The sequence below is a fragment of the Pedobacter sp. genome (genome assembly GCF_031119335.1).
GTDB lineage: Bacteria > Bacteroidota > Bacteroidia > Sphingobacteriales > Sphingobacteriaceae > Pedobacter.
The window spans coordinates 1-57671 of the sequence record NZ_JAVHXT010000008.1 but is presented as its reverse complement, the minus strand read 5'-3'; the positions used below and the strand labels follow the sequence as shown (position 1 = coordinate 57671).

Genomic DNA, 57671 nt, shown 5'->3' with positions numbered 1-57671 from the left:
CTCGTCATAAGGACCAGAATTACCTGGGTATGGATAATTGTCCGTATTATACTGCCCTTGTTTAGTGGTGTCTAGAAACTTTTTGCACCCAAGAGTAGACAATATTGCCAATGCTAAAAATAGATAGGCAATCTTTGTTTCAATTTTATAATTAGTTTTCATTTTTCCAGAATATTTGATACTAGAATGTAAGATTTAAACCAAAAGAATATATAGATGGAACTGGGTAAACGCCATTGTCTGCACCACTCGCTAGAATATCACTTAATTGTGCTTCAGGACTGTAACCACTAACTTTACTCCACGTTTTTATATTCTGCCCGCTAGCATATACTCTCAATTTTTGAACGCCAGCTTTCGCTAACAAGCTTTTAGGGAAAGTGTAACCAACTTGTATATTTCTAAGTCTGAAATAGCTTCCATCCTCTAAGAAATATGAGCTAAAAAGCAAATTGTTAGCTCTTGGAACGATGATAGGCTCGACATTGCTTGACCCTGGCCCCGTCCACGCATTTAATCTATTCGAAGGATAATTCAGTTGAGCAAAGTTGGCAGTTTTCCACTGTGTGTATATTTTGTTTCCAGCAACTCCTTGTCCGTCTACACTAAAGTCGAAACCCTTATATCCTAAAGAGATACTTAGGCCGTAACTGTATGGAGGGAAGGGGGTGCCAAGGTATGTTCTATCTGCGGTAGTAATCACACCGTCTCCGTTGATATCTTCGTAAGCAATATCTCCAGGTAGTGAAGTTAACATTCGAGGCATTCTGTCTAAATCAGCAGTACTTTGGTATACTCCCACCTGTCTAAATCCGTAAAAGTAGCCGATAGATCTACCTGTTTCAGTTAAGTTGGCGCCGCCGTTCCCTACTAACTGGAAGTTTGATGCGTTACCAATAGAAACTACGTTGTTTTTAACGTATGAAAAGTTTCCAGCAATATTATAGGTTAGCTCGCTTCCAATTTTGTCGTTCCAGCCTAGAGCTACCTCAGTACCTTTATTAGTTACTTTGCCTAAGTTAGTATAATAAGGTCTACTTGGATCATCTGGTAAGAAAACCCTAGTGAAAAGATCAGTGGTTTGTTTATCATAGTAGTTTACTTCTGCACTTAATCTATTGTTCAAAGCCCTAACATCTACACCAACGTCAAACCCCTGTATAACTTCCCAATGTAAGTTAGGGTCTGGTCTAAATGCGTAGGCAATTGATGGATAGGTAAATTCGCCAAACACAGCAGAAGAGCTTGTATTTAATGTTTGTTGATATACATTGTTCGGTATTGCATTAGAGTTACCAAGTCTTCCCCAGGCAGTTCTTAATTTTAAAAAGTCGATGCCTTTAACGTCTTTGAAGAAGTTTTCTTCGCTAATAATCCAACCTAAACCAACACTGCCGAAGGTTCCCCATCTATTTTGAGGCGCAAACTTAGAACTTCCATCTCTTCTTACTGTAGCATTTAGTAAATATTTGCTTTTGTATGAATAACTTACACGTCCAAAAAAACCAACATTAGATTCTAAATCCCCTGTTCCAGAGTTTGTGGTAATGTTATCTTGACTAATTACATTTAGGTACCATAAATCTGGATTATTTGGAACAGCTAGGGTAGAGTCGGTTCTAGAGCCAATTAAGTTAGTGTTAGACTGATTAATTGTAGTAAAACCAGCTACAGCATTAATTTTATGGTCTTCCTTTATGGTTTTGTTGAAAGTTACCGTATGGTCTTGTTGGAACATCCTTCTTTCAAATGCTTCTTGTCTTACGGTAGTTCTAGCTGTCTGATCAACGAAAGTTCGGGTAGCATTGCTACCTTCTCCTAGATATACAATTGGGTAAGGTAACGGCGTATATGCTCTAATACTATTGAAGCGTAAATCTGCATAAACCGTAGATCTCCAAGTAAAATCTTTCAAAAATTTAACTTCTCCAAATAAGCTACCTGTAGCTCTATAACCTCTGTTAATTGAAGTATTTCTAGTTCTGTCTATGGTGTATGCCGGGTTGCCTACTGAAGTTTGTTGAAAGGATGGCATTGCATTATATAAACCATTAGCGCTTCTAACATCAACTATAGGTGCAGACCAAACTCCAGCATTTAAGCCTACACTGCTAGGATTGTTTCTATAATGATAGCCAGTGATGTCTCCTCCAATCTTGATGGCGTCGTTTAGTTTCGTCTCTTGGCTTAAACGAGCTATAAATTTTTTGAAATTACCATACTTAATTAGTCCATCTTGATCATTGTATCCAACATTTAACAATGTGGTACTTTTTTCTCCAGTATTAGAAATGCTTAAAGAGTTTGTGTTAATAAAAGCATCTCTTAATATCTCTTTTTGCCAATTGGTATTACCAGTATAATTTGTGTAATCGAAAGGTGTTGCTCCTGTGGCTGCCAACGTAGCAGAGAATAACTTTTTAAAACCCTCGGCATCCGTAACATCTATAAGTTTTTCTACCTTTTGAAAGCCAACTGTACTGGTGAAATTGATAGTACTCTTGCCTTTTGCAGCACGTTTAGTAGTAATAGCAATTACTCCGTTTGCACCACGTAAACCATAAATGGCAGTAGAAGAGGCATCCTTTAACACGTCAATTGTTTCAATATCAGCTGGATTTAAATAGTCAATGTTATCTTGGAAAACTCCATCTACAACGTAAAGTGGATTTGCATTGTTTGTACTGGCTATACCTCTAATTCTTACCGTACCACCAGAGCCTGGTGCTCCGGAAGTTGATATTGTTAAGCCTGGTACTTTTCCCTGTAAAGCATTCATCGGATTGGTAACTGTCATTTTTTCAATCTCTTCGCCTTTTACACTAGCAATTGAACCAGTTAAATCCTTTTTTTGTTGTGTACCATAACCCACTACAACAACTTGCTGCAAATCATTAGTTGCTGTCTGAAGAGTGATGTTTATTAATGTCCTATTATTGATAGCAACTTCTTGATTATTGAAACCAATAAATGAAAACGTTAAGGTGCTATTTGAAGGGGCGCTAATAGTATATGCGCCATTTGCATCTGTTTGTACTCCATTATTTGTGCCTTTAACTACTACACTCACCCCAGGAATTGGCAAGTTCTGATCATCATTTACCACACCCTTAACTGTAACGTTTTGGGCATAGGCAACGTCTGATAGTAAAAGCAATAAAAAACAGGCAATAACAGAGAGTTCTGTAAAGATTTTTTTCATACCGTTGTTTTAATATTTGATTATTGAATACACGAATGTTGAACTTTTGTTTGAAAAGAACAACTGAATTTACTTGCACATTACTACATCACTTAAACAAATGTAGCTATCTCAGTAGCTTAATAAATTTGTGTTTTTGTGTGTAAAAACGCAATATTTACTCTTTTAACTAAGAAAATGATACTACTACAAAAATGGTATAGTAGTTTTAGTTGTGGTGCTGGCTTTTGCTCTAATGAGAGGTAATGATGTAGTAGTTAAATCTCGATTAAAAACTCTGTAAGGTTTTTGTCGTGCGGTACTGCGAGCTTTTTACGCAAACGATACCGACGAATTTCTACACCTCTAACAGAGATATTTAAAAGCGAAGCCATTTCTTTGCTGCTCATATTCATCCGCAAATAAGCACATAGTTTTAGATCATTTGGAACAAGATCCGGATGGTTGGCTTTTAGCTTTTTGAAGAAACTTTCGTGTGCCTCGTTGAAACTGTTTTCAAATAAATTCCAATCCCGTTCGTCGTTCATCCCATCATCAATAATTTTCTGGATTTTGCGCAACTGGTCTTCTTGTGGTTTTTGATTGTCTTTCAGTTTATTCAGTTCCTGACTAATTTTTTGAAGTAATTCGTTCTTATAAACCAAACTCATTGCAGAATTAGCAAGCTCTCTGCTTTTGCCTGCCAGTTCGGTTTGCAGTTTTTCTGTCTGTAGTTTGCTGATTTGCTTTTCTGTAGCTTCAGCTTCTTTTTTTAAGTACTCCTCTTGCTCTTGTTGAAGCTTGTCGGCAATTTTCTGCTGATCTCTTTTCAGTTTAGCTTCGTATACCTTCTTTCCAACAGCCAATCCTACAATTATAACAACGAAGTAAAATGCCCAAGCCCAATTGCTTGCATACCACGGCGATAGTATTACAATTTGCAGATTGCTAACTTCGCTCACCGTTTTTTCGTCAATTTTAGCTCTAACTTTAAAGGTATAATGGCCACTGCTAAGATTGGTGAAATCTTTTTGGGTTGCCGTATTCCATTCAGACCATTGCTTAGAATATCCTTCGAGGAAATATTGGAACTGAATTTTTGCTAATCGATAATAGGGCAGGGCAAAGGAAATCCGGATACTGTTTCTCGAATAAGGTATCTCTATTTCACTCTCACTATCGCCGCTCTCGGTAATAGAACTGTATTTGTCTGTAATGTCATCAATTTTGCCAATAAGTACTTGCGGTAGTTTAGTGGAAGATTTAATAGTACCAGCTAATGCATTATTATAAATTGCAAAACCATCATCAACACTAATTAGATAAAGGTTCTCGCTAATTTGGCTGATGTTTTCATAGTACTGTACCATTCGCCCATCCAAAATGTTAAATCTGTTAGAGTCGATACTGATTTTGCCTGGCTGACTGAAATTTGCCAAGCTCATTCTGCCATCGTTAATGAACCAGTATCTTTTATTAGCAGCTTTAATGATTTTGTTTGATGAGCTGAAGTTGCCCAGATTTTTATTCAGCACTTCATACTTGCTAAAACGGTTGCTGATATCATCGTAAACGTAGAAGCCAGAATCCGATGAAAAAACAACGCGATTATCTAGGTTAAAAGCGTTGATGTTAAAGCTGCTTGGCAATCCATTCTTTTCATCATAGTATTGAATGTTGGTCGCCTTTTTTAAATCAGCGCTTATGGTGATGCGATACAGCCCTTTGTATGCATGGCTTACCCAAATATTTCCTTTATAATCTTGCTCTACATAACGTGATGGCTCTCCAAAACCTTCCACTCTATGGTTAAAATTCCAGCCACCTTGGCCATTCTTTACATAAATGCCTAAGCCAGTGTAGGTGCCCTGGATAAGGTAATTTGGGTTGGATGGAAGCTTTTTTAAAGTCCAGCCACCATTAATATTTGAGATTTTTTGGATCTGATCGCCAACTACCGAAAACGTTCCATCGTTGTGTCCGCAAATGAGTTGATTATCTATTTTCGTTAAATCCCAAACCTGCCCTTGTGAATTTGGAATGAGCTTAAAATCGAAATTACTTGCAGCGTTATTGCTCCAGTTTCCAGAAAATAGGCCTTGATTGGTACCCAAGTAGATTTTATTGCCAAAGATTAGGCTAGAATATACTGTCCCGAATTTTCCACTTTTATCAAAATAAAATGATAGTGGAGAATTAAGCTCGATACGATCTATGCCATTATCTAAACCAGCCCAAAGATTGTTTTCATTATCGTTGTAAACACTAAGCACCGTATTGTTTTGCAATCCGCTAGTTTTATTGATGGTTTGGATTACATTTCCATTTTCATCTATGATTACTAGACCATTTAAGATGGTTCCAAAAGTGTAATACTTGCCGAGTACTTTTGCTCCATTATTAAGTTGGAAAGTCTTTAAATACCAATTAGCCTCATTGTTAAATGGAGCGAAATTGCTTCCATCGAAAGTGAAAAGCCCATTTTTGCTTGTGCCAATTAACAACTGGTTGTTTTTAAATGGTAGAATGGATAAAATTCCAGTTCTACCTAAAATCTCACTTCCCGCAAGTTTGATTAGCTGATTTCCTTTTAGTTCAAAAAGTCCGTGATCTAGTACTTCGGCGAAAAGTCTGTTATCCACTTTGTGCAAAAACAATAAATTATTGAGTGGTTTTACAACAGAAACTTTCTTGTTTTCGTAAATGAAAATATGCGAAAAGGTTTGGAAATAAATCTTCTTTCCTAATACATAAATCTTCCAAACTTCCCCCGTAAGCTTAGCTGATTTAGGGAGGAGCTGAGTTAATGAATTGTAACGCAGTTTTTTATCTCGATAAGCCCAATAGCCAAATTCACCAAAGCCGCCAGTGTAGATTAGTCCATCATCTGCAATGGCTACCGAACGTACAATTTGTTTGTTAGGCAGTTCGTGTTTGCTCCAATATTTTCCGTTAAAACTTAATAGACCAGCAGAATTTCCGAAATACATTATTCCTTTTTTGTCTTTGGCGATAGACCAGTTCTGGTTTCCGGCTGCGTACAAAGATTTATGAAAATTTTGCACGTAGGGCACGCCAATACGCGGTATATCATTAGCGTTTGAACTGCTAACGGTAATGGAAAGAGTCGTTAATAGAAGGATAAAATGTAGAAGGTTAATTCTCATTTACAAACTTGTATTATTCTGGAATGATTGCAAAATAGAAAAATAAATGGATAGTTGTACCCACTTTGATCTATGCGTCATTTCGAACGCAGAGAGAAGAAAGAAAGCGAAGCTAAATCTCACAACAAACCTTGTCTAAAAACAGATTTCTCCTCGTACCTAGTCGAAATGACGAATGGTTAGATAATAATATCCTAATGCTTTGTTACCAACGGTTGCGGAACCTTCACATAGTAACCGGTACCATCATAAGTGCGTTTACGAGGGTGCGTAGTACATTCTACGGAACAACAACCTTGCAGTGCTTCGCCACAAGCATCGCATTGAGTAAAGTGCTCATTACACTCTGGATTAGCGCAATTAATCATTTTAGCAGTTGTAGTACCGCAGTTTAGGCATTTACTTGCAACAGTAGGGTTTACGGAATTTACGTCGACAGCAATTCGATTGTCAAAAACGTAGCATTTACCTTCAAAATCCTTACCGCCAGCTTCCTTGCCATATTTAATGATGCCACCGTGTAATTGATAAACATCGTTAAAGCCATGATGCAACAATAGAGCAGATGCTTTTTCGCATTTGATGCCACCCGTGCAATAAGTCAATACTTTTTTGTCTTTGTATTGTGCTAGCGCTTCAATTTGCTCTGGGAAATCTCTAAAGTTCTCGATATCTAGAGTGATGGCATTTTTAAACTTTCCTAAATTATGCTCATAATTAGATCTAACATCTAATACAATTACATCTTCCTGATCAAGCATTTCTCTAAACTCTAAAGGTTCTAAATGTTTGCCAGTTTGTTTATTTGGGTCGATGATAGTTGTATCACGTAAGCCAGAATGTACAATTTCTGCTTTGTAGCGGCAGTGCATTTTAATAAACGAAGGTTCTTCCACTTCATCAATTTTGAACTCTGTTTTGGCGAAGCGTTCATCAGCATGGATGTGCTCCATATAGGCTTTACAAGCTTCAACGGTTCCAGAAACAGTTCCGTTCAAGCCTTCGTCGGCAACGATGATACGGCCAACTAAACCTAAAGATTTACAGAATTTTAAATGATCGGCAGCAAATTGTTCTGCATCTGCTATTGGCGAATAGCAGTAATAAAGTAGAGTATTGTATGTCATAATATATTGATACCGCTGCAAACGGCGTTTAATGCTGCAAAGATAAAGCTAATTTGTGGTTTGGCAAGATGATTTTCGTCATTATTAAACACATAGAAACATAGGTTTTATTAAGGATAAAATAACGTTAGTAATGAACGTGCTTTTCTATGTGTCTATGTGGTTTAAAGAAAATTACAGATTAAACCCGTAAGAAAACTTAAAGCCTTTTTTGATCAAAACATCTCTATCATACGCATAACCGTAGTGAATGCGGAAATTCAATCGTTTTACACCAAAATAAAACTCGTTATAATTTCTTTTTTCTGGAGATGAAAGGTAAGCACTACCAATAATTTCCTCTAGTTTCAATTTTTTAATTAAAGGAATTCTACTTAAAAAGAAGGAGCCGAAGTTATGTTGAAAATGCGCCTCGAAATATTGCCTTGTGGTGTTGAATATATAGAAATCAAGGAACTGGAAGTTTCTTTCATCTGGATCAAAAACAATAGACTGATTCGCCCTAAAATGCTTCCAATCTGGATAGTTTAAGCTTTTTGAGGTTAGGAATTTACCTGCACCAACTAAAATAGATGATTTTCCCAACATCCCTAGATGCAATTTTTTCTGGTAGATTTCTAAGGAAATAAAATCATAATCTACACTGGAGCCAAAAACACCTTTTAAACCACGTTTGTAGTTAAATTCTATTCTAGGGTAATCACTTTCGATGTAAAAACGACCATCGGGCCGAGTGATATATTTTTGCGCAACAGTATAAGCCAAAGTGCCGCTGAGTACTAAAGCTTTGTGCTTTGGAAATAGTAAGCTTCGTTCATCGTCGGGTTTAAATGGATCGTTTGATGTGAAATTGTCATTCCAGAAATGGGTGAGGTTGCTATTGGTAAGTGCATTTCTACGGGCATAGTCGGCGCTAATTTTGAGCTCGAAGCTAGGCGCAAATTCCCTCGAAGCTTCTACATTAAAAAATCTTCGCTCGTAAAACTTGGCTACATTTTTACCAAAAACCAAGGTGTTAATAGTGTTTTGCAATAAATTAGTTTGCTGGTGCGAATTAAGATTGGCAACTTCAGAGCCAAAACCTAGCGCAATGGTTCCGTTTCTGGTAGGATCAAAAAGGTATTTTGACTTGATATTGGCATTGAAATGGTTATTGGCAAACCCGTAGCGGGCTTCGGGCTTTACGGTGTAATACTTGCCATCGTCGAAACCTTGGCGCCAGGTAACTGCATATTTTAAGCCAAGTCCTTCCACTGTGTTGTAAAAAACACTTGTTGCTACTGGATCAAAGGTAACACTCTTCTTATTGTAGCTCCGGTAATGGATGTAAGGCGTTACCAATACCTGTACAGGGTTAAATCGGTTTTTAACCTGATCAACCGAATCTAGATATTGCTGAGAAGCTTTTAGTGCAGTAACGCTGTCCTTTCTTCTGTAGTTTTCACGTTCTTCTGTAGTTAAAGGAACAGATCTGTTCTTTTCCCAGTAAAAAGGATCCTTCTTGTTAGATGATCGTTCGACCTTCAAAATTTCGTTAGTAAAAAAGTTCTTGTTAAAACGTGGTTGTATATCGTAGTTTTTGTACACACCCATTACGTATCCAGAAACTTTGAAACCTAGTAATTTACCTACAATATTAAATTGGATAGATTTCGGTACGTACACATTTCCTACCTCCACTAATTGCTGACTAACCTTTAGCGTGTCAATCAATTCTATGCCATTATCTTTAGTCACAAACAAATCCACCGCATTAATTCGCCACAAATCATTAACAATATAAATTACGCCAGAAAATGCAGGTAAATTTTTCCGTTTAGGCAATACTTGTATTTTACTGATGGTTTTTCCATTTTCGGTACTGGTGCCCATCATTTTATACTTGTAATAAGTAAAGGCGTTGTCTGCAATAGGCGAAATAAAACCACGTACACAAAGTTTGTCTTCAAATAAGATGTTGTTATAGAAATTTACACTCAAATCTGAAGCTTTGTTAAAACTAAATCCATTATCATCTCCAGCAATCTTAGAGGAAATCATCACTTCTTTAATTTTATCACGCTGCTTGAAATCAAGTTTCGATTCTGTTTCGGAAAGGTAGATCACACCTTGTCGGTTACTGTCTAAATCCAGTATGGTCGCCACATCACGTCCGAAGAACCTTTTCGGTGCGTTCAGTAATTTTTGCATGGCCTTGGTGTAAACTTCGCAAGAAAAGGCATCTATTTCGTTAAGGTAAATTTTCCTCTTGGCAATTACCTTTTTGATGATTTCGTTGGCCCTATTTTCGTTCGGAGATTTAATAACGACATCATTCAGCGTAAATATTTTAGAAGACAATACAATATCCAACTTCGTATTCTCCGTCATCGTTACCGTTATTTTTCTGTCTTCGTAGCCAACCGCGGTAATCAGCAATTCAGTTTTTCCGGCAGGTAAAGTAAGTTTATATTGCCCGTCTATATTGGAAGAAGTGCCCTGTGTAGTTGCATTTACATATACGGATGCAAATGGAACGCTTGTGCCCTTGGGTTCGGTAATTTTGCCCGTTAGCACGTACTGTTGACCCAATGCTGTAAAAGCGCTACTGCAAAGCAATATCAGTAAACAACATCGGAGGTAGCACGCCATTAAAAATAGTTAGGTTTAATTAATAACGTTAAAATAGCAAAAAGCTTGTAACTTTAGCATGATGCCCGGTGTTTCTGAGAGTTAATTTTAAAAACTGTAGGCAATTCTGAAACCTTCATCAACTTTTCTGTTTCCATCATAAGCAAAACCATAGCTAATGCCGAAAGCCAAACGCTGTACGCCAAAATAAAACTCAGTGTAGTCTCGCTTTTGTGGTTGCGTTAGGTAATTCACGCCAATAACCTCTTCTAGTTTTAATTTTCTTAATATCGGTACTTTGTTGAGGATGAAACCAGCAAAATTATGCTCTAAATGCGCCTCTAAGTAATGTTCGTTGGCACTGTATCTGTAGAAATCTAAAAACCTAAATTTTCGAAGGTTCGGCGGGAAAAGTAAAGCTCTATTGGCACTAAAATGTTTAAATTCTGGATAAAATAGCTTATTGTTATTGAGGAACTTACCAGCACCAATAACAAACGAAGTATAGCCAAATAAACCTAAACCAATTCGCTCTTGGTAAGCTTCAAAAGTTACTAGATCGTAATCTGTATCGCTACCAAAAATTCCATTAATTGCTTTCTTATATCTTAAACTTAAACGTGGATATTTAGCTTCGGTATAGATTTTGGCATCTGGCCTAGTGATATATTTCTGGCCTATGGTGTAGATTAAACCAGCAGTAATTGATGTAGATTGGTAGGTTTGGAAAAACGGAGAATCATCTGCCGGATTTAGTGGGTTGTTTGATGTAAAAGCCCGATCATCGTAATCTCTAAACTTATAGAGTGTACTGTTGGTTAATGCACGATTTTTGGAGTAATCTACAGATAGCGAAGCCTGCAAACCTGTGGCCAGCTCTCTCTGTGTATTTATATTTACATAATCTCGTTTGTAAAATTTAGGGAAGTTTCTCTCAAAAAGCAAGGTGTTAATTGAGTTAGATAGCAAACCCATTGTTCCGTAATTATTTAGGTCGGCTATTTCGCTACCAAAGCCAAACCCAACACCAGCACGTTTGGTTGCATCATAATAATAATAGGTATTCAAGTTTGCAGTAAATGTTTTATTCTTAAAACCGTAACGCACCTGCGGACGAATAGTTAGATATTTATTGTCTTCAAACCTTTTACGATAAGAAACGCCGTATTTGATGGCAAAACCCTCAACCGTGTTGTAAAAAACAGATTGCAATAAAGGGTCAAAAGTGTAAGTTCGTTTATGGTACCTGTCGTTATGTGTATAGCTGGTCAACAGCATTTTGCCCAATGTGAAGTTGTTATTAGCTTTTTCTACAGAGTCTAAATATTGCTTACTTTGCATTCGCAGGGCGATACTATCCTTTTTAATGTAGTCCCTGCGTTCTTCTTCTGTTAGGGGAATAGGTCTGTTGTTTGCCCAATAGGCAGAGTCTTTCTTGTTCACTGCCTTGGTAATCTTCAAAATTTCTGGTGTAAAGTAACCTTTTTCAAATTTAGGGTTGATGTTGTAATTGCTATAAAAGCTGATGAAATAACCTTCGAACTTAAAGCCAAAAACATCGCCATTAAATTGGAATTTTAGGTTTCCTGGCATGTAATATTTATCGACCTTGATAAAATGCTGGGCAATATTTAACGTATCTATCAAATTGATGCCAGCATCTTTTGTTAAATTAACGTCGGTGCCCATCAAACGCCAAGTGTTTTCGGCAATGTAAATCACGCCCCTAAAAACCGGATCATTTTTTCTTTTAGGGATAACCTCAATTTTATTAACCGTTAAGCCATTTTCTTCTGTTCTACCTAGTAATTTATAGTTATAGTAAAAAAGTGCATTGTCGGCAATTGGCGATACAAAGCTTCTAGAACTTAAGCCAGTATTGGCTAACAATAGGTTTTCATAGAAGTTGATCCTCATATCAGAAGCCTTGTTGAAGCTGAAGGCATTGTTTCTGCCCGAAATTTTAGAGGAAATCATTTCTTCCTTAATTCTGTCGGGTTTCATGTAAGAAAACTTCGATTGCGACTCGGAAAGGTAGAGGATGCCATTTCTATTCGTATCGAGATTTAATGTTTTTTGGATATCTCTGCCGAAGAATTTTTTTGGTGCACCTACCAGTTTTTGCATTCCTTTGATATAAACATCGCTATTGTAAGCAAAAATTTCCTCTAAATATGCTTTCCTATTTTTGATGGCATTTCTAACGATTTTGTAGGCAGGATCTTCACCACCAGCGGTAATGGTTACACTGTTTAATGTGTACTGTTCTTGTTGCAAGGTCTTATTTAGTGTAACGTTGTCAAAAACATCAACGGTGTGACTAGCAGTTTTAAAACCAACCACCGTATAAGTTAATGTTACCAAACCTCTTTCTACCTTAATATTGTAAACACCATCTACGTTGGCAGACACGCCTTTGGTAGTTCCTTTGATAAAAACAGATACAAATGGAATGGGATTTCCATCGCTGTCGGTAACTTTTCCTCTAACCTCAAATTGTTGTGCTAATGCAAAAAGAGACGATGTCAGAAGACATAAGAGCAAGAGATAGTTTTTCTTCATTGGTTTAAATATAGGGCAAATTGCCTTACATAAACATATTTCTGTTGTTAAAGTTTGTTAAGTGGTAAAATACTATCTTTGTTACTCATTCTATCAAATAATTAAACCATGTACAAAACCCTACAACCCGTTCTACAAAAAGAGCTAGCAGAAATTGAGCAAGCTGGTCTATACAAACGAGAAAGAATTATTACTACCCCACAAGGTGCAGATATTAAGGTGAGCACCGGAGATGAGGTGATTAACTTTTGTGCGAATAACTATTTAGGTTTATCATCGCATCCAAAAGTAATTGAAGCAGCTAAAAAGGCAATTGATCATTATGGTTATGGTATGTCTTCGGTGCGTTTTATTTGTGGTACACAAGATATCCATAAAGAATTGGAAGCAAAAATTTCACAGTTTTTAGGAACAGAAGATACGATTTTGTACGCAGCTGCTTTTGATGCCAACGGTGGTGTTTTTGAACCTTTGTTAGGTGCAGAAGACGCAATTATTTCTGATGAATTGAACCACGCCTCTATTATTGACGGCGTTCGTTTGTGTAAGGCACAGCGTTTCCGCTATAAAAATTGCGATATGGAAGATTTGGAAAAGCAACTGATTGCAGCAAAAGATTGTCGCCATAGAATGATTGTAACGGATGGTGCTTTTTCGATGGATGGTTCTGTAGCACCTTTAGATAAAATCTGCGATTTAGCAGATAAATACGAAGCTTTGGTGATGATTGACGAATCGCATTGTTCTGGTTTTATTGGTAAAACGGGAAGAGGAACTCACGAACATTTCGATGTGATGGGGCGTATTGATATCATTACGGGTACTTTGGGCAAGGCTTTAGGAGGCGCATCTGGCGGATTTACCTCTGGTCGTAAAGAAATTGTAGATATGTTGCGTCAACGTTCGCGACCGTATTTATTCTCTAATACATTGGCACCATCTATTGCTGGTGCTTCTGTTGCGGTATTGGATATGTTGAGCGAAACTACCGAGCTGCGTGACAAATTAGAGTATAACACTAAATACTTCCGTGAGAAAATGACCGAAGCAGGTTTTGATATCAAGCCTGGTTTTCATCCAATTGTTCCAGTGATGTTATACGATGCAAAGGTAGCGCAAGAATTTGCAGCTAAAATGTTAGAAGAAGGAATTTATGTGATTGGGTTTTTCTATCCAGTAGTGGCGCAAGGCAAAGCTCGCATTAGGGTACAGCTTTCTGCCGCTCACGAACAGCATCATTTAGATAAAGCTATTGCAGCATTTACCAAAGTAGGTAAGGAGCTGGAAGTGATTAAGTAATTTAAAGTTGGCTGAGGTTTCGAAATCTCAGCCTTTTTTTTAAATATCGAAATAATTTAAGCTATTGCTCCGTTTGATTTGTAGTCAATAAAATAATAAAATGAAAATTATCCTGCGAAGTGTATTTGTTGTTTTTTTATCGGTATTAATTACCTCTTGTAAGAAATCTAACAAAGAACAATTGGAAGCTAAAACAATGATGAATGTAAGTTATGGTACCAGCGCCTTGCAGAATATGGATGTCTATTTACCAGCAAACAGAACTACGGAAACTAAAACAGTAGTATTTATACATGGAGGCAGCTTTATAGGTGGAGATAAAAGTGATTATACTGCAATTGTAACGGAATTGGTTAAAAGAAATTTTGCCGTAGTAAATGTCAATTATCGTTTGGTAGATGGGAGTGATTTGCACATTCGTAAACGTAGTGCCGTTTTGGTTAGCAATCAGGTTGACGATGTGAGTTCAGCAGTGGATTATGTGATCGCTAATGCAGGCGAATGGCAAATAAGTTCGAGCAGAATAGCCGTTGTTGGGCATAGCGCAGGAGCAACTTTGGGTTTGCTTTACAGTTACGGTGCTAAAAATACGGGTAAGGTTAAAGTGGCGGTGAATTTAGCGGGAGCTTTAGATCAAACGTTCACCGATATTCCAAATTATCAGAACTTGCCAGCACAACTGTTTGAAATTGGTTACCGATACACCGGTTACGAGGTTAACGTTGCCAACGAGCAGTATTATAAAGCGATAAGTCCTTTGTATGTAGCAAATACCAATCAGAAAATCCCAACCTTAAACGTTTTTCCTCAAAATAATGTAGTTGCGGGATTACCAAAGCAAGACAGGGCAACTTTTGATGCTTTTACCGCTAAGTTAAATCAGGTAGCAGTGCCAAATAAGTTTGTACAAATTCCAGGTGCCGATCATAGTTTCACTACAGTAGGAAGTATTCAATTGGTGTTTGTGGAGTTATTGGCTTACTTGAATGCGAATTTGTAGATTAAAAGAGATCGGAGTGGCTGCCTAAACGGATAAGCTTAATTTGCGCCTCAGCGGTTAATATGGCATTCCCAGTTGTCTTTGTAATTTCCAGATAATTTATGTGCCTTGTATTTTTTGTCGAGCCCGCTAGCGCCTTTTAATGCAAGTTCGTTCTCAATGAAATTGGCGACTAGGGCAAAATCTTTTGTCGAGCGTTTTTTGACGAGTTTTAAATCTTTGATAAATTTATTTGTATAATCTATCGTGTACATCAAATTTTCTCAAAAAAAGCTTTGAAATCTGTTATGCGTGTCGTTTTGCCACTTCTAGCGTCTTCGATAGCCTTAATCGTTTCCTTATTAGGTAGGTGATTTTCTTTTTTATTCTTGGGCGCTTTCAACGCTCTCAACCTTTACATCAAGCTCTTTTAAAAGCTTTTTAATAAAATCAGCTTTGCTGTCTGGTATATGAACGGTTAATGTTGTCATAGCTTTTGTATTAATTAACAATATTTAGCGCTTGGTTTTTGACTTTGCTACTTATGGTATTTATTTCAACTTCCAATAACCAAAACCAACTCTCGGTTCATTTTACGTATTTATTCTATGACTAACTTGGTTTTTGAACTCGCTTTGACAAAAACATAAGATAAAATCGTGTATATTTGGCACATGTTACAAGACCAAATAACGCAGTACACCGAGGAAATTAATGCGTTTTCTACCACTAATGCAGCAGAGCTGGAACAATTTAGAATCCGTTTCTTAGGTACCAAAGGCATCATTAAAGATATTTTTGATGAATTTAAGGCGGTTTCTCCAGAAGAGAAAAGAACTTTAGGTAAAGTGCTGAACCAATTTAAACAATTGGCAGAAGCTAAATACCAAACGTTAAATGAAACTATTTCCGCTTCTCAAGATACTGCAGAAGGCAATCAATTAGACCTAACACTTCCGGGTGAAGGTTTTGAATTGGGTACGCGTCATCCATTGGCAATTGTAAGAAGAGAAATCATAGAAATCTTCAATAAATTGGGTTTTAGCGTTGCCGAAGGTCCTGAAATTGAAGACGATTGGCACAATTTCTCTGCTTTAAACTTCCCAGAAGAACACCCAGCAAGAGATATGCAAGATACGTTCTTCATCAAAAAAGGGGGAGAAAAAGGTGACATCGCTTTGCGTACGCACACATCCTCGGTACAGGTGCGAATGATGGAAGCTGGTCAGCCACCATTTAGAGCCTTAATGCCAGGTCGTGTGTACCGTAACGAAGCCATTTCTGCAAGAGCGCACTGCTTTTTCCATCAAGTAGAAGGTTTGTATGTAGACGAGAAAGTTTCATTTGCAGATTTGAAACAAACCTTGTTCTATTTCGTTCAAGAGTTATATGGAGAAGGTACCAAGGTACGTTTCCGGCCATCATACTTTCCGTTTACAGAGCCAAGCGCCGAGATGGATATTTCTTGCAGTATCTGTAAAGGTGCTGGTTGCCAAATGTGCAAAGGCAGTGGTTGGGTAGAAATTTTAGGCTGCGGAATGGTAGATCCTAATGTGTTGGAAAATTGTGGTATCGACAGTAAAAAATATAGCGGTTTTGCGTTCGGAATGGGTATTGAACGTATCGCTAACCTTAAATTCGAAATTAAAGATTTACGCTTGTTCTCTGAGAACGATGTACGTTTCTTAAAACAATATCAATCGGCTACAATATAAAGAATGAGAAAAATATTGGGCATAGCATTAGTTTTTCTGCTTTTTACATCTTGTGGAAAGGAAGAAAACTTTGTGCCCGATTATCCTGTAACTCATAACGTCACCATTGTTGAATTTGGGATTACTGCAACTAATAACGTTTTATTGGTGCCAAATAAAGGCGTAGCTGGTTTAATGATTGTTAAAACTTTCAATGGATATGTAGCTTTTGATCGTTGTAGCACGGTTAATCCAGAAAAAGCTTGTGCAGTAGAGCCTGAGGATAATGGGATTACCGCTATCGATCCGTGCACTGGAGCTAAATTCTTATTGCTAGATGGTAGTCCACAAAAATCACCTGCAAAAATTGCACTGAAAAGATATAGTGTTGCCATAGCTGGCGGTACTATACAAGTTAGAAATTAATGGAACCAGAAAAAATAAAAGAAAGTATACTTAGAGCTGCCAAAGAGCTGTTTAGGAAGTATGGTTATCACAAAACCAGTGTTAACGAAATTGCTAAGAAGGCACGCATTGCAAAAGCTACGATCTATAAATATTTCGAAAGCAAAGAGCAGATACTCGATTTTATTTTGATGGATTATCTAGATGTGAACCTTCACGGAATTTTATCTAACAAAGCGCAATTTACCAGCGAAGAAGAACATTTAAAGGCATTGGTGATGAAAACCTGCCGCTTGTCTTTCACGGTTTGCAACGAATTTATAGGTTGGGATTTTGTTCGTGAAAACGCAAACTCTCAGGAGTTTTTAAAACATCTGTCAGACCAATTAGAGGCGCTTTTATTATCTGCCTACCTAGAGTTAGATCACTTTAAGAATAACCCTGCTAAACGTGGCGGATTGGCATTTTTGCTGAAGGCTAGTAAAAGCATCGTTTTCTCTTTCGCTTTTACCTCTGTAAGCGATGCCGATGTACGCAAAAACTTTGTAACCTTTCAAAAAGAGATTTTGCCGTATTTGGTTAAAGCGGCCTTGTAATCTGATTAATTGAAATCAGGAAAGCAGTTTTTCTGCTGCTAGGTTGCGATAGCCCCGTTATTCGCTAAACCGATAAAATCGGTACCGCTGCTACCGGGTTTATTTTGCAAGTGTTGTGCACAGGTTTAAGTGTGCTAAACCCAATTGAGCGGATTAGCCCGCATCCCGATTTTATCCTATCGTGTGGACACAAATATTAGCAAATGTCAATTTCCTCCCCCTGCCCCCTCGGAGAGGGGGATATGCAAAATGCTGAGGCACAGTGTGTCCCCCTTTGGAGAGTTTACTCCGATTTTCGGAGGGGATTCAAGGGGGAGGAACGAGATGTGTCCACACGATAGGATTTTATCGGGGGAGGACTATGAGCGAAACTGGGACTATTGGTTGCTTGTGTTTCTGTCAGTGCTTTTCTAATAATAAATCAAAACTTTTTTAGTTTCCCGCAATAAATTCTACTTTTAGGTAAATCAACCCGTAGATGACCAAAAAAGTACATGAAGACCAACGTTATGTGACTGCGCTGCTGAACAATGAGGTAGCTTTGGTAAACGAAATTTATAAGAAATGTGCGGGAAAGGTAAAGTCGTTCGTTTTGTTTAACAATGGCAGTGCCGACGATGCCGCAGATATTTTTCAGGAGGCTTTGGTAGATATTTACAACCAGGCTAAATACAAGAATTTAGAGCTTACCTGTCCATTTGAGCCATTTTTGCTGTTGGTTTGTAAACGCAAGTGGCTTAACGAATTGAAAAAAAAATCGATAAGCCCGGTAACAAAAAGCGAAGACGATTTATTACATATTGGCGAGGATACATTTGAACAGGCCGAAGTTTTGGAAGCGCAAAAGGAACAGTCGGCATTATTTTTAAAGGCCTTTGAAAAACTGGGCGAACGCTGTAAGGAAATCATTAGATGGAGCATGAAAGGCGAAGCGCAGGAAAAAGTAGCGGAAGCTTTGGGCGTTACGTATGGTTATTTGAGAAAAAAGAAATCGGAATGTATGGCGAGCTTGGTTAAATTAATCGATAGAAAAAATGACTGAGGACAAAATTTTATGGACTGCTCAATATGTGGAGGGAGATTTGGACGAAGCTGAACGCTTGGAGTTCGAAAACCTATTGACGCAAGATGAGGAGTTAAAGCAATATCTGGCAGATTATTACGATATCCATAGCAGTTTGCAAATGGAACTTTCGGACGATGCTGGACGAAATGCTTTGCTGGGCACTTTGCAAACCTTAAATAGGGAACAGTTCGCTGCCGAGCAACCAAAGGTAGTGAAGTTAAGCGATTACCTGCGTTGGGTTTCGGGCGTGGCTGCGGTTTTGGTGTTGGGTATGTTAATTTGGGCACCGTGGAAAGGCGATTTGTACGAGCAATATAACACTGCCCCTCAAATGAGTGTTGCCGAACGTGGCGCAGAAGTAAGCGAATTGGATAAGGCAGCGGCGTTGTTTAACGCTAAAAAATATAACGAAGCAAAGGTTGCTTTAGAGAAACTGAACACTACCGACCCCGCAAATGCAATGGTGGCTTATTATTACGGGGTAAGTTTGTTAGAAACCAATGAGGTTGCTAAAGGTAGGTTGTTGTTAGAAGATTTGTTTAAAGGCCAATCGGTTTATAAATACGATGCGGCTTATGCCATGGCCATGAGTTATTTGAAAGAGGATAAAAAAGCAGATACCAAGTTTTGGTTAGAGAAAATTCCTGATGGGGCGGTGCAGTATGAGAAGGCGCAAAAGTTGTTGAGGAAGTTGTAGGCCTATATATCATCTTTAGTGATTTGTTTACCCGGAACGTTAGCTCGTTTGGTTACCTTTCCAAAAGAATAGCTTACGTTTAGGCTTCCCAATATTCTTCTACTACGGCTTTTGGTGTAAGCTTCGTAGCCATTTGCATCTACCCAATTGTAATTGTTGAAGTAAGGCTGGTGAAAATTGTTAACGCTCAGGTTGAAATTAACTTTTCCGATGTTAGAAGCCACACTAAAGCCCGAATTAAATTGCGCCTTTGTTTTAGATTGGAAACTACCACCGCCCGTTAAACCAAAGTTGGTGCCTAAGCGTATGTTGGGTAGCGGCGTGTACGATAGGCGTATACCATTGCCCCATCTGTAGGCGTTGGTTTTTTCTTGCTCGGTTACTTTAAAGTAGTTAAAAATGTTGTTACTATACAGTTGAACCGTAAAACGTGGAAACAGGTAAAAATTTAATGATAAATTGGCGGTGTAGTCGTTGCGTTTGGCCAAATTACGATAGGTTCTCATCCTGATATTTCCATCTGTAGTTTGGTAGCTAGAGATAGCATCTGCAACGTTTTCATATTCGGTGGTAAGAATAATACTTACCGATTTAACACTTGTAGTGTAAATGTTGGATAAAAGCAAAGATTTTGAAGGCTTTAAGAATGGGTTTCCCACGGTTTGAAAGTTGGAAGTGTTAAACTGGGCACCGTAATCTACCACGTTAGACATGCTGCTTAACTCTGGGCGGCGCTGGCTGTATTTGGCCTCGAAACGCAAGTTACCCACTTTTAATGTTTTAAAAAGAGATAGGTAAGGCGAAAAAGTGCTAAAGCGAAAATTGTCTCGGCCTTTTATACTTGAAATATAGTCGCTGCTGTAATCTTGCTTAAGAACAGCTCTTACAGAGAAATCTTTAAAGCTTTTATCCCAACTGGCTAATATAGCAGCATAATTGTAGGCGATATGATTTTCTTGTAGAATTTCATCTCTATTGCCATTAGCATCTGTTTGATAGTTATAACCGTAATTGTCTTGATTTTCTCTGTGAAAATACCGGGCTACCACCTCGAAACCGCCTAATTTTTGATGGGTGTACTCGTAGCCAACCAAACCAAAAATATTCGATTTTTTGTTCTGGTTGGTACTGGTGTAAATGCTATTTGGTATAAAGGGGCTAAGTAAAGATTGGGCGTGGGCATCGGTTATTTGCTCAAACTGGCTGTTGTCGTATTCTAAACTAATATCAAACCTTTTTGTTTGTTCTGTTTTAGCTTTAGGCTTATAAACATAGCTTAGCTTGCTACTATAGCTAGGACTTTGCCAAAAGCCAGTACTGTTTTCTAATGAGGTATTAGCCTCATTTTTTAGCGCACCTGCTTGGTATTGGCGTAGGTACGTGTTTACTTTATACAGCGTGTTCCTAAAATTAGAACTCACAGAGGCATTAATGGTGTTTTGGGAATTAACAAAATAACTATCGCTTAAACTGAGGCTGCCGCTACCCATTTTCAAGCCTTCATTTTCCACATTTCTGATATCGTTGGTTTGGGTTTGGGCAAACTTGGTATCTATATAGCTTGTGGTATTAGGCGCATACTGCAACATGCCCATAATGTTAATATTTAGCAGGTGTTTTTGCTTGCTTATGCTTAACCCACTCATTAACATGCTGTTATTGGTGCCTGTATTGCCTCCTATATTACCAAAGTAACCTTCATCGTATTTTGGAGCTACAAAGCTCAATGTGGGCCCTTCTGTTTTAAGGTTGTAGAGGTTAAGCTCTATTTTAGTGTAGGCATTATGTGTATTGCCCGTGTTTAAACTATTAGCTATTTGTTGGTCAAACCCTGCAACGTTAACGCCATCTCGCATGAGGCTTAGCTGCCTGCCCATGTAGCTAATGGTATTGCTGTTAACTTCTATACCAGGTATATGGCTTAAAATTTCGGCAAGGGTAAGTAGTTTATAATCTGGTATTTTGGTGATATCTAAGATAGCCCCTTTGGCACTTTCTTTTAATGGTTTCCTGCTGCCTTTAACGGTTACGGTATTTAGCTCAATGGGTTTTTTCTCTTGGGCATTTAATATGGTAGACCATAAAAGTAAACTGAGGAAAATAAGGCAGAAGTATTTGTCCATAAAGGTGTGGAAAATTATTTTGCCTTATTTACATAAATCTTTATAGTATCTTTTACCTCTTTTTTAGAAGGAAAAACTATTGCGCCATTGTTTAAAGCTATATATACTGTTTTATTTCTGAAAGGATTTTGAGGGTCATTGGCATTAGGATTTATATCTATTGTTACTTTGTTGTAGTAATTGCTGTTTCGCATCCCAAACTTTACATATCCTTTTTCGTCTGATTTTCCAGCGCCTAATGCGGTAACTTTTTTATAGAAGGTAACGTAACGATTGGCGATCGGTGTTTTAGTTTCTGCATCTATTAGTTGTATATATTTGGTATAGAGTTTATCGTTTGTTGCGGCACCTCCTCCACCTTTTGCATAAGCTTTCGCCGCATCTCTGTTTAAATCTGTCTGAGCTTTTAGAATATTTGCATATACGCAAATCAACATAAATCCAATTATTTTAATTTTCATAACTTTCCATCGTTTTATTTAAAAATTCTTAATCTTATATTCGAAGATTAAGAAAACTGCTTAAATTTCTAATTTTAAAATATACGTCTTGCTGTTGGATAAGAGTTACGGTAAGTATAAAACTCCTAGCTTGTCAAGACCACTCGTTACAGGATGTTTCTAAGAGCCTAGCGTCACGGAAGGGGTTTTTTATTAAAATTAGAGATTTAAGCAATTTCTAAGAATAATTTATCTGTTTCTTTTTTGCTATTTAAACTAATTAAGTTATCCTTAATTATTCCTGTATTTGGGATTTAAATGTCCCATGTTAGCTTCAATAATATCATTCTTAAAGTGTGAAAATATCGCAAGGAGATAACCATGGAAAAACACAACTTTGAGATTCCGGATCATACCATAGGTCATCAGGACATTCATAAGCATATAGAACTAATGATGAACTGTAGGCAGCATGAGAACAGATATAAAATACACTACAACTCACTGGACTTGGAAAATATTTTCCCCATTCATTTTCAAGGCATGGTACATCCGTTTCAACTTGAGCATTTAACGTAGTTACCGTCATTAATAACAGTAGAGATAAAAATGTTTTTTTCATAATATTTTATTTTAAGAGTTATAAATAAAGAATTCAAAAACTAGTTTCCTAAAACTACACCTTTAATGGCAAGTTCCAGGGGAGAGTTGATGGCGTTAGTGGTAACATAAATTATTTGTGTAAACTCACCGGATTTGGTAGCAGAAAAGTTAACTGTTAATACACCAGTTTCTTTAGGTTTAATTCCCTTTTCGGGATAACTGGCTAAGGTACAATTACAGCTGGTGTAGGGTTTTTTAAATAAAAGTGTTTCTCTGCCCAGGTTGGTAATCTTAAAGCTTACGGTTCTCTTCTCGCCAAATTTTACCTGCCCTAACTGTTGTTCGGTTTCGCCAATAGCTATATATGGCTCGCTATAAATATCGTAGTTGGGGTTTACAATATATTTAAGTTCAGTACGTAAGTTGGCATTAAAATATAAGGAAGTAGGGTCGTTAAATGACAAAGCTAATGTAGCAGATTTTCTACTCTGTATGGTATCTTTTTTAACCGTGTAATATCTAGCCAGTAAGTGGTTGTTAAAAAAAGTAGGGTAGGCGGCAATACTGGTTTTTAAAGCGGGTTCTATTTTATCAAAATTTTCTTTTTGCTTGGTACGAAATTGCGTCCAATACAATTGTGCCTTATAGCTATTTTCTACATAGCTTAAAAGTTTGCTGGCGGGCATATTGGTTTCGGCACCAGGTTGGTAATGCTTGTCTACCCATTTTTCGCCTTTTAAGGTGTTGGCTATATAGGTTTCCATTTCCTTTTTATTAATGGCGCCCATTTCTATTCCTATTAGCGACATATTATTGTTAAAGAATAAAAAGATAGGGAAACTGCCGCGGTTCAATAGTCTGGCCAGCCAGCGGTTGCCCATGCTGTTTTCGTCTATGCGCTGCAGTACAAAATTGCTGTAAACCTTTTCTGCGTAGGCTTCGTCTTTCATTAAATCTACCTCAAAAAGTTCGCACATGCTGCAGCCTTCTTTGTTAGAGATAAGAATAAGTCCTTTTTGTTGGGCTTTAGCACTGTCTATACCGCTGGTAATAGATGTGTTTCTTAAAAAGCTTTGCTTGCTAGCTTTGTTTTCTTTACAAGCGATAAGGCCTAGTAAAGGCAATAGGAGTAATAGCGATAATTTCTTCATAGGTTAAATGGTTAATATAAATTTAAGCATAGCAAATTTGATTGTCAATAGACATTGTCTATCAAATGTTTATGCTGAATTGTTGAAGAAATTTTCTAACAATCGTTTCTCACTAATTTTAAACGCATGTGCTATTTATTGTATATGTGCTAGTGTAATTTTGGTATGCCCGTTTTCTATTAAGCAATAGGCATTTTGCGAGATGTTCATCAAGTTTGCCATACACAATTGGGAGAGTTCTTTATCTCTTCTTACTTTTCGCACATAATTTGCAAAAGCTTGGTTGTTGAGTTCGTTATTTTTCATTTTAGCTTAGATGAAATAAAGGAGCCGGCAAAACATCCGACCCCTTCTTAATTAACTATTAATTACCTAAACCTCTAGCAACATCCATTGCTAAATTTCTTTCGTCTTATTTGGAAGTTTGCTTTAAGCTTTCTTCCATGTCTTTAAAAGGCATTTCATATTTCTTGGCTCTATTAATAGCCATTTGTATAAATTTTTTGTAACCTTCGTTATTGCCAATGCGTTTATTAAGGTAAGCTGCATTTTTAATGATCTCCATACTGCTGTTTTCGTTAATAATGGTATCTGCCCATTGTAACAACAGCTCGGCAGTTTCTCCTTTTATTTGCTTTTTAACAGTCATGGCGTTTACTAATGCGCTGAAATGATATTGGTATAGCACAGGGTTTTTAATGGCAAAATGTAGGTAGGCGGTGGTGTCTTTCTTCATTTCTAAATAAAACTTGGTGCCCAAGGTTTGTAGGTTAATTTTCCAGCGTTCGGTAGGAAATTTAGTTTGATATTGAGCTAAGAAATTCTCAAAATCTGCTTTGGTGCTCGAAGCATTGATACTGTTTTGCATTGCAGAAGTAAGCACACGGTCTAACACAGGTTGTAGTACTTCTTCTCCGTAAAGATAGGCGTAAGTTGTATAGTCTTTCAGTATTTCTGTAGTTACTTTATCATTTGTATTACGCGAAATGAGAAAAGGTAGTAAGCTATTTTTTGCCTTAAAATCTGACAATTTATCGGCATATTCTTTTAAGTCTTGTTGCGTTACGCCTTTTCTGGTTTTGGCAAATTCTGGGTAAAATGTAGGGTAGTCGTTAACGTTATAATTAGCTGAGTAGCCTGCATGGTATATTCCTTTATCGGCACGTTTTTTCGCATTGTTCAAAAAACTTATTAAATCACCTGGATCTTTAAAGCCAGAAATAGCCGATACTAAATAACCTTTGCTATTTAATACCAAAAAAGTAGGGAAACCATTTAAAATATGCTGTACTTTCAAGGTGTCTCCTAGTTTCTCGGTAAATACGTTTACTTTTAGCATTACGAAGTTTTTCTCCATGAGCTTGCTTACGGCAGCATTTGGGAAAACTTCATTATCCATTTGTTCGCATGGTAGGCAGCCCGTAAAATAGGTGTCTACAAAAACCAGTTTATTTTCTTTTTTGGCTTGGTTTAAAGCCTTGTCTAATGCACTTTGCGCAAAGCTAGTAGCAGTAAATACGGCCGCTAGTAATATCATTACAAATCTTTTCATCACAAAGTGTTATTGTTTAGGGTAGGTAGCCGTTAACTGTTTGTTGTTGTCTACATAGCTTATTTTTAGCTCGGTATTACGAGGCAATGCTTTTAACTGCTCTATCTTACTAGCGTCGGCCAGCATTGCTTTTGCGGTAATACCATTAATTGAATTTATTTTTGTACCGGTGGGCAAAGAAACTTCATTATCGAATATTACCCTCACGTGTCCAGTTATTTCTAACTCGCCCTTTAAATTAAAGGCCATAAGATATGGTGATAAGTTAAAACCAAGAGGGTAATTTAAACTGTGGTTGGGCATAAAATAGATCTCATTTTTTTGGCGGTTAATGGTGAAATTGTATCTGGAAATAATACCCATGCCAATAGAACCATCAAAACCAGGGTTCCAATCTTCGTTTTGCCCACCGCCGGCCATCAAAGTAATTGGCATGTTTTTAAGCGGTTGTGTGTTGGCAAATGAAAAGCTGCTGGCTTTACCGTTAAAAGTAGGAGAGGAAACGCCCATGCTCACTGTAGATGCATGGTAGTCTGACTTGAAACCACTAATAAGTAGTTTGTTCTTTTTAACAAATGGCCTAAAGCAGATAAGGTTGTAAGAGGCGCCCGTATCAAAAACAAAGTTGCCCACGTGAGTTTTACCAGCTACAATTTCCACATTTCCTGGAATGATGAAAAGTCCATCTGGAATAGTGATTGGAATTACAGTACTGCCTTTTTCGGGTTGGTAGTTTTCGAATTCGTAAAGAGATAGCTCATATTTATTGAAATCTACCTTGGTTACATAGCGTTTAGTCATGGTGTTGCCAATTAGACCATCCAAACCTTTGTCTAGTTTTGGAAATATAGCTATACCTTGGTTTTTAAGTACAAAGCCATTTTCCATGTGGATGTCGTTGCCATCAGAAACATCAATTTTCATAGAGCCACCTACTACCGAAGCGTTATTGTTGCGGGTTACTTTTAAACCGATAGAGTCTGCTGTGGTTTTAGCAACTGCCATGCCATCGGCTCCTGTGTCAAAAAGCAAACGAAGTGTTTTACTATTGTCGTTAATTTTCACTTTAAGCACAATAGAGCCACGTATTATTTCGAAAGGAATGGTTGTTACAAGCTTAGATTGTGCTTGTAGTAATGTTATGCTGCCAACGCAAAGTGCAAGCATTGCCATATATTTTTTTAAGTTCATTTTGTTGGTTTTAGTGTCCGTAAATTTTTTCTAATGCTTTATCTATATCATCTGTTGCACTGGCGCTTATTCTGAGTAAGATTTTGCCTTCTTTGTCTACCAATATTTTAGTAGGAAAAGCCATTACGCCGTAGTCTTTTACAATGTTTTGCTGCTCAATACCGTCCATGTTTAAGATATGAACCCAGTTAATTTGGTCTTCTTCAATAGCTTTTAACCAAGCCGCTTTGGCTTCATCTAATGTTTTTGCCCTCTCGTGTGCAATGGCGATAATTTCAAAGCCATCTTTTTTGTATTTTTTGTAAAGCTCTTTTAAATGAGGATGACTGGCTCTACAAGGGCCACACCAACTGCCCCAAAAATCGAGTAATACTGTTTTGCCTTTGTAATCTGCCAAACGAATGGTTTTTCCGTCTTTGTCTTTCCGTTCGAAAGTTTTTGCTGGGGTACCAGCTAAGGTTACGCTTACTTCTTTTATGTAGTTAGCTATACTTTTGGTATCGGGATGTGTTTTGTATTTTTCTGGTACTTTATTCCAGTTTTTTATGAAATCTTCTGCCGTGTAAAGGTTTTGCATTCTAGTAAGCAGATAAATTGTTGCAAATGCATTTGGATTTTTACTTACATACTCCCTTTGTGCTTGTATATGCCTTTTTTGTAGGATAGTAAGCTCTGCTTCTAAGCTATCTTTGTTGCCAATAAGTGCTTCTTGATGATAATTGTTTTGGAACAGGTTTTTGTGGATTAAATAGCTTCGTGTTTCATTAACACGTGTAGCTTTCTTAAAGTCCTCGAAACGATTGTTTTCTTCGTCGCCTTTGATACTGGCAAATTGAACAAGCAAAGCATCGCCATTAACACTTATTGGTTTGTTATAAACGAATAGATTTAAACTTGGGGCAGGACTACCTATGCTCTGTTTGCCTACTTTTGCCGATAAATCTCTCCTCAAAGAAATGTCTAGCCTAGCGATAACAGGTATTGTTTGTTTAGGTACTGTTAGCGAAAAATTGTTGCCTTTAGCTGTGGTTCTAAAATATTTGTTGGCGCCATTTTCATCCTTAAAGCTAATATAAACCACATGGTTATTAAGGTCTTTTAAGGTTCCAGAGATTTGTATGCTGTCTTGTTGTGCAATGGCATAACCAGAAATAAAAGACAAAGCAGTGACTATACACCATTTTTTGAATGTGTTCATACAATTTTTTAAATGAAAAGATTTCCCAAGCAGTTTATTGCTGCTTGGGAAGATTAGAAGTGTTTTTTATTTAGCCGCTTCAGCAAATAATAATTCTTTCAATTTAGGATCTGATGGACGTGGAGCATCTATGCTTACAATCTTTCCGTTTTTATCAAACACTAAGAAACGAGGGATGGTATTTACTTTGTAGTATTTGGAGAATTCATTATCTGCTCCCGCATATAATTGCATGCCTCCCAATCCTTCATCTTTAATCATTTTTAGCCATTTTTCCTTATCCTTTTCAGAATCTGTAGAAATACTTACAATCTGTATAGGCTTGCCTTCTACATCTTTTTCCAATTGTTTTAGGTGTGGAAATTCTGCTTTGCAAGGACCGCACCAAGTGGCCCAAACGTCAACTAAAACAACTTTGCCTTTTAAGCTTGCAAACGAAACCTGTTTGCCCTCTTTGTCTGGATAGGTAAATTGAAGGCCATCTGTGCCAGCTTTATAAGTGAGTAATGGCGTAATTAAAGCATTATCTTTTTCTTTTTGAGCCTTGGTTAATAGAAAGTTGCCGTATTGGTTGGCAATAGCTTTGTAATCAGCGTAGTTTTTATACATAGCTAAGTTTTCCAATACTAAATCGCCTTTTAAGGTATCATTAGCAATATATGGAAGCGATAATGCCAATCCTTCTGCTCCAGTTTTGTATTTTTTATCATCTAAGCGCATGTTTAAACGAGCTGCCGCTGATAGCACTCTTTGTCCCCAAGGATAATTGTAGATTTTTTGGGTATTTTTAGAGATATCCGTTGCCTTAATTGTAGCGTAAAAATCGCTTAACTCTTCGGTGCTAGGGTGCGCTGAACGTGGCGTATTCAGGAAATTGGTAGCATAGTTAATTAAATCGAGCTGCATGATATCTTTTAGGGCTCTATCAAATTTTGGATTGCCCGAAACCTTGCCATTGGTGAATGTTTTAGCCTTGGCAACAATAGTTTCTTGTTGCGGGAAATAATCCATAAATGTGCTGAATGTTTTCATGAAGTTTACAGCCTTCATATATAGCGGAGGGGTTAAATCGTCCCATTGTTTTAAAATGATGTTTTCCTTCGAGTTTAAATTTCCTTTCAAGGTATAAGTGGTATCGGCTATGCTCACTTCTAGTTGATCGCCAGGTTTAAAGTAGAATTTGAGATTTTCATTAGGGCTCATTTCGTTGCCAGTACCAAGTACATAAAGGCCTTCGTAATCTGGGTAGAATAGAAAGCCAAACTTTTTATTGGTATTGATATTTGCCGTAGCCATTTCTACAGTTTTACCATCAACTACTTTAAATAGTTTTACTGTTTTACGGAAAGGACGATCTACATCCCCTTTAATTTGGACAGGCTTGGTGCTGGTTTGTGCAAAGCCTATACTGCCTGCCAGCGTAATGCTTAATGCTGTTGCTAAAATTTTTTTAATCATGATTTCAAGTTTTGTTTTGTGTGGTTGTGTTTTATTAGAAGGGAAGTGTTAGCCACTTCCCTTTAGCTAAAATGATGGATTGTGTGTGCTTTCTGATGCTGCTGGAGAGATGTAAATAGCTTCTCTGGCTATTCCAGTACCTTCCAATGTAAAATCAGGAGTAGCATTTAAGCTACCTGATGATTTGCTGAACATACGAACCTTGTAATTTGCTCCAACCTTAGAGCCTATCATTACATAATTGTAGGCGTATCCTGTTTCGGTTGCTTTTTTATGGCGCATAAATGTTAATTCTTCGCCAGCTGGCAGCGTAAACTCTAATTTTTCGAACTTATTAGCTAGGTTACGGCTCCAAATTTCGTTGCCAACAACAAAATACATCATACTTTCGTCACCAAAGAGCAAAGTGTGCATAGTTGCATTATAAAGCTTATCTGCTACGGTTAATGGGGTTTGTATAATTTTTAATTTGAAACCACTGTAGCCAGAAATTTCTGCTAAATTTTTTATAGCTGGGTTTGTCTTATCTTGAAAAATAGCATAACCAAGTGTGCCAACTATTCCTGGCGCTGCTGGATATCCCATTGATTTTGTGCCCATATATAGCAGTTTCTGGTTATTGTTGCTTGCAGGAAGGGTGGTAGTGGCATCGTCACCAACAACAGCCATTGGGCCAGAGCCTTGAGACATAGAAACAAAAGAACTGGTTATTTCGTCGAACAAATAGGGGTCTACTAAGCCAGGTATACCAGGTAAAAAGTATTTTGAGAGATTGTAGTTGGTGTTATTGGCATCTTTCATTATCCTTGCGCTAAACTGCCCAAAATTAGACCCCATGTTGTAAATGCTGTGCACCTGACCATCATTTACCAGATAATAAGCAGTTCCACTTACGAACAAGGCACTTGGGCTTTTAACGCTAGGAGTTCCAATAAAGATGCTGTTAAAATCTTTAATTTTTCGTAGCGTGTTCACATAAGTTGCAGCAATGTCTTTATCTGTTACTAAAAATAATGTTCTGGTGTTTCCATTAACACCGGTTACGTTAGATTTATAACTACTTAAGAAACTTAACATATTGACTTTTCCTGGTGCCTTTGCACCGTTAATGGTACTGTAAATATTTTCACGTTTACCATTAGGAATTATGTTAGTTGGTGTTAGAAACAAATCTAGGTCTGCTTGGCTACCATCGTCTTTTGCCACATACCATCCTCTTGTGAATTCGGTAACAACGTTAATGTCACTTTTGAAATGCTGGGCATATCCAGTTTTCTTATTTGTTACTCTGTACACCAAAACCCATCCTTTCGCTGCTTGTTTTACTGCATAGTTCAAGTTTTTAGTTTTAGCCAAGGTATCTAATTTTGGGGCATAGCCTTGTACGTTGGTTTCATAAATGCCCCAAAGGTATTCTAATTGGGCACTAGGGTCTGTTGAGGTCACTTCTGGGTTAATAACCAAATTTTCCTTTTCCGATATAACAGTGTAACTTGTTGCTATACCTTTTACTTCTACTTCTTCCTTGGGGTTGTAGTCGTAATTGCCTTTATCTTTGGCACAAGAACTAATAAGTGCCATGAACGCTATAATTGGTACAATTAAATTTTTCATCGTTTTTGATTTGATTAAGGGAAAACTATAAGGTCACCAAATTCGTCTTTGAGTGGCGCAGTTGGATTTGCCGCATTGTAATTAATAAGGGCTGTTTTTGCTACGGTTCTGTAGTAGTCGATGAGGTTACCTCCAGCGTACATTTCATCTATAAAAATAGAGTCCCATTTATCACCCGTTGTATTAATAAGGAAGGCATGCTTAGTAACACTGTATTTTCCAAAGTAGTATTGCGTAAAATGTGCATTCCATGAGGATGGTTGGCTTAACCTATCGGTAAATTCTAACTTGCGCCAAATATTGCTTGGCTCACCTAAGCTAAAGCTTCCATCGGCTACTATACTAAATTTCAGTTTGGGTGTAGTGGTTTTTAGGCTTGGATCTCTAAGTATTATAATGGGTACTCTTGTATGTACAGTTCCAGCTTTAATGACGTAGTGTTTTGCAACCTTCGGATCATTAAATGGAACAAAATGAGTTCCCGAAATTGCATTAGTAGCATTGGCAATTTGATCTTGACGCAGCGTAAACGCCCTGTCCGTATTTTTTGTGCCGCCTATGGCGTAGATATCAAAAAAGACGGTATCCTGCTTTATAGAGGCATCTTCATAATAAAAAGTATACATTTTTAATGTATCTGCCAAGTTATAGCTAGTGGTATAAATTCGGCTTGGTTCTGGTCCAAATTGTAATCTAGCGATATCGTTATATAGATAATATTGGTCTTGTTTGCATGCAAAAAAAGCTACTGTCGCTAATGCTGCCAATATGTATTTTAAATTCTTCATCTTGTTATTAGGTTAAGTTAAAGAGCTTCGGTTGTAGGCACGGGTACCACATAATTTACTGTGGCAGTAGATGGAACAAATAGAAAACTGCCTTTCGGTGCATTTGTACGTTTATAGGCATAAAAACCTTGTCCCTCAGCATAAAACTCTTTCCGATATTCTTTGATGATTTCCGTTTGTAGAGCACCGGCATTTGCAGGTATAGCCAATTGGCCGATATTTCTAGAGACCCTAAATTGCCTAAAATACTCAAGCCCTTCTGCAAAAGGTGCGGCTTCTGCTGCAATGAGGTACATTTCGCTTAATCTCACAATAGGTATTTGTTTATTGTCGCCAATTTCTGTTACTAAATATTTTTTGGTAACATATGCTTTACTTGCATTTGGCAATGTTAAAAGTTCCCATAAATTACTTTCTCTAATATCTGTTCCGGTTGTGCCAAAAAGTTGTCCTGTAATAGTAGTAATTGCGGTTCCTTTCTTTAACGATCCAGAAGGATAGAGTGATGTGTATTTGGTGTACATGGCGAAATCATAAAGTCCAAAAATATGTTCTTTGACAAGTAAGAAATCTTTATTAGTAGTCATATCGGCCGCAGATCCAAGATTGAATTTACTAGACGCATCACTGTTTTTCGCATCGATAACTAATTTTGCAGCTTCATACGCCTTCGTATTGTCATTAAACCAGAGGTAAGCTCTTGCTTGTATCGCCTTAATTGCAAAATAATTCATCCGCAAGTAACGGTATGCAAAATAGGTGTCTTGTGGATTATAGCCTGAACTAATACCCGGTGTCCTAAGCTGTGCAATAGAGTATTGTGTAATAGGGTCTATGTTCTTTACCAATGCTTCTGCATCTGTTAAATCCTTATACAAGGCATCTTTAAATGCGGTAAAGCTTAATTTTGCATTTGGAGCAGTAGACAAAGTAGTAACATAGGGCAAAATAGGTTGTGCTGTAGTAACAGTTGGCACTGGTCCAAACAAACGCAGCATATCTAAATGTAAATGTGCTCTTAGTGCTAAAGATTCGCTTTTTATTAATTCGTACAGACCAGGAGTTTTAAAAACATCTTTTTTTGCGTCAATTTGACCTAGTATGGCGTTAATACTCCCGATGGTTTTAAACTGTTGTGCCCAAATTCGTTGAAAGCTTGTTTCTACTCCAGCATCAGCATAATTGAATAATCCTAACCGCTGTTCTGTGCTGTTTGTGGTAATATCCCAACTCGAGCTAAGGTATTCTATAGTGCTTTGTGTAAGCGCTGCTCCATAAGTACTATCGCTACGCATTTGGATGTAAACTCCAGTTAATGCATCTTTAAATCCACCTTCGGTAGTAAATAGCACGTGTTGTGGCATTTGTGTTTTTGGATTTACTGTTAAGTATTTTTTGCAGGAAAAAAATATGATACTTACAAAAACACCTATCAAAATTAAAATAGTTCTTTTCATTGCTTTTAGTTTAAAATGTAGCATTAAGACTTAATGAAAATTGTCTTGAAAAAGGATAAGTTGTGCCTCGCTCTCTTCTTACGGTAGATAAATACATTGGTTCTGCGGCATTTGCTGTTATATTTAAGCTTTCTAATCTCAATTTTTGTAAAAATGCCTTGTTAGATACGTTATATTGAAAATTGATATTTTGTAAAACCAACGTATTTTCATCTTGTACAAAGCGTGAAGATTTGTAAGTAGGGGTGGTTACTAATAAACCTTTAAAAGCTGCAATATCTCCTAGATTTTGCCAACGACTATAATACACTCTAGAATCGACGTTAAATTTGTAACTAGCTAATTCTACTCGGTCTACTAAAGTTTTATTGTACTGTTGACCACCTACAGTGTATCTGAACGATGCGTTGATAGAAAAGTCTTTGTAACGAAGCATACTGCTGAAATTTCCAAAGATCTTTGGATCTGTAGTTCCTACAGCAACAATATCTGATGCTTTCCAAGTGTATGTTGGTAGACCATCTTTACCTAAATAAAGCTCTTTACCTGTACTTGGGTCTATACCCAAAGAAGGTACTACCCATATAGCGTTGCTAGAGTAACCTTCCATATAAATAGTTCCAGGTAGGATTGTGCCATTTAAAGTTGCGGCTTGCGCATCTTTTAGTGCTTTTGACGTTTCTAAGATTTTATTTTTATTGTGTAAAACAGCACCAGAAATACTCCATGTAAAAGATTTAGGGTTGTTTAAGATAAAACCAGTAGCCTTAATTTCATACCCGCTGTTACGTAGGCGTCCAATATTGTCTACATAACTGTTAAAGCCATTTGAAGCTGGTACGTTTACTGATGAAACCAAATCTTCGGTAGTTTCTACGTAATAGTCTGCCGTTAAGCGGACGCGTCTGTTTAAAAATTCAGCATCTGCACCGATATTGTATTTTTTAGTTTGCTGCCATTGCAGATCTTCATTGCCCAACCCTAATAAATATGCGCCCATCCAATTAAAATAACGTTGGTCGGTGTAATATCTATAGGTAGATAATGCTTGGTAAGCTCTAAAGTTCTGCGCTCCAGTTGTACCAACAGAACCTCTAAGTTTTAAGCGGTTGATATACTTGTTGTTTGCTAAGAATTTTTCGTTATGCAAGTTCCATCCAATACCTGCCGACCAAAAAGGGGCAAAGCGTTTTTTACTCCCAAATTGAGAAGATCCATCTATACGAGCAGAGAAGTCTACAAAATATTTATTATCAAAAATATAGTTGACGTTTCCTGTTATACCGATAGCACGTGTAAGCGATTCATCACCTCTAGGTTTCCTATCTTTGGCATATTGTAGAGCCATGGCCATAAAATCGAAATTCGCATTCGGAAAACCTTCTGCTAAGAATTCTGAGAATGTCCTTTTGTTTTGGCGTATGTTATAGTCCGCTCCTGCGGTAATAAGATGTTTTGCATTAATGAGTTTATTATAAGCCAAGTTGATAGAACCATCATAACCATAATAGTTGGTAACACCATATTTATAATCTCCCTTCCTAAATATGTCTAGAGGGCCGTAATCTGCAAATGCGGTATGTTCTGCTGGTCTAAAAACATCATTTTGTATTGTTCCTTTAGTTAGTCCTATTTGGGCTCTTAAAACCAAATCCTTAACTAAGTTCCACTCCACCATGGTATTGTTAACTAATTCATTGGTATTACTCTTATCAAAAGTATTTAAAGTAGCATTATACAATGGATTGGTTGGTAGGGTCGGTATCCAATATCCTGTATAGTCAAAGTTTCCTGGGTCTCCTAAAAACTTCAGTGCGTTTCCGGCGGCGTCATAAGGTCTCCAATATGGATTTAATCTTACGTACTCATTAAATTCTCCATATGGAGATTCTTTTGAGTTGCTTTGCTGAATTTGTAAGTTATTTCTAAATCTTAAATTTTTGTAGGTATACGCAAGCGTGATGTTACCGTTAAACGTGCGACGGAAAGATTCTTTCATTACACCCTGAATGTCGTTTAACTGACCAGAAGCTGAATATCTAAAAGCATTGTCACCGCCTTCTACTTTAAGGAAATGTCTTTGCCCCACACCATTACGTAATGGTTGTGCCATCCAATCTGTTTCTACACCGCTATTTACCTCGTTTAGTAAGAAATTGTAATATCTTTTTAATGGCAGGTCGCTTTCTGCTCTAACATTGTTATAATACCCTGCTATACGTTCCAATTCCAATTTATCTGCAGCCTTTAACAAGCTATAATCCGTTAAATCTGGAGCCTCAAAATTCACATCAGATCTTAACGTAAGCCTTAATTTCCCAGGTTTAGGTGTTTTTGTAGTGATAATAATAACGCCGTTAGAGCCCCTTGAACCGTACATTGCAGTTGCAGCAGCATCCTTTAGTATAGTTATTGATTCTACTTCGTTCTCATTCATGTCATATAGCTTCTGTAAGGTAGATTGAAAACCATCTAAAATGATTAAAGGTGTGTTCAATTCTGCTCTGGTTTGATCTTGCAGTTCTCCAACATTAGGTATACTTGAGTTGCCTCTAATCTGTATTTCTGGCAATCTATTAGGATTAGAACCGAAGGCGTTACTTTCTATAATATTAAATGCAGGGTCTATATTACGAAGCGAAGTGATGAGGTTTCTATTACCATTTTGTGCTAATTCTTCAGCGGTTACAGTAGTAGATGCGCCTGTAAAACTTTCAGTTGATTTTTTAAAAAGGCCGGTATTAATAACCTTAACTTCGTTTAATGCGCTTTCGCTCATCACCATTTTAACAGATAAAGGCAGTCTTTTTCCTTTTAATATTACTTCTAGCGACTGGTAGCCTAAATAGCTTACAATAAGCGTTTGTTCATCCGTAGCCGAAATCATGAAATTACCATTGGCATCTGTTATTGCAATTGGGGCTGCTGGCATTCCCTTTACCCTAATTGATGCTCCAGGTATCGGGCTATTTCTTTCATCTACTACTTTACCAGTGATAGTTTTTTGCATTGCAGCTACAACTTCCGAATTGTTATTGTACCGTAGCACAATTGCTTTCTGATCAATAGTGTAAGTTAGCGGCTGGTCTTTGAAGCTTAATTTTAAAACCTCTTCTACACTAGCATTTTTTACATTAATAGACACTGGTCTAGTGTTTTTCAGCATGTTGTTGCTGTAGAAAAAATCGTAACCGCTTTGCTTCCTTATTTTTTGTAGAACGCTTTCTAATGAGGCCGATTTCTCATTGATGGTAATTTGTGCAAAGCTAGCAGCACTGCTCTGTAGAATTACCGTTGTTAAGACGATTAAGGTCAGTTTCAATTTTAACAGAATTCTGGCATATAAACGGCTATTACAACCGTTTTTAAATGTCATGTGAAAATTCATACATTTGTTTGTGTTTAGGTGTTTGTTAGTTGGTTAAGTCAAAATTTTCTGCAAAGCCTAAATACTTATCCAGGGGTGTTGCGACCACCACTGGATTTTTTTTTGGCTAAGCTTTAGGGTAAAAGTTACGGTGTCACAGTAATCCTCCTTCCTTCTACTTTAAAGTTTACCATTTTTGTTAGCTCCATTATTTTTAACACTTGTTTGATGTTGATATTTCGAGAAATCCGACCCGAAAACTTCAGTTCTGCTAAATTAGTGGGATAAGAAAACTCTACATCATACCATCTCGATAGCTGTCTCGTGATACTGCCCAGATCCTCATCGTCAAAAAAGAAATCATTACTTACCCAGTCTATTGCGTTTTCGGCATCAAATAGTCTTACCATAATATTTCCACTAATTAGTTTGGCCTGGTTGTTAGGGCTAAGTAATTTCTGATTACCTGCAGCGTTAATCCTTACACTGCCTTCTAACAAAGTGGTGGTTGTGCTTTGCTCGTCGCTATAAGCATTGATATTAAAGTGAGTGCCTAATACTTCTACGGTTTGCTGCTCGGTAATTACCTTAAACGGTTGATTTTCTTTATGTGCCACTTCAAAATAGCCTTCGCCAGTAAGTTCAACAACACGTTCTTTACCAATAAATGCTGTTGGGTATTTTAAGCTCGATTTCGAGTTCAGCCAAACTATCGTACCATCGCTTAAAGTAACGTTATAATATCCACCTGCCGGAATATTCAACGTGTTCCATGCAACTGTTTTAGCTGCTTCGTCATGATTGTAGAAAATCTTTCCATCATCAGTTTTAACGATCCTAGTTCCATTTTCATCACCAAGTATGCCGTTACTCATCTTGTTAAGGTCAATTTTCGAACCATCTGCCAAGGTAAGGGTCGCTTTATTTCCGCCAGGAACAATCTGCTCTAGTTTTGCAGTTTCATAAACTGATTTTAATTTATCCTTTTGGGTAACATAATAGCCTAATGAAACAGACAATACCACCGCTGCAGCAACAGCAATGCGTTTAATTAATATTGATGGAAATAGTTTAATGGTTTTAGTAGCTACTTCTTGATGCACTGGCAAGTTGTTCCATATTTTTTCTTTTGCAGCTTCAACTTCTTCTGCCGAAATATCAAAGTCTATCACTTCCTGCTCTAAATACCAAGTATGCAGTATGGCTAGCTCTTCCTCCGTACATTTGCCATTAGCATATTTGTCTAGCAGTATTTTTGCTTCTGTTTTATTCATAGTAGATAGGATATATTTACCCCTAATATTGACTAAGACGAGAAGCGGTAATGTTGGGGGTAGAAGAAAATGAAAAAAAATTAAAGAGATAGGAAAAGCATGGTTCCTAATTTGATACGTAATATTCTTAAGGCATTGTTAACCTGCTTTTTAACCGTCTGTTCAGAAAGGTTCAGCTGTGTGGCAATTTCCTTATGACTTAGTGATTTTTTTCTGCTCAGCTCAAAAATCTCACGCATTTTCTCTGGTAAATCGGCAATTCCTTTATCAATTAGTTCGCTAAGTTGCTTTTCTCTAATTCTATGATCGGTGATGCTGTAATTACTTTCTAGGAAATTCTGTAAGGAGTTAATGTATTTAGTTTTTACCTGTTGATGCGAGATATGGTCTAATATCTTATTTCTAATACCAGTATAAAGGTATCCTATTAAATTGGTGTGAATGTTCAGTTCTTGCCGTTTATTCCACAATTGGGCAAAAAGTTCGTGTACTACATCCTGTGCCTCTTGTTTGTCGTTTAGTTTTTGTAAAGCGTGCACATATAGGGTATGAAAATACCTATTGTATATTACAGTATAAGCTGCAGAATCGTCTTTTTTTAGCAATTCCGCAAGTTCTGCGTCCGAAAAGGAGCTGTAAGATGGCATTAAGCAAAAAATTATAGGATATTAGATATCCAGGTAGTTGTAAATAGTTTTTTAGCTAATGTGAGGTTGTTAAATCAAAGTTAACATAAAAGTTGCATTAAATCATAAAATAAATAACGGTATCTTCTGTAGCATATTAATCGTTATCAGTGTATTAAATTATTTTTATTTTAGTTAATCATTTCTTAATCTTATTTTGGCTTAAATGATTTTTGTCACTTTATTTTGATGGTTCGTATCAAACTAAATTGGCTGATAAAAATTTAAGTTTGCTCACTAAACTAATAACAACTAGAAATAGCGTATCTAATGCCCAAAACTGCTAAGCAGCCTGCTCAAACCAATTGGTTCATTTTGCATCCAAAGCTTTCGGCTTTCCTTTTCTTTGTAGTGCTTATTTCTATTATTTCCTTAATTGCTCAGCAACGTTACCTTATCATTAAAGAAAATCGCGAAAAGGAAATAGATGTAATGCTTGAAAGTGTAGAGCTGAGGTTAGAACAATTGCTCAAAAACAGTCAGAATATTACATTAACCTTGGCACTTACACTAGATCAAACTGGAAAGCCAAGGAATTTTGATGCTGTTGCCGCCCAGATCATAAAAGGAAATCCCTATTTGCAAGCTGTTCAATTGGTGCCGGGCGGAGTGATTAAATATACCTATCCGCTTGAGGGTAATGAGCAAGCTTTGGGCTTAGATTTGCTTAAACTAAGCGACGTAAATGCGGCAGCAGCCAAAAAGGCGATAGCAACCCGTAAGATTTACTTTCAGGGGCCGGTTAAGTTAGTGCAGGGAGGTGAGGGCGTTATCGGTCGCCTGCCTATTTATATCGATAATGAATTTTGGGGCTTTTCGGCCGTGGTAGTTAAACTCGGCGAACTTTTAAAAGCTGCAGGAATTGATAATACCAATCAAGAATACTACAAATTTCAGTTTTCAAAAGTAAATCAGTTGACTGGTGTCGAAGAATACTTCTTGCCTGGCCAAATCAATTTTACGAATACCTACAAAAGTAAGGTTTTTGAAGAAGGCGATTGGAAGATCTACCTTACCGATACCCGACCAATTTACGCGGATTATCAGTTAGGTTCGTTAGCTATTTTTGGAGTACTAGTTTCAATTTTATCTGCCTATCTTTTGCTACGGTTGTTAAATAAGCAAGCGCAACTGTATGCTACTTTAGATAGGCAAGCTGAAATGTTGTTGACTGCAGAAAGTAAATACAAAACTATCTTTGACCATGCAGCAATTGGTATTGGAAGGGTAAATTCTATTACTGGAGAGTTTTTGGAAACGAATGCTTTTTTATGCAATCTTTTAGGGTATACTAGTGCAGAACTCACCCATAAAAAAATTAAAACACTTATACACGCAGATGATCTTGCTGCCGATGCTCATAGTTTTAAGCGTTTGTTAAGCGGAGAGATTAAGCAGTTTTCATCTGTACGAAGGTATATCAACAAAGAAGGAGAAGTAATTTGGGCAAATGCTATTGTGAGCCCTCTATGGAATGAAGGAGAACCTCCAAATAACCACATTATTATTATAGATGATATTACCCAACAAGTAGCTTACGAGGAGCAATTAATTGCATCTCAGAAACACATCGAAGAGCTGGTGAATTCTATTGAGGGTATTGTTTGGGAAACATCGGTTACCGATAATTTTGTTAATACATTTGTAAGCAGTAAAGTATATGATATTTTAGGGTATACACCAGAAGAATGGAGTTCTGAGATTGGTTTTTTCTTTAATAAGTTGTATCACGAAGATAGCGATAAAATTAAAACCTACTTGGATAATGAACTTTTTCTAAGGAAACACCACGAGTACGAATATAGAATGGTGGCTAAAAACGGTTCAATTATTTGGATAAGAGATAGTGTTAATGTGGTACCGAATTTAGAAGCTCCAGAGAAATTGCGAGGTATTATGATGGATATTACCCGTATTAAGGAGGCCGAGGAAACTTTGCACAAATCTTATGAATTAGTGAACGAACAGAACAAAAGACTACTTAATTTTTCGTATATAGTTTCACACAATTTACGTTCTCATGCAAGTAACATTGATGGTATTAGCGCCTTAATTAGCAATGCAGATACGAATGAAGAGAGAGACGAGATGATTAAACTGATGCGTAAAGTGGTGGTTAACTTAAATGATACACTATACAACCTCAATAGCATCGTAAACATCCAAACGAGCATTAACATGGTGAAGGAGCCTTTAAATTTATTGGCTTATGTAAATAATGCCATACAAACTCAAGAGGCGCAAATATTGAGCAAAAATGCCAAATTGATCATCAATTTAACCGATGATGTGTTTGTGTATTTCAATAAGGCTTATTTAGAAAGCGTGTTGCTAAATCTAATTTCTAATGCTTTAAGGTATAGTCATGCTTTACGCCGGCCATTAATAGAAATTAATTGCGAACCAATTGGTGGCGGCTATATTTTTAGTATTAAAGATAATGGCGTGGGCATAGATTTAGCTAAAAATGGAGATAAAATGTTTGGCTTAAACCAGACTTTTCATGGCAATAGCGATGCAAGAGGTTTTGGACTTTTCATCACCAAAAATCAGATCGAAGCCATGGGCTATACCATAGAAGTGGAAAGTACGCTAGGCGAAGGTACCACATTTAAAATTCTATTTACCTAGGCTCGTAAGCGCACAGGCATCGAACAAAATACCCAGAACGATGTTTTGTAAAAGCAACCTTAGTAATTAAGAAATGAGAGTTATTCCATATTTGATAATGATTGTTGTGCTGGCGTCTTGTAATTCAAATCAAAAAAGAGAAGCTCAGCAGGGAGATAGCATCGTAAATCAGGTAGTGGCCGATACCAGTAAAAAGGAAGTAGCAACTGTACTTGGCACTGTGGCCGACATTCAAAGTGCTTATCAGCAAATCATTAGGCAGTACGAAAATAAATCCTTAGACTCAACTTCGTTTAAATATGATTGTAATGGAGAAACAGGCGGGACGGTTAGCTATTTCACCGCAAATGGAAACTTAAAGTTGATTGTTCGCCGTTACCATGAGTATGATCATCATGAAGCGGAAGAACGATACTTTGTAAACGAAGATAACTTATATTTTCTGCATAAAAGAAGCTTAATTTGGTCGTTTGATAGCGGGCCTGAAGGTGCAACTCGTGATCAAATCACAGAGCAACGTAGTTATCTGCTTAACGATAAGGCTGTGAAATGTCTAGAAAAAAAATACGAGATTAGAAAGCACTTGGGTATTAATCCAAATCCAGATAGTATCCCTAACAAGGAAATAAACTGCAAAAAGTTCAAATCTCCATTGTTTACATTTCAAAAATTGAAGCTTTACTGGAAAAAAGAACCGCCAACTTGCCTAGCGCTTTAAACTCTCTGCTTATTATTTCTGCTCACTATATAGCCAAATAATGCAGCGGTAAAAAACATCAATATGCTATAAACTGCCGGAGGAATACTCATTTCGCTGTTTCCAATTACATTAAGTGCAATATAAATGGCCAAAGTGCCGTTGTGGATGCCAATTTCCATTCCAATAGCTATAGACTGTTTTCTGCTGATATGAAGTAGCATCGGTACAAAATAGCCTAGCACCATACTTATTACATTAAATGCTAAGCTAGCTAAGCCTACCTGCTGAAAGTAATCTAAAAAGTTTGCTCTTTCTTTAAGGATAGCTCCAATAATGATAAGCACTAAAAAAACTGCAGAAAGAATTTTAACTGGTTTTTCTAATTTCTTTGCAAAAGTAGGAGCCTTATGATGGATAAACATTCCAACACCAACTGGTACTAATACAATAGCAAAAACTTCTATAATCTTACTAAACTGCATCGGTACCACTTGTCCGCTTTGCATAAAATGAGCAATAGCAAAATTTACAATGAAAGGTAGCGTAAATAGGGTAAGTACGCTGTTTACGGCGGTTAATGTTACATTTAGCGCAACATCGCCTTTGGCCAAATGGCTAAATAAATTTGCGGTAGCCCCACCAGGCGATGCAGCCAAAAGCATTAATCCTACTGCAAGAGCTGGAGGTAAGTTAAATGCAATGGTAATGCTAAAGCACACTACAGGTAGTATCACCATTTGGCAAAGCAAACCTATAAAAACGGCTTTAGGATAAAGCACCACTCTTTTAAAATCATCAATAACTAGGCTTAACCCTAAGCCGAGCATAATAATGCCTAAGGCAATAGGCAAGAATAGCGTTAATATAGCACTTTGTTCCATTAGGTTTTTATTTGGTTAATTAAAACTACAATTTTATAATTGTTTTTGAAACCAATGCGGAATGCTAAAACGAAAAAAGCCCCGATTTACATCGAGGCTTTCATTTTTTTTCGAAAAGATTATTTTGCTAAAGATGCTAATACTGCATTGTTTTTAGCTAATTGATCTTTTGTAGATTGCTTAGAACGGCTACCTAACTCAAGATTAGTCGCCAATTTCAAATTTTTTACTTCTAAACGAGAAACAGTTTTATTGTATCTGTCTTTTCTTTTTAATCTGGTAACTGCCATGATAATAAGCTTTATTTCTTTATTAATATTTTAATCTTGAGGTCGAGAGCGGATTCGAACCGCTGTACAAGGTTTTGCAGACCTCTGCCTAGCCACTCGGCCACTCGACCTTTCTTTTCAAGGTTGCAAAAATAGTAATTAAAAATAAGCTTCCAAACTATATGCGATAAATTGTTCAATTATTTTTGTCGATGGTAGAATAGTTCACTAGTTCATTAGTTCATTTGGTTAATTGTTTAATTTTTGCAAGCCCCTCAACTGACTTCATCAAACTAAAAACTGTCAACTGCTTACCTGTTCCGGCTAATTTCACTGCAAAAAATTGCTGCCGATACAGCTACATTTAAAGATTCAGCTGCTCCAATACGAGGAATAGTAATTGGAAAACTGATTTTTTCTATCAATTCTTTGCTAATACCGTGACCTTCGTTGCCCAATAAAATTAAGCCTTCGTTTTTCCATTGGGTTTTGTAGATGTTCTGTCCATCTAAAAGTGCACCATAAATAGGTAGCTTAGCCGTTTTCAAAAACTCATTTAGTTGGGTATAACGCACATTTACTCGGCATAAAGAACCCATGGTAGACTGAACTGTTTTTGGGTTGTAGGCTTCTACTGTATTCTCAGAACAAATAATGTTTTTAATGCCAAACCAATCAGCCGTTCTAATGATAGTTCCAAAGTTGCCAGGATCTTGTACGTCATCTAATACTAAAGAGAATTGATTTTTAAGATCTTGAAAATTAATTTCCTTTACAACAGGAATGTGTACTAAAGCCAATATACTTTGCGGAGTTTGTAGCGTACTTATCTTTTGTAACTCGGTTTCTGTTACTTCAAATAAGTTTATATTTGCACTAACTTTTGGTAAAGTTGCCGATATTTTTGGAGTGTGGTAAATGCTATGTATTTGATAATCAGAATTTAAAAATTCTACAATAGATTTTATACCTTCAATTATGAAAATTCCGTTTTCTTTACGGTACTTTTTTTGATGAAGCGATTTAATAAAACTGATCTGAGATTTTGAAAGCATATAAAAACTACAATAAACAGGACATTCAACTTCTTGCAATATTACTATTTATTCTTGTTTTTATAGCAGGGTGTGCTTCAACAAAATATATTGAAGACTACCAGGCCATTGTTAAAAAGGTAAACATAGATAGCGTAGATAAGGAATATGAAGAGGCTGCCTATATGTATGTGCAAAAAGATATCAAGCCTGTTGAAGGGCTAGGTATCAATGTTGCTATTTACAATATTTTCAATACCAAAGATGGCAAGTATCGCAAAACCAACATCAAGCCTTTAGGATCGCCGCCACCAATTTTAGATAGTACGCTGGTAGAGATTTCGCGTACCCAAATCGAAAAGTTTTTTAAAAGTAAGGGCTTCTTTAACACCAAAGTGAAGTCTGAAATAGCAGTGAAAGACAAAAAAGCTACCTTAACTTTTACGGCTAGCACTGGCGAACCCTTTATGGTAAATAAAATTACTCATGAAATACCAGATCAAGCAGTTAAATCACTATACTTCAGTTCAAAAGATAAGTTTTCGCATCTAAGGGAAGGAATGCAATATGATGAAGACTCTTTATCTACCGAAAGGGAAGAAATCTACAAATTGATGCGTCAAAATGGTTATTATGATTTTGTAAGACCTTACGTGAGATTTTCTCCAGATTCTAATCAGAACAATAACAAAGTAAGCGTAAAACTGATTATCGATGAGCCTTTAGACAGTGCTATCAATAAACATCAGATTTACAAAATTGGCGAAACGAATATTATTGTTGCGCCAAATAGCGATGGTTTTACAGACTCACTTACCTTAAATAAGCGAAGTTTTAATGGTCTACGTTATACTGATCTATCGGGCAAGTTTAGACGAAATCCCATCACCCGTTATAATTTTATAAGGTATGGCGAAAACTACAATATCGATAATGAAGCTTTAACTTATGATAGGCTGTATGACCTCAACATCTTTAAAAATGTAAAAATCGATTATCTGAAAAATAAGGATACGGCTGGTGTTGTTAATCCGGTAATTTTGCTTATTCCGCAAAAGCGTATGAGCAACCGTATTGAGGGCGAAATACCATTTAACGATGCAACAGTTGGATTTACACTGAGTAATACTTATACCAACAATAATTTTTTAAGAGGCGGTGAGCGTTTTCAGTTACAGGTGAAGGGTGGTCTGCAATCACGATTTAACAGTATTGGTTCTCTCTTTTCGGATATTTACCAAAGAGATTTCTCGGTTAGTGCCAGCTTAACTGTACCACGTTTAATGGTTCCTTTCAAAATTCCATTGATGGGTAAAAATGGAGTTCCCTATACCACGTTTGCAAGTAGTTATTTGTATGCGTTACAAAAAGATATCACGGTACGTAGAATTTTTATCAACTCCATTACTTACGATTGGGTAGAAACTAAATCTAAACTACACTCGTTTACGCCATTGAATTTTGAGTACCGTTTTGGTAGTGTGCTTATTGATGATACAAATAACCTTTATAGTCTTTTATTACTTGGTAGGAAAGATTTTACCCTCGGAATGAAATATGCTTACGCTTTAAACGCCGACAAGCTATTGCAAAATAGGAGCTTTATTTACTTTAGGGGAAATGTAGACATTGCTGGAAATTTGTTACAGGGAATTTCGAAATTAACGGGAGATAAAAATGATCCTGATAATAATGATTTTGGTAGGGTGTTAGGTCTTCCATTTAATCAGTATGTGCGCCCGGAGATAGATATACGATGGTACAAAAATTTAGGTGCGGAATCGCAATTGGTAACCAGACTTAATACTGGCATCGGTCATGCTTATGGTAATTCTAGGGATATGCCCTTTGAGAAATTGTTTTTTGCCGGAGGATCTAGTGGCGTTAGAGCGTGGCAGGCCAGAACTTTAGGCCCTGGAAATTATAATAGGGAAGTTATTATAGACGAGCAAGAAAGAGCATCATCATTTGGTATCGATCAGCTCGGTCAAATGCGCATAGAAGCTAACTTAGAGTACCGTTTTCCTTTGGTGCATAAATTTTTTGGTGGTAAATTAAATGCTGCTACATTTTTAGATGCAGGTAATATCTGGAACATTACACCAAATAATCCTCGCCCAGAATCGGTTTTCAAATTCGATAAATTAGGGCAGCAAATTGCCTTAGGTACAGGTTTAGGATTTAGGTACGATGTGCAATTTTTTGTATTTAGGTTTGATATTGGTTTGAAACTGAAAGATCCTCAATTTGATGGAGATGAACAGTGGGTGATTGGCAAATTCATTAACGGCGGTAAAGCTTTCAAAGCAAATTACTTTAGCACACACAGTCCAGATAGATATCGCTTTATGCAATACAACTTTGGTATCGGTATGCCTTTTTAATCACGATTTTAGTTCTTTCAGTTAACCAGTTTCAACAATTAACCAGTTAACCCTCATATGAGGTTTTTCAAGTAATCAAATATCGTTTCAAAATAAGTAGAGATATTTAAACCGTTGCTATAGCTAAAGAAAAAGAAAATTAGAAAGAGCACTACCGCCATGTAAATGAACTTTTTGAATGCAAAAGCTAGTAAGATAATCACTAGTGGAATGATGATGAAGAACATCCTGCTAATGGTAAACGGATTTAAATCGCCATCTTTTTTGTAAACATAAAGCAGTTTACTGTGCGTACCATTATCATTTTCGTGCTTAATATAAACAAAGGTCGATTTTTCTATCGTAAGAGGTAGAATAGCAATACCATTGGTAAAGGTTAATTGTTGGGCAAATCCGCTTACTGTAAAGCTGTAACTGCCGTTTATTTCTTCAATAGGATTTTCTAAGCTATCGGCAGCTATAATGGCTATTTTGCTGTTTTTTAGCAAGCTTTCTTTAACGATAAAGTTATTGATGCCCGAAGTTTGTGCAAGCGCTAGGCTCGAAGATAAAAACAGACAGATGAAAACAACTAATCTCATAAATGTTATTCTAAAGATCTCTTATTGTAAATTAAATAGCCGATGTGCAAAAGTACGCCATGTCTACGTTTTGCTTCATCATATAAATTATAACTTAAACTAATTGGCCCTAATGGAGATTGATAAACCAAACCTGCCGTACCCGCATAACGCAATCTACTTAATTCCTTTTCGAAACCAACCTGCTGCAAGCCAATTTTTTTAAACTCTTGGTACGGTAAAAATACATAACCTTCTACACGTAAATCAAATTTTCTTTGCAGGTTAATGATATTTTTAACTCCAGCAGCTCCATAATTGAAAGCTCTAAAATGTTCCAGAAATGAAGACCTGCTATCTTGCAGCGGGTAAAATGCAGGCGCAGCTAATAAAGTTGAGTAATAATTGCTGTACAAAGACTGATTTGAAGCTACAACTTCGGCTAAGTAACCTAAACTGTAGCTTTTGGTATGTAAAAAGTAATTTTCGTAGCTAAGTTTAGCTTGTAGCCATTGCCGTAGATTTCTTTTAATATTCGGTGTCATACTCGGACCAAAACTGTTAGCTTGAATGTTGCCAGGATAATAATTCTCTCTTGCGGTGGTATAGTTTACATTAACGGAAATGTTCTGCCCTGCGGTTGGATATTGCTTACGGTTAAGTGAATTTTTTTCAAAAGTAATACCAGTTCTAAAACCATTAAAAATGGTTTTATCTAAAACATCGCCAACGTTAAAGTTTCCAGTTGGACTGTAATTATCACTGTTGTTGATAAACGCAGCGTTGATAACGATCCTAGCGTTGCGGTTAAGTGGCATTCCAAATTTCAAATCTATTTTACGATCGGCTTGGTCAATGTAAACCGGCGTAGGGTTTTCTACAAAAATCTTACTTGTGTTGTAGTAGTTCCAGTTGTTGTAAGTAAGCTCGCCACCTAAAAAAAGAGGTAACTTACTTGGGAAATCTATCCTTCCGCCAAGTTGCACCGACTCATAAAAACGACCTGAATAAAAGTTGGAAGAAAAAGTATAAGCCCTACGATTAAGGTAATTGTACTGTACACCTAAAAATACATTACTAATTGGTCGGGTAGAGATATTTCCTCCAAAATCAATCTTTAAACTTTTTTTGGGCTGGGCTACAATTTCAAAATTGTAACTATCCGTCGGGGCATCGTAAGTAATCTTCGGATAAATTGCTTCAAAAACTTCATCGGCTACTAATTTGTAATAGCCTCGTTTGATATCGCTCAAATTAAAATTCTCATTATCGCTTTTAAATAGGCGTTCAATATATTTCCGCTGTTGCGAATTTACGCCTCTTACCAACACCTTATTAAATACTAGTTCAGACTTCTTTAGGTTAAAGTTCACCCGCTTTTTTAGTAATTCTTTGGTTTCAACTCTGCGTTTGATAGAAGCCTTTATTTTGTCCATTTCTGCTATCGTAGCGTCGTAACCCTGTTTGATAAGCTCAGCTACAGGCAAAAAATTAGTTGAACTGAAATCTGATAGGTTTGGTTCTATGTAGATTCCGTTTTCTCCAACTAAAGTAGAATCTGACTTAGATAGGAACATATAAATCAAAAACCTATTCATCAATCGGTCATCGTCTTTTGGATATTCGTTAAAGGTCTTAGATGAAACGTTGGCACCAATAATGAAATCTGGTTTAAATTCCTTTTGCATTACATCGGCTGGGAAATTATTGTAGATACCACCATCAAAAACAAACTTCTCATCTAATTTTATAGGTCTGTAAATTAACGGAACCGTCATGCTTGCCCTCACTGCTTCTGCCAAACTGCCTTTGCTTACCGTGATGCTTTTTTGAGATAAAATATCTGAAGCCATACAACGATACGGTACAAATAAGTTGTCGAAATTGTCTTTAGCTGTGGCTGATGCCTGGGAGAACAGCTCTAACAAAGCAAAGTTAAGTGGAATATCGTTTACCAAATTAGTGCGAAAACTTAACCGCAAACTTGTATCGATCGCCATTTTTGCAGTAATTATTGAAGGATTTAGCGATGACTTTTGAAAGTAAAAACTGTAATCGCTCTGGTAGCGGCCGCTTACCCAGTCTTGAAAATCAGTACTTAGTGCTATTTTTTCGATTTGATCTGGCGAATAGCCCGAAGCGTACATGGCACCAACAATAGCACCCATAGATGTTCCGGTAATGTAATCAATTGGAATGTTATTTTCTTCCAGTGCTTTTAGTGTGCCAATATGTGCAAGCCCTTTTGCACCGCCTCCGCTAAAAACCAGCCCAACTTTTTGTGCATTGAGTTGGATGGATGAAAATACCAGCGATATGACAAACAAATACTTACGAAGCATGCTTCATAAATATACTTATTTTTAGATGATAATTAATTTTAATTGGGGATGGTCTCAGGGAAATCGCTTTTAGAAATCAAAAAGATTTGGCTAAAGCCATACTGTAACCTTTTATATTGTCCGTTGGCTGAAGCCAAACGGCAATGAATTTCTTTTATTTCGGTTCATTGCCGTCCCATTTATGGGACGGATATTTAGGCAAACAAACAAGGCTTTAGCCAAAATTGTTTTTAAGAGCGATTTCCCCTGAGGGTGGTCTTAATTGTTCTCTTCGATAGACTATAACTATCCTTTTTTGCCTTTCTTTTTGCCGTAATTCCAAGGGCAATGTTTGCATTTGTTTTTACAGCAATAACCCCGCTTTAAATGATAGGCTGCCGTAAACACCATCAGTCCATCTTCATTAAAATAAAAATCTTCGCCTTCTTTCACGTCTAGAAAATGATTGAATTTAAAATAGTTTACCCCGATATTTCCTGTCGTGTGGACACATCTCGTTCCTCCCCCTTGAATCCCCTCCGAAAATCGGAGTAAACTCTCCAAAGGGGGGACACGCAGCGCTTAAGCATTTTGCATATCCCTCTTCGAGGGGGCAGGGTGAGGAAAACGACATTTGCTAATATTTATGTCCACACGATAGGATATTTCGGGAAGTAAATGATGAAATGACATCCTATTTGTTTAATATTTAGTTTAATATTTTTACGTTAAGTTGCTCTTTAAAATGGTCTTTTAACTGCTTGCCATCGCCATGTAAAGTCCACACTTCTTTTGGTTTAACTTCGCTGATGGTTTTTATAATTCCATTCCAATCTACATGATCAGAAATGTAAAGATGTATGCCATTGCCTTGCTGCAAATATTTCCACCCTGTGGCAAAAACCCTAACTACGTTAATGGCTCTAATATAACTGTTAAAAACCATTGGCGGCACCAGATAGATGTTGCCTTCCAGGTTTTGCTTCATTATTTTTCTATCATAAACTTGGTAGTTACCCATTGTTATCCCTAATTGCTCATAAATATTTACAAAGGGTATCACATTATGGTGAACGAGTATTTTCTTGTGTGGGCAATGTTTGTTAATTAGCGAAATTAACCGTTGACTTTTGCCAAGCGCATAAGCACCCAGCATGATATTGCTGGTAACCGTGTTTAGCTTCTTTATTTCTTCTTCTGCATCTGGATGAGTAACATTTGGATCAGCAAACGTAGTTTCTGTAATCAATACATCTGCCTCAACAAATTCAATGGGTTCGCAAGTGCTATCAGGTTCAATTTTGTAATCGCCAGTATATAAATATCGGATACCTTGATACTCCATTAAAACCATTGCGGAGCCTAATATATGTCCGGCAGGGTGAAAACTGATCTTTACGCCGTTGATATCAAACTTTTGTTGGTAGGCTTTAATTTCAAAACTGGCTGCGGCGAATTTTTTATACCGATGCTGCATAAAAAGCTGTGTGGCTTTGGTGCAGTACACATTTTGATTACCGCTAACCGCATGATCTCCATGAGCATGAGAAATAACCGCATCGACTACAGGTTCTTGTGGATCTAAATAGAAGTTGCCGTAACTGCAAAATAAACCAGTTTTGGTGAGAACAATAAAATCTTGAAGTATATGGTTGGTCATTTGTTGTGTTGGTGGTTTGATGTACGGGCTTCTACAAGCTCAGCCTGACATCCGAAAGCTCTTTGGACAATCTGTTTGTCAGGCTGAGCTTGTAGAAGCCTATTTAATTATTTCATTATTAAAAACTGCTGATGCAAGTCTAAAACTTGAAGAATAATAGATTTACTTTCATTGTTCTCGATAAGGTAATCAGCCAATTTCAATTTTTGTTTGTCGGTAAATTGCTTGCCCATTCTGGCCAATACTTGCTCTTCGCTTACTTTATCTCGTTTGGTAACCCTTTCAATTTTTAAAGCGTGGGGCGATGTTACCAAGATGTTCTTATCGCACATTTCGTAAGAACCACTTTCGAACAAAAGAGCCGCTTCTTTGATGGAATAGGGAAGGTGTTTTGGCAATTTTGCATCCCATTCGTCAAAAGCTCTAAACACCGCTGGGTGCACCAAGGCATTCAGTTTAATCAATTCTTTTTCATTGTTAAATACGATATTAGCGATATGTTTATTGTTCAAAATATTGCCTTCCAAATAGCTCTCTTCTCCAAAAGTAGCTCTTACACCATCCATCAAAATCTGGTCTGTTGTCATAATTTGTTTAGCTACAGTATCAGCATAAAAAATAGGAATGCCTAAGGTTTCAAACACCTTGCAAATCGTAGTTTTACCACTGCCTATTCCCCCAGTTATTCCAATTTTTAGCATTATTTTTCGATGATAAAATCTACATTACTAGGAGAAATACTTACCAGTTTTGAGAACTCTGGTAAGGTGCTCACTTTAACAGAAAGTCTGTTGTGTCTTAACATTTTCCATTCGTTTAAATCTACAACAGCTTTTAAGGTGTTATCTACCTTTGCATAATTAGATAGCGCAACTAAAAGCGTAATTTTAACTTTTTTAGGGTACAATTTCACATCGTAGTATTCTTTATTGTTAAGAATAGTTAAAGGTACTTCGATGGTTTTCTCAGTAAACTCGTCTACAGTAAGTTTTACCCCAACATTGTTAGGATAGATGCTTACATTGCTGATGGCATTTTTAAGTACGTTTACCCTAGTTTCAACACTTTCTTTAATATTGTTGAGCTTTAAACTATCGGTATGCCAAATGTGTATTTTCTCAAGTTCGTCCTGAGGTCCAGAAATATTAACGTAAGAGGGGGTTAACTTAATTTCCTTGGCAATACCGTATTGTGGCACAAATTCTAACTTCGAAATTAATTTAATTGGTACACGTTTGTTTGTTCTACGGGAAAAATCGAAAAAAAGTGTATCGGGCTTTACAGAAATAACTTGTTGCGAGGTTTCTAGTTGTCGGTTAATTTGGTCTAATTGTTCCGAAAAAACCACATAACTTCTGGTATTCAGTTTCTGTAAGCTCACATTAACAGACGGAGGTTTGATCCTCAGTCTTGCAAAAAGCAATTGCCAACCCGTACCTTCAACCTTTAAATCAACCGTATCTGGCTGCAATGCTTTAAAGGCCTTGCCCTGAGGTTCATCTTTATATAAAATTTCGGTTTGTACCGTATAGGGATACTTTTTGTTGAGCGCCATAAATAACCAAGCGCCCACCGCACATAAGATGCAGATGAGTACTGCGCCGAAACGCTTTTGCTCTAACCTGGTTAATTTGATAAAGGGCATGACGTAAAATTACAATAAAAAAGCCACTCCGAATATATCGAAATGGCGCTATTTTATGATAGCCACAGATGCACAGATATGTTACATCATATAATATAAAAATCAGTGTATCTGTGGCTTGTTTTTATGCTTTAGGAGCAGCAGCTTTTGTAGCATCTAGAGAGATAGCAGATTTATCGAAACGGATTTTACCGCCCCCTTCTGTCTCAATAAGGAACGTTGTTTCTGCAGCACCTACAATTTTACCGTGAATACCTGCTGTGGTTACCACTTTATCGCCCACTTTAAGCTCCTCAACCATTTTTTTATGGTCTTTCGCTTTTTTCATTTGTGGTCTAATCATGAAGAAATACATCACTACCGCCATTAAACCAAACATAATTAATGTTTGTGTTCCTGAACCTCCTGCTTGTAAAATTACTGTTGATATCATTTTTGTTGTTAAATTATTGGTTAACTGCTAAATTGTTTAACTGGTTAACCGTTTTAAGTAAATTGTTTAATTGTTGCCGTCTAAAGGGGAGCCATGTATTCCTTCCCTTTGGGAAGGTTAGGATGGGCTTACTTCTCTAAAATATTGCCCACTAAATGCAACTGCTCAAATGCAGGGTTTGCGTTAGATGTGATGGTTACCACTTTATCCTGCAAGCCCAATTTGCCAGCACTATCAAATACCACCTTAATTACACCTTCTTCTCCTGGTTTAACAGGTGCAGATGGATATTCTGGCACAGTACAACCACAAGTTGCAGATGCGTTAGTAATGATTAAAGGTGTTTTGCCTACGTTCTTGAACTTAAATTCGTAGCTCACTTTTTCGCCTTGTTTAATATCGCCAAACTCAAATATTGCTTTTTCCACTTGTACTTTTGGTGCATCAGCCTCTGCAATTACTGGTGTTCCTGCAGACGTAGTGTCTGTAGTAGTTGTTTCGCTTTCTGTTGTCTTGTTTTGGCATGAGCTAAACGCAGCAGCACAAATAGCAATTAAAAAAAGTTTTTTCATTTGTATTACATTTATTGTTGCAAGGTAACTGCTTATTGAAAACTGTTAACTGCCAACTTTTATTATTCCTCTATTAAACCTCTGCCTAATTTTTTAATACTGTTATTTTTCTTCAGATCGTTTAAAATCTTGTCCAAGATACCATTTATAAAAGTATTACTTTTCGGTGTACTGTAATCTTTTGATAATTCTAGGTATTCGTTTATGGTTACTTTAACAGGGATAGAAGGGAAGTTCATCATTTCGCAGATAGCCATTTTCATCAAAATGGTGTCCATTAATGCAATACGTTCAGATTCCCAGTTTTTTGTTCTTTCCGCAATTAATGCTTGATATTTATCGTCGTTTTTAAGCGTATAAGCAAAAAGATCTTGTACAAAAGCACTATCTTCTCTCCAGTCGGCACTAATTGGAGTTAGTTTGTTTTTCAGTGGATCATCAGACTCGAAATTTTTCAGAGTTTTAGCAATCATGCCTTGCATCACCTCTCTATCTACTGGCCAATTGATAAATTTATCTTCGAACGCTTGTACCACATTTACGTTCTTCAACAACATTTTACGGAAAATGAACTTGACGATTTCTTTTGAACTTTCTAGCGTTTCCTCAAAATCTTCTACTAAATAAGCTTCGTATTCTTTGGTTTCCTTTAATTTGTTAAAGATAGCCTTCACCAATTCAGGGTCAGCAAACCAGTTGATTTGATATTTATTTACGGCAGCAACATACTCTGGGTTGTGCTTAAGAACGTTAACAAATTTGTTGTGTAATAATTTTTGGTTTGGATTTAAATCTTCGGCGCTTGGCAAGTGTTTGTTTGCTCTTTCGATAGCGTCGTTGGCGGTGTACTCTGTAACGTCTACAATAAGTGCCAGCATTGAAATGTACATCTGATTTACTTCATCAATACTTTTCATCAGCGTTTTCTGAGCGCTAACTGTATCTCTCTTTTCAGTAGTGTGCCAAGCGAAAATGTTTTGCAGGGCTTTAATTCTTAAGTGCCTTCTATTTAACATGAATGTAAGAACGAGTGCGGTTTAAACCGCATTGTTTGTATAAAATTAATTAATATGACGATTTGATTTTCTTAATATCTTCGATGCGCTTTTCAGCGATACGCGATGCGGCTAAATTTGTTGGTATATTTTCTGATTTTGATAATTTGATTACTTCTTTGGTAGCTTCGTAAATGTTTTCGGTAAGCTGGATCGTACGTTTCTTGCCAAATCCGGTCAGTTCCGAGTAACAGCTGATAATTCCACCTGCATTGATTAAATAGTCTGGAGCATATAAAATTCCTTTGTCATGTAAAATTTGACCGTGAACTTTTTCATCTGCTAATTGGTTGTTTGCCGAACCAGCAATGATGGCGAATTTCATTGTTTTTAACGTTTTATCGTTAATGGTTGCACCCAAAGCACAAGGAGCGTAAATATCAGCACCTATGTTAAAGATTTTATCGGCTTCTATAGCCTTGGCTTTGTATTTACGAGCAATTACTCGCATACGATCTTCATTGATGTCGGTAACGTAAACCTCAACATTGTCGTTTCTTAGTAACTCAACTAAATGCTCGCCAACATTACCTGTTCCTTGTACAACTACCGAGCGTCCGGCTAATTCATCAGTGCCAAAAACCTCCTTAACGCAAGCTTTAATGCCTAAATAAACACCTTTTGCAGTATATGGAGCCGGGTTGCCAGCGCCTCCTAATGATTCTGGAACACCGGTTACATGCTGCGTTTCCATGCGGATATATTCCATGTCGCGTACGGTTGTGCCAACATCTTCTCCTGCAATAAATTCTCCGTTTAAGTTTTTTACGAAACGTCCAAAACTGCGCATTAAAGCTTCAGTTTTTTGTCTTCTAGAATCGCCGATGATTACCGCCGTACCGCCACCAACGTTTAAGCCAGCAATGGCCGCTTTGTAGGTCATTCCTTTCGATAAACGTAATACATCTTCTAGGGCTTCGGCTTCAGAGTTGTAGTTCCACATTCTAACACCGCCTAAAGCAGGGCCTAAAGTAGTGTCGTGTATAGCGATAATAGCCTTCAATCCAGTAGTTGGATCGTTACAAAATACCACTTTTTTGTGGCCAGATTGGCTTAATTGCTCTAAGATAGATTGATTAGAAGAATTGATTTCCGGCATACAAATAACGTTGAAACGTACGTTGCAAAACTAACACAAAAAAACCATTTAATCTAGGCGTATTTTAAATAATAGTCAGTTTTCAGTTTTCAATTCTCAGTTTACAGTTGTCAGTTTACAATTTACAGTTTAATAGTTTACAGTTGTCAGTTTAAGGTTTGCAATCACAGTTAACCAAATAACCAATTTAAACAGTTAACCAATATCTCAACTTTACAACCTTCCAACAATAAAACAATTCAACAATAAAGCAATTATCTTAACTTTGTGAAACAATGAAACACCTCTTTTACCTCAATAAATATTTTATCAAATATAAATGGAGAATTTTACCAGGTGTTTTGTTTGTTGTAATTTCTAATATTTTTGGAGTGGTGCCAGCTCAGGTAATTGGTCACGCTTTTAATCTCATTACAGAAAATATTGCAATTTATAGACTGTACAACGGTTTTGACAGACAAGCAATTGTATATGATATTTTCGGATATAGCTTGTTGTTTTTCGGATCACTGATCTTATTTCTGTATTTATTGAGGGGATTGTTCTTGTTTTTCATGCGCCAAACAATTATTCTCATGTCGCGGCATATTGAGTTCGATATGAAAAATGATATCTATGCGCACTATCAAAAACTTAGTTTAGGTTTTTACCGTAGAAATAACACCGGCGATTTGATGAACAGAGCCACCGAAGATGTAAATAGGGTGCGGATGTACGTTGGTCCAGCGATTATGTACGCTATCAACACTACGGTGCTTTTTTGTTTGGTTATCTATTTTATGTTTTCGGTAAACAGCACTTTGGCCATTTATGCGCTTTTGCCGCTACCTATTTTGGTAGTTGCCATTTATTACGTTAACACCATTATCAACCATAAAAGCGAAAAAATTCAGGAGCAATTATCTCGCTTATCTTCTTTTGTACAAGAACGCTTTTCGGGTGTTAGGGTAATGAAATCTTACGTACGTGAGGCGCAGGCGCAAGAAGTTTTTGCAGAAGAAAGTAATGCTTACAAAAGAAACTCGATGGGCTTGGTAAAAGTTCAGGCGTTTTTCTATCCAACAATGTTGTTGCTGGTGGGCATTAGTACCATTTTAACCATCTACATTGGCGGACAACAGGTAATTAAAGGCGCAATTACGCCAGGTAATATTGCCGAATTTATTGTCTACGTTAATCAGCTTACTTTTCCGGTAACCATGTTGGGATGGGTGACTACGCTTATTCAGCGTGCAGAAGCTTCTCAAAAACGGATCAATGAGTTTTTACAATTGCAGCCAGATATTGTAACGGGCAAAGAACCTATCTCATTGAAAGGAAATATTGCTTTCAAAAATGTGAGTTTTACTTATCAGGATACTGGTATTGAGGCATTGAAGAATATCAGTTTTGAAGTGAAACAAGGGCAGTTTTTGGCAATTATCGGTAAAACTGGTTCGGGTAAATCTACCTTGGCAAATCTCTTAATGCGGATGTATGACGTAAGTATGGGAGAGATTTTGGTTGATGGCAAAAAGCTCGAAAATGTCGATTTACAATCTTACCGTTCACAAATTGGATTTGTGCCGCAAGAGGTTTTCTTGTTTTCTGATACGATTAAGAACAACATCGCCTTTGGTTTAGATACTGTAAACGATAACCAAGTGGAACAAGCTGCAAAAGATGCAGCTGTTTATTATAATATCGTAGATTTCGATCAGCAATTTGAAACCATGTTAGGAGAACGTGGTATTACACTTTCTGGTGGGCAAAAACAGCGTGTATCCATCGCCAGAGCCTTAATTAAGGAGCCTCAAATGCTTATTTTCGACGATTGCCTTTCTGCTGTGGATACCAAAACTGAAGAAGAAATTCTAAGTAATTTAGGTAGATTGATGAAAGGAAGGACAAGCATTTTGATTGCGCATCGTATTTCTACAATAAAAAATGCTGATAAGATTTTGGTTTTAGAAGATGGCGAAATTATTGAAGAAGGTACGCACCAAGAGTTGTTGGACTTGGGTAAAGCCTACGCCGAGCTATATCAAAATCAGCTTTTGGAAGAAGAAAATTTATAAGAAAATACCCGTAGTGCATTATCATAAAAAGAAATCAACATCAAAATAACCACCCCGCCTTTTAGGCACCCCTCCAAAGGAGGGG

The 57671-nt window shown here is 37.0% G+C and carries 46 protein-coding genes and 1 tRNA gene (1 of these 47 running past the window's edge); 11 read left to right on the top strand and 36 right to left on the bottom strand.

Annotated features, from left to right (window positions below; all coding sequences use genetic code 11):
- The 6 genes from REI64_RS10375 to REI64_RS10350 all read right to left on the bottom strand — a co-directional run.
- Nucleotides 1–162, bottom strand: the 5' end (the start) of a protein-coding gene (locus REI64_RS10375; RefSeq protein WP_308850049.1) for a RagB/SusD family nutrient uptake outer membrane protein. It extends 1386 nt beyond the left edge of the window; only the first 162 of its 1548 coding nucleotides appear in the window; it begins with the start codon at nucleotides 160–162; its stop codon lies beyond the left edge, outside the window.
- Between the two features lie 19 nt (nucleotides 163–181).
- A complete protein-coding gene (locus tag REI64_RS10370; RefSeq protein ID WP_308850048.1) occupies nucleotides 182–3202 on the bottom strand; it encodes a TonB-dependent receptor in 3021 nt (1006 codons plus the stop codon).
- A gap of 257 nt (nucleotides 3203–3459) precedes the next feature.
- Nucleotides 3460–6348 carry a triple tyrosine motif-containing protein gene (locus REI64_RS10365; protein WP_308850047.1) on the bottom strand — a complete coding sequence of 963 codons (2889 nt, stop codon included), beginning with the start codon at nucleotides 6346–6348 and terminating at the stop codon, nucleotides 3460–3462.
- 194 nt (nucleotides 6349–6542) lie between these two features.
- Complete coding sequence (locus REI64_RS10360) at nucleotides 6543–7478, bottom strand: rhodanese-related sulfurtransferase (protein WP_308850144.1); 936 nt, start codon at nucleotides 7476–7478, stop codon at nucleotides 6543–6545.
- A 171-nt stretch (nucleotides 7479–7649) separates the two neighbouring features.
- The gene (locus REI64_RS10355; protein ID WP_308850046.1) at nucleotides 7650–10106 is read right to left on the bottom strand and encodes a DUF5686 and carboxypeptidase regulatory-like domain-containing protein; all 2457 of its coding nucleotides are present in this window, start codon (nucleotides 10104–10106) and stop codon (nucleotides 7650–7652) included.
- 87 nt (nucleotides 10107–10193) lie between these two features.
- Nucleotides 10194–12647, bottom strand: coding sequence for a DUF5686 and carboxypeptidase regulatory-like domain-containing protein (locus REI64_RS10350; RefSeq protein ID WP_308850045.1), 2454 nt, complete (start codon nucleotides 12645–12647; stop codon nucleotides 10194–10196).
- A gap of 108 nt (nucleotides 12648–12755) precedes the next feature.
- On the opposite strand from REI64_RS10350, the gene kbl reads away from it, so the two are divergent.
- Nucleotides 12756–13946, top strand: a complete 1191-nt coding sequence (kbl, locus tag REI64_RS10345) for a glycine C-acetyltransferase (protein ID WP_308850044.1) — start codon at nucleotides 12756–12758, stop codon at nucleotides 13944–13946.
- Between the two features lie 100 nt (nucleotides 13947–14046).
- Nucleotides 14047–14946, top strand: a complete 900-nt coding sequence (locus REI64_RS10340; RefSeq protein WP_308850043.1) for an alpha/beta hydrolase — start codon at nucleotides 14047–14049, stop codon at nucleotides 14944–14946.
- A 50-nt stretch (nucleotides 14947–14996) separates the two neighbouring features.
- Here REI64_RS10340 and REI64_RS18305 read toward each other — a convergent pair whose 3' ends face one another.
- Nucleotides 14997–15200, bottom strand: a complete 204-nt coding sequence (locus REI64_RS18305) for a type II toxin-antitoxin system YafQ family toxin (protein ID WP_375141995.1) — start codon at nucleotides 15198–15200, stop codon at nucleotides 14997–14999.
- A gap of 399 nt (nucleotides 15201–15599) precedes the next feature.
- Here REI64_RS18305 and pheS point away from each other — a divergent pair, with 399 nt between their 5' ends.
- The 5 genes from pheS to REI64_RS10315 all read left to right on the top strand — a co-directional run bounded on the left by pheS (nucleotide 15600) and on the right by REI64_RS10315 (nucleotide 19383).
- Nucleotides 15600–16640, top strand: coding sequence for a phenylalanine--tRNA ligase subunit alpha (pheS, locus tag REI64_RS10335; protein WP_308850042.1), 1041 nt, complete (start codon nucleotides 15600–15602; stop codon nucleotides 16638–16640).
- A gap of 3 nt (nucleotides 16641–16643) precedes the next feature.
- Nucleotides 16644–17045: a hypothetical protein gene (locus REI64_RS10330; protein WP_308850041.1), complete on the top strand. Its 402-nt coding sequence runs from the start codon at nucleotides 16644–16646 to the stop codon at nucleotides 17043–17045.
- Nucleotides 17045–17620 (top strand): helix-turn-helix domain-containing protein, encoded by a 576-nt coding sequence (locus tag REI64_RS10325; RefSeq protein ID WP_308850040.1) that lies wholly within the window; start codon nucleotides 17045–17047, stop codon nucleotides 17618–17620. Before REI64_RS10330 ends, REI64_RS10325 begins: the two co-directional genes overlap by 1 nt.
- Nucleotides 17621–18098: 478 nt before the next feature.
- Nucleotides 18099–18662, top strand: a complete 564-nt coding sequence (locus tag REI64_RS10320) for a sigma-70 family RNA polymerase sigma factor (protein ID WP_308850039.1) — start codon at nucleotides 18099–18101, stop codon at nucleotides 18660–18662.
- Nucleotides 18655–19383: a hypothetical protein gene (locus tag REI64_RS10315; RefSeq protein WP_308850038.1), complete on the top strand. Its 729-nt coding sequence runs from the start codon at nucleotides 18655–18657 to the stop codon at nucleotides 19381–19383. The genes REI64_RS10320 and REI64_RS10315 overlap by 8 nt, the downstream gene beginning before the upstream one ends.
- Before the next feature lie 2 nt (nucleotides 19384–19385).
- On the opposite strand, the gene REI64_RS10310 is transcribed toward REI64_RS10315, so the two are convergent.
- The 15 genes from REI64_RS10310 to REI64_RS10240 form a co-directional block, all read right to left on the bottom strand.
- A complete protein-coding gene (locus REI64_RS10310; RefSeq protein WP_308850037.1) occupies nucleotides 19386–21506 on the bottom strand; it encodes an outer membrane beta-barrel protein in 2121 nt (706 codons plus the stop codon).
- Between the two features lie 14 nt (nucleotides 21507–21520).
- Nucleotides 21521–21967 carry a hypothetical protein gene (locus REI64_RS10305; protein WP_308850036.1) on the bottom strand — a complete coding sequence of 149 codons (447 nt, stop codon included), beginning with the start codon at nucleotides 21965–21967 and terminating at the stop codon, nucleotides 21521–21523.
- Between the two features lie 328 nt (nucleotides 21968–22295).
- Nucleotides 22296–22568 (bottom strand): chitin binding domain-containing protein, encoded by a 273-nt coding sequence (locus REI64_RS10300; RefSeq protein WP_308850035.1) that lies wholly within the window; start codon nucleotides 22566–22568, stop codon nucleotides 22296–22298.
- A gap of 40 nt (nucleotides 22569–22608) precedes the next feature.
- A complete protein-coding gene (locus tag REI64_RS10295; RefSeq protein ID WP_308850034.1) occupies nucleotides 22609–23700 on the bottom strand; it encodes a DUF1573 domain-containing protein in 1092 nt (363 codons plus the stop codon).
- A gap of 135 nt (nucleotides 23701–23835) precedes the next feature.
- Entirely contained in the window at nucleotides 23836–24006 is a 171-nt protein-coding gene (locus REI64_RS10290) for a helix-turn-helix transcriptional regulator (protein WP_308850033.1), read from the bottom strand.
- A 106-nt stretch (nucleotides 24007–24112) separates the two neighbouring features.
- Entirely contained in the window at nucleotides 24113–25252 is a 1140-nt protein-coding gene (locus REI64_RS10285; protein ID WP_308850032.1) for a thioredoxin family protein, read from the bottom strand.
- A gap of 9 nt (nucleotides 25253–25261) precedes the next feature.
- The gene (locus REI64_RS10280) at nucleotides 25262–26443 is read right to left on the bottom strand and encodes a retropepsin-like aspartic protease (protein WP_308850031.1); all 1182 of its coding nucleotides are present in this window, start codon (nucleotides 26441–26443) and stop codon (nucleotides 25262–25264) included.
- 10 nt (nucleotides 26444–26453) lie between these two features.
- Nucleotides 26454–27641, bottom strand: coding sequence for a TlpA disulfide reductase family protein (locus tag REI64_RS10275; RefSeq protein ID WP_308850030.1), 1188 nt, complete (start codon nucleotides 27639–27641; stop codon nucleotides 26454–26456).
- A gap of 66 nt (nucleotides 27642–27707) precedes the next feature.
- Nucleotides 27708–29099 carry a TlpA disulfide reductase family protein gene (locus REI64_RS10270; protein ID WP_308850029.1) on the bottom strand — a complete coding sequence of 464 codons (1392 nt, stop codon included), beginning with the start codon at nucleotides 29097–29099 and terminating at the stop codon, nucleotides 27708–27710.
- Nucleotides 29100–29165: 66 nt separating this feature from the next.
- The gene (locus REI64_RS10265; RefSeq protein WP_308850028.1) at nucleotides 29166–30713 is read right to left on the bottom strand and encodes a PKD-like family lipoprotein; all 1548 of its coding nucleotides are present in this window, start codon (nucleotides 30711–30713) and stop codon (nucleotides 29166–29168) included.
- A 14-nt stretch (nucleotides 30714–30727) separates the two neighbouring features.
- A complete protein-coding gene (locus REI64_RS10260) occupies nucleotides 30728–31501 on the bottom strand; it encodes a DUF4843 domain-containing protein (protein WP_308850027.1) in 774 nt (257 codons plus the stop codon).
- A 17-nt stretch (nucleotides 31502–31518) separates the two neighbouring features.
- On the bottom strand, nucleotides 31519–32958 hold the full coding sequence (locus REI64_RS10255) for a RagB/SusD family nutrient uptake outer membrane protein (protein WP_308850026.1): 1440 nt from the start codon (nucleotides 32956–32958) through the stop codon (nucleotides 31519–31521).
- A 10-nt stretch (nucleotides 32959–32968) separates the two neighbouring features.
- A complete protein-coding gene (locus REI64_RS10250) occupies nucleotides 32969–36346 on the bottom strand; it encodes a SusC/RagA family TonB-linked outer membrane protein (RefSeq protein ID WP_308850025.1) in 3378 nt (1125 codons plus the stop codon).
- A 125-nt stretch (nucleotides 36347–36471) separates the two neighbouring features.
- Nucleotides 36472–37599 carry a FecR family protein gene (locus REI64_RS10245; RefSeq protein WP_308850024.1) on the bottom strand — a complete coding sequence of 376 codons (1128 nt, stop codon included), beginning with the start codon at nucleotides 37597–37599 and terminating at the stop codon, nucleotides 36472–36474.
- A gap of 80 nt (nucleotides 37600–37679) precedes the next feature.
- Nucleotides 37680–38246: an RNA polymerase sigma-70 factor gene (locus REI64_RS10240; RefSeq protein ID WP_308850023.1), complete on the bottom strand. Its 567-nt coding sequence runs from the start codon at nucleotides 38244–38246 to the stop codon at nucleotides 37680–37682.
- A gap of 309 nt (nucleotides 38247–38555) precedes the next feature.
- Between REI64_RS10240 and REI64_RS10235 the strand changes: the two genes are divergently transcribed.
- Nucleotides 38556–40916: a PAS domain S-box protein gene (locus REI64_RS10235; RefSeq protein ID WP_308850022.1), complete on the top strand. Its 2361-nt coding sequence runs from the start codon at nucleotides 38556–38558 to the stop codon at nucleotides 40914–40916.
- Between the two features lie 73 nt (nucleotides 40917–40989).
- Nucleotides 40990–41634: a hypothetical protein gene (locus tag REI64_RS10230; RefSeq protein WP_308850021.1), complete on the top strand. Its 645-nt coding sequence runs from the start codon at nucleotides 40990–40992 to the stop codon at nucleotides 41632–41634.
- Here the strand turns inward: REI64_RS10230 and REI64_RS10225 are convergent.
- The 4 genes from REI64_RS10225 to REI64_RS10210 form a co-directional block, all read right to left on the bottom strand.
- Nucleotides 41631–42497 carry a bile acid:sodium symporter family protein gene (locus tag REI64_RS10225; RefSeq protein ID WP_308850020.1) on the bottom strand — a complete coding sequence of 289 codons (867 nt, stop codon included), beginning with the start codon at nucleotides 42495–42497 and terminating at the stop codon, nucleotides 41631–41633. The genes REI64_RS10230 and REI64_RS10225 overlap by 4 nt on opposite strands.
- Before the next feature lie 119 nt (nucleotides 42498–42616).
- A complete protein-coding gene (locus REI64_RS10220) occupies nucleotides 42617–42787 on the bottom strand; it encodes a spore protein (RefSeq protein WP_113639047.1) in 171 nt (56 codons plus the stop codon).
- 39 nt (nucleotides 42788–42826) lie between these two features.
- Nucleotides 42827–42897, bottom strand: a tRNA-Cys gene (locus tag REI64_RS10215).
- Nucleotides 42898–43077: 180 nt separating this feature from the next.
- On the bottom strand, nucleotides 43078–43821 hold the full coding sequence (locus REI64_RS10210) for an RNA methyltransferase (protein ID WP_308850019.1): 744 nt from the start codon (nucleotides 43819–43821) through the stop codon (nucleotides 43078–43080).
- On the opposite strand from REI64_RS10210, the gene REI64_RS10205 reads away from it, so the two are divergent.
- A complete protein-coding gene (locus REI64_RS10205; RefSeq protein ID WP_308850018.1) occupies nucleotides 43812–46184 on the top strand; it encodes a BamA/TamA family outer membrane protein in 2373 nt (790 codons plus the stop codon). The genes REI64_RS10210 and REI64_RS10205 overlap by 10 nt on opposite strands.
- 53 nt (nucleotides 46185–46237) lie before the next feature.
- Here REI64_RS10205 and REI64_RS10200 read toward each other — a convergent pair whose 3' ends face one another.
- From REI64_RS10200 to REI64_RS10155, 10 genes are all read right to left on the bottom strand, one after another.
- On the bottom strand, nucleotides 46238–46765 hold the full coding sequence (locus REI64_RS10200) for a hypothetical protein (RefSeq protein WP_308850017.1): 528 nt from the start codon (nucleotides 46763–46765) through the stop codon (nucleotides 46238–46240).
- A gap of 5 nt (nucleotides 46766–46770) precedes the next feature.
- Nucleotides 46771–49086 carry a patatin-like phospholipase family protein gene (locus REI64_RS10195; protein WP_308850016.1) on the bottom strand — a complete coding sequence of 772 codons (2316 nt, stop codon included), beginning with the start codon at nucleotides 49084–49086 and terminating at the stop codon, nucleotides 46771–46773.
- A gap of 285 nt (nucleotides 49087–49371) precedes the next feature.
- On the bottom strand, nucleotides 49372–49518 hold the full coding sequence (locus REI64_RS10190; protein ID WP_308850015.1) for a DUF5522 domain-containing protein: 147 nt from the start codon (nucleotides 49516–49518) through the stop codon (nucleotides 49372–49374).
- Between the two features lie 256 nt (nucleotides 49519–49774).
- Nucleotides 49775–50725, bottom strand: coding sequence for an exonuclease (locus tag REI64_RS10185; RefSeq protein ID WP_308850014.1), 951 nt, complete (start codon nucleotides 50723–50725; stop codon nucleotides 49775–49777).
- Nucleotides 50726–50832: 107 nt separating this feature from the next.
- The gene (gene coaE, locus REI64_RS10180) at nucleotides 50833–51426 is read right to left on the bottom strand and encodes a dephospho-CoA kinase (RefSeq protein WP_308850013.1); all 594 of its coding nucleotides are present in this window, start codon (nucleotides 51424–51426) and stop codon (nucleotides 50833–50835) included.
- A complete protein-coding gene (locus tag REI64_RS10175; protein ID WP_308850012.1) occupies nucleotides 51426–52370 on the bottom strand; it encodes a CdaR family protein in 945 nt (314 codons plus the stop codon). The genes coaE and REI64_RS10175 overlap by 1 nt, the downstream gene beginning before the upstream one ends.
- A gap of 124 nt (nucleotides 52371–52494) precedes the next feature.
- Nucleotides 52495–52803, bottom strand: a complete 309-nt coding sequence (yajC, locus tag REI64_RS10170; protein ID WP_308850011.1) for a preprotein translocase subunit YajC — start codon at nucleotides 52801–52803, stop codon at nucleotides 52495–52497.
- 128 nt (nucleotides 52804–52931) lie between these two features.
- Nucleotides 52932–53375 carry a DUF1573 domain-containing protein gene (locus tag REI64_RS10165; protein WP_308850010.1) on the bottom strand — a complete coding sequence of 148 codons (444 nt, stop codon included), beginning with the start codon at nucleotides 53373–53375 and terminating at the stop codon, nucleotides 52932–52934.
- Nucleotides 53376–53437: 62 nt separating this feature from the next.
- Complete coding sequence (gene nusB, locus REI64_RS10160; protein WP_308850009.1) at nucleotides 53438–54391, bottom strand: transcription antitermination factor NusB; 954 nt, start codon at nucleotides 54389–54391, stop codon at nucleotides 53438–53440.
- A 49-nt stretch (nucleotides 54392–54440) separates the two neighbouring features.
- A complete protein-coding gene (locus REI64_RS10155) occupies nucleotides 54441–55529 on the bottom strand; it encodes a Glu/Leu/Phe/Val dehydrogenase dimerization domain-containing protein (protein ID WP_308850008.1) in 1089 nt (362 codons plus the stop codon).
- 275 nt (nucleotides 55530–55804) lie between these two features.
- Between REI64_RS10155 and REI64_RS10150 the strand changes: the two genes are divergently transcribed.
- Nucleotides 55805–57586, top strand: a complete 1782-nt coding sequence (locus tag REI64_RS10150; RefSeq protein WP_308850007.1) for an ABC transporter ATP-binding protein — start codon at nucleotides 55805–55807, stop codon at nucleotides 57584–57586.
- Nucleotides 57587–57671: the final 85 nt, after the last annotated feature.

Coding starts and splice junctions, on each gene's coding strand:
- REI64_RS10245 (WP_308850024.1), bottom strand. CDS start 37,599: ATGAATAAAACAGAAGCAAAAATACTGCTAGACAAATATGCTAATGGC.
- nusB (WP_308850009.1), bottom strand. CDS start 54,391: ATGTTAAATAGAAGGCACTTAAGAATTAAAGCCCTGCAAAACATTTTC.
- REI64_RS10220 (WP_113639047.1), bottom strand. CDS start 42,787: ATGGCAGTTACCAGATTAAAAAGAAAAGACAGATACAATAAAACTGTT.
- REI64_RS10355 (WP_308850046.1), bottom strand. CDS start 10,106: ATGGCGTGCTACCTCCGATGTTGTTTACTGATATTGCTTTGCAGTAGC.
- REI64_RS10365 (WP_308850047.1), bottom strand. CDS start 6,348: ATGAGAATTAACCTTCTACATTTTATCCTTCTATTAACGACTCTTTCC.
- REI64_RS10330 (WP_308850041.1), top strand. CDS start 16,644: ATGAGAAAAATATTGGGCATAGCATTAGTTTTTCTGCTTTTTACATCT.
- pheS (WP_308850042.1), top strand. CDS start 15,600: ATGTTACAAGACCAAATAACGCAGTACACCGAGGAAATTAATGCGTTT.
- REI64_RS10300 (WP_308850035.1), bottom strand. CDS start 22,568: ATGAAAAAAACATTTTTATCTCTACTGTTATTAATGACGGTAACTACG.
- REI64_RS10295 (WP_308850034.1), bottom strand. CDS start 23,700: ATGAAGAAATTATCGCTATTACTCCTATTGCCTTTACTAGGCCTTATC.
- REI64_RS10250 (WP_308850025.1), bottom strand. CDS start 36,346: ATGAATTTTCACATGACATTTAAAAACGGTTGTAATAGCCGTTTATAT.
- REI64_RS10255 (WP_308850026.1), bottom strand. CDS start 32,958: ATGAAAAGAACTATTTTAATTTTGATAGGTGTTTTTGTAAGTATCATA.
- REI64_RS10260 (WP_308850027.1), bottom strand. CDS start 31,501: ATGAAGAATTTAAAATACATATTGGCAGCATTAGCGACAGTAGCTTTT.
- REI64_RS10370 (WP_308850048.1), bottom strand. CDS start 3,202: ATGAAAAAAATCTTTACAGAACTCTCTGTTATTGCCTGTTTTTTATTG.
- REI64_RS10200 (WP_308850017.1), bottom strand. CDS start 46,765: ATGAGATTAGTTGTTTTCATCTGTCTGTTTTTATCTTCGAGCCTAGCG.
- REI64_RS10155 (WP_308850008.1), bottom strand. CDS start 55,529: ATGCCGGAAATCAATTCTTCTAATCAATCTATCTTAGAGCAATTAAGC.
- REI64_RS10225 (WP_308850020.1), bottom strand. CDS start 42,497: ATGGAACAAAGTGCTATATTAACGCTATTCTTGCCTATTGCCTTAGGC.
- REI64_RS10175 (WP_308850012.1), bottom strand. CDS start 52,370: ATGCCCTTTATCAAATTAACCAGGTTAGAGCAAAAGCGTTTCGGCGCA.
- REI64_RS10305 (WP_308850036.1), bottom strand. CDS start 21,967: ATGAAAATTAAAATAATTGGATTTATGTTGATTTGCGTATATGCAAAT.
- REI64_RS10185 (WP_308850014.1), bottom strand. CDS start 50,725: ATGACCAACCATATACTTCAAGATTTTATTGTTCTCACCAAAACTGGT.
- REI64_RS10315 (WP_308850038.1), top strand. CDS start 18,655: ATGACTGAGGACAAAATTTTATGGACTGCTCAATATGTGGAGGGAGAT.
- yajC (WP_308850011.1), bottom strand. CDS start 52,803: ATGATATCAACAGTAATTTTACAAGCAGGAGGTTCAGGAACACAAACA.
- REI64_RS10230 (WP_308850021.1), top strand. CDS start 40,990: ATGAGAGTTATTCCATATTTGATAATGATTGTTGTGCTGGCGTCTTGT.
- kbl (WP_308850044.1), top strand. CDS start 12,756: ATGTACAAAACCCTACAACCCGTTCTACAAAAAGAGCTAGCAGAAATT.
- REI64_RS10340 (WP_308850043.1), top strand. CDS start 14,047: ATGAAAATTATCCTGCGAAGTGTATTTGTTGTTTTTTTATCGGTATTA.
- coaE (WP_308850013.1), bottom strand. CDS start 51,426: ATGCTAAAAATTGGAATAACTGGGGGAATAGGCAGTGGTAAAACTACG.
- REI64_RS10195 (WP_308850016.1), bottom strand. CDS start 49,086: ATGCTTCGTAAGTATTTGTTTGTCATATCGCTGGTATTTTCATCCATC.
- REI64_RS10290 (WP_308850033.1), bottom strand. CDS start 24,006: ATGAAAAATAACGAACTCAACAACCAAGCTTTTGCAAATTATGTGCGA.
- REI64_RS10275 (WP_308850030.1), bottom strand. CDS start 27,641: ATGAACACATTCAAAAAATGGTGTATAGTCACTGCTTTGTCTTTTATT.
- REI64_RS10270 (WP_308850029.1), bottom strand. CDS start 29,099: ATGATTAAAAAAATTTTAGCAACAGCATTAAGCATTACGCTGGCAGGC.
- REI64_RS10150 (WP_308850007.1), top strand. CDS start 55,805: ATGAAACACCTCTTTTACCTCAATAAATATTTTATCAAATATAAATGG.
- REI64_RS10280 (WP_308850031.1), bottom strand. CDS start 26,443: ATGAACTTAAAAAAATATATGGCAATGCTTGCACTTTGCGTTGGCAGC.
- REI64_RS10165 (WP_308850010.1), bottom strand. CDS start 53,375: ATGAAAAAACTTTTTTTAATTGCTATTTGTGCTGCTGCGTTTAGCTCA.
- REI64_RS10350 (WP_308850045.1), bottom strand. CDS start 12,647: ATGAAGAAAAACTATCTCTTGCTCTTATGTCTTCTGACATCGTCTCTT.
- REI64_RS10235 (WP_308850022.1), top strand. CDS start 38,556: ATGCCCAAAACTGCTAAGCAGCCTGCTCAAACCAATTGGTTCATTTTG.
- REI64_RS10310 (WP_308850037.1), bottom strand. CDS start 21,506: ATGGACAAATACTTCTGCCTTATTTTCCTCAGTTTACTTTTATGGTCT.
- REI64_RS10240 (WP_308850023.1), bottom strand. CDS start 38,246: ATGCCATCTTACAGCTCCTTTTCGGACGCAGAACTTGCGGAATTGCTA.
- REI64_RS10265 (WP_308850028.1), bottom strand. CDS start 30,713: ATGAAAAATTTAATTGTACCAATTATAGCGTTCATGGCACTTATTAGT.
- REI64_RS10320 (WP_308850039.1), top strand. CDS start 18,099: ATGACCAAAAAAGTACATGAAGACCAACGTTATGTGACTGCGCTGCTG.
- REI64_RS18305 (WP_375141995.1), bottom strand. CDS start 15,200: ATGTACACGATAGATTATACAAATAAATTTATCAAAGATTTAAAACTC.
- REI64_RS10325 (WP_308850040.1), top strand. CDS start 17,045: ATGGAACCAGAAAAAATAAAAGAAAGTATACTTAGAGCTGCCAAAGAG.
- REI64_RS10285 (WP_308850032.1), bottom strand. CDS start 25,252: ATGAAAAGATTTGTAATGATATTACTAGCGGCCGTATTTACTGCTACT.
- REI64_RS10210 (WP_308850019.1), bottom strand. CDS start 43,821: ATGCTTTCAAAATCTCAGATCAGTTTTATTAAATCGCTTCATCAAAAA.